This is a genomic window from Halomonas terrestris (assembly GCF_049166755.1).
In the GTDB taxonomy this organism is placed as follows: domain Bacteria; phylum Pseudomonadota; class Gammaproteobacteria; order Pseudomonadales; family Halomonadaceae; genus Halomonas.
Genome location: NZ_JBMHFZ010000015.1, coordinates 1 through 56,100 on the forward strand (window position 1 = coordinate 1; position 56,100 = coordinate 56,100).

The 56,100-nt window shown below is 66.4% G+C and carries 52 protein-coding genes (1 of these 52 only partly in view); 15 read left to right on the top strand and 37 right to left on the bottom strand.

Features of this window, described 5'->3' with window-relative positions; genetic code table 11:
- Positions 1-14: 14 nt before the first annotated feature.
- The 3 genes from ACOMD9_RS14055 to hexR form a co-directional block, all read right to left on the bottom strand.
- Complete coding sequence (locus tag ACOMD9_RS14055; RefSeq protein WP_421416008.1) at positions 15-1,103, bottom strand: TRAP transporter substrate-binding protein; 1,089 nt, start codon at positions 1,101-1,103, stop codon at positions 15-17.
- 130 nt (positions 1,104-1,233) lie between these two features.
- Positions 1,234-3,441 (bottom strand): DNA helicase II, encoded by a 2,208-nt coding sequence (gene uvrD / locus ACOMD9_RS14060; protein WP_421416009.1) that lies wholly within the window; start codon positions 3,439-3,441, stop codon positions 1,234-1,236.
- Positions 3,442-3,634: 193 nt separating this feature from the next.
- On the bottom strand, positions 3,635-4,498 hold the full coding sequence (gene hexR / locus ACOMD9_RS14065; protein WP_421416011.1) for a transcriptional regulator HexR: 864 nt from the start codon (positions 4,496-4,498) through the stop codon (positions 3,635-3,637).
- A 264-nt stretch (positions 4,499-4,762) separates the two neighbouring features.
- Between hexR and ACOMD9_RS14070 the strand changes: the two genes are divergently transcribed.
- The gene (locus ACOMD9_RS14070) at positions 4,763-4,978 is read left to right on the top strand and encodes a PA3496 family putative envelope integrity protein (protein WP_421416014.1); all 216 of its coding nucleotides are present in this window, start codon (positions 4,763-4,765) and stop codon (positions 4,976-4,978) included.
- A gap of 99 nt (positions 4,979-5,077) precedes the next feature.
- Here ACOMD9_RS14070 and ACOMD9_RS14075 read toward each other — a convergent pair whose 3' ends face one another.
- Positions 5,078-6,418, bottom strand: coding sequence for a sodium-dependent transporter (locus tag ACOMD9_RS14075; protein WP_421416017.1), 1,341 nt, complete (start codon positions 6,416-6,418; stop codon positions 5,078-5,080).
- 349 nt (positions 6,419-6,767) lie between these two features.
- A complete protein-coding gene (locus ACOMD9_RS14080; RefSeq protein ID WP_421416018.1) occupies positions 6,768-7,616 on the bottom strand; it encodes a DUF72 domain-containing protein in 849 nt (282 codons plus the stop codon).
- A gap of 117 nt (positions 7,617-7,733) precedes the next feature.
- Here ACOMD9_RS14080 and ACOMD9_RS14085 point away from each other — a divergent pair, with 117 nt between their 5' ends.
- Positions 7,734-8,336 (top strand): undecaprenyl-diphosphatase, encoded by a 603-nt coding sequence (locus ACOMD9_RS14085; RefSeq protein WP_421416020.1) that lies wholly within the window; start codon positions 7,734-7,736, stop codon positions 8,334-8,336.
- Positions 8,337-8,372: 36 nt separating this feature from the next.
- Here ACOMD9_RS14085 and glmS read toward each other — a convergent pair whose 3' ends face one another.
- From glmS to argC, 23 genes are all read right to left on the bottom strand, one after another.
- Positions 8,373-10,208, bottom strand: a complete 1,836-nt coding sequence (gene glmS, locus ACOMD9_RS14090) for a glutamine--fructose-6-phosphate transaminase (isomerizing) (protein ID WP_421416023.1) — start codon at positions 10,206-10,208, stop codon at positions 8,373-8,375.
- Between the two features lie 11 nt (positions 10,209-10,219).
- The gene (gene glmU, locus ACOMD9_RS14095) at positions 10,220-11,587 is read right to left on the bottom strand and encodes a bifunctional UDP-N-acetylglucosamine diphosphorylase/glucosamine-1-phosphate N-acetyltransferase GlmU (protein ID WP_421416024.1); all 1,368 of its coding nucleotides are present in this window, start codon (positions 11,585-11,587) and stop codon (positions 10,220-10,222) included.
- A gap of 89 nt (positions 11,588-11,676) precedes the next feature.
- Positions 11,677-12,750, bottom strand: coding sequence for an FAD:protein FMN transferase (locus tag ACOMD9_RS14100; RefSeq protein WP_421416026.1), 1,074 nt, complete (start codon positions 12,748-12,750; stop codon positions 11,677-11,679).
- A 35-nt stretch (positions 12,751-12,785) separates the two neighbouring features.
- A complete protein-coding gene (locus ACOMD9_RS14105) occupies positions 12,786-13,583 on the bottom strand; it encodes an undecaprenyl-diphosphate phosphatase (RefSeq protein ID WP_421416028.1) in 798 nt (265 codons plus the stop codon).
- 117 nt (positions 13,584-13,700) lie between these two features.
- Positions 13,701-15,074 (bottom strand): magnesium transporter, encoded by a 1,374-nt coding sequence (gene mgtE, locus ACOMD9_RS14110; RefSeq protein ID WP_421416030.1) that lies wholly within the window; start codon positions 15,072-15,074, stop codon positions 13,701-13,703.
- Between the two features lie 138 nt (positions 15,075-15,212).
- Complete coding sequence (locus tag ACOMD9_RS14115; RefSeq protein WP_421416031.1) at positions 15,213-15,641, bottom strand: F0F1 ATP synthase subunit epsilon; 429 nt, start codon at positions 15,639-15,641, stop codon at positions 15,213-15,215.
- A 25-nt stretch (positions 15,642-15,666) separates the two neighbouring features.
- Positions 15,667-17,043, bottom strand: a complete 1,377-nt coding sequence (gene atpD, locus ACOMD9_RS14120; RefSeq protein WP_421416033.1) for a F0F1 ATP synthase subunit beta — start codon at positions 17,041-17,043, stop codon at positions 15,667-15,669.
- 65 nt (positions 17,044-17,108) lie between these two features.
- Positions 17,109-17,990: a F0F1 ATP synthase subunit gamma gene (gene atpG, locus ACOMD9_RS14125; protein ID WP_421416035.1), complete on the bottom strand. Its 882-nt coding sequence runs from the start codon at positions 17,988-17,990 to the stop codon at positions 17,109-17,111.
- A gap of 71 nt (positions 17,991-18,061) precedes the next feature.
- Entirely contained in the window at positions 18,062-19,606 is a 1,545-nt protein-coding gene (gene atpA / locus ACOMD9_RS14130) for a F0F1 ATP synthase subunit alpha (protein ID WP_421416037.1), read from the bottom strand.
- Positions 19,607-19,622: 16 nt separating this feature from the next.
- Positions 19,623-20,159: a F0F1 ATP synthase subunit delta gene (locus tag ACOMD9_RS14135; protein ID WP_421416039.1), complete on the bottom strand. Its 537-nt coding sequence runs from the start codon at positions 20,157-20,159 to the stop codon at positions 19,623-19,625.
- An 11-nt stretch (positions 20,160-20,170) separates the two neighbouring features.
- Entirely contained in the window at positions 20,171-20,641 is a 471-nt protein-coding gene (locus tag ACOMD9_RS14140; RefSeq protein ID WP_421416041.1) for a F0F1 ATP synthase subunit B, read from the bottom strand.
- A 72-nt stretch (positions 20,642-20,713) separates the two neighbouring features.
- Positions 20,714-20,941 carry a F0F1 ATP synthase subunit C gene (atpE, locus tag ACOMD9_RS14145; RefSeq protein ID WP_089682691.1) on the bottom strand — a complete coding sequence of 76 codons (228 nt, stop codon included), beginning with the start codon at positions 20,939-20,941 and terminating at the stop codon, positions 20,714-20,716.
- Positions 20,942-21,013: 72 nt separating this feature from the next.
- Positions 21,014-21,841: a F0F1 ATP synthase subunit A gene (atpB, locus tag ACOMD9_RS14150; protein ID WP_421416042.1), complete on the bottom strand. Its 828-nt coding sequence runs from the start codon at positions 21,839-21,841 to the stop codon at positions 21,014-21,016.
- Between the two features lie 17 nt (positions 21,842-21,858).
- Positions 21,859-22,254, bottom strand: coding sequence for an ATP synthase subunit I (locus tag ACOMD9_RS14155; RefSeq protein ID WP_421416044.1), 396 nt, complete (start codon positions 22,252-22,254; stop codon positions 21,859-21,861).
- A gap of 185 nt (positions 22,255-22,439) precedes the next feature.
- Complete coding sequence (locus ACOMD9_RS14160) at positions 22,440-23,354, bottom strand: ParB/RepB/Spo0J family partition protein (protein ID WP_421416045.1); 915 nt, start codon at positions 23,352-23,354, stop codon at positions 22,440-22,442.
- A 37-nt stretch (positions 23,355-23,391) separates the two neighbouring features.
- A complete protein-coding gene (locus ACOMD9_RS14165) occupies positions 23,392-24,162 on the bottom strand; it encodes a ParA family protein (protein WP_421416047.1) in 771 nt (256 codons plus the stop codon).
- Positions 24,163-24,202: 40 nt separating this feature from the next.
- Positions 24,203-24,859, bottom strand: coding sequence for a 16S rRNA (guanine(527)-N(7))-methyltransferase RsmG (gene rsmG / locus ACOMD9_RS14170; RefSeq protein ID WP_421416049.1), 657 nt, complete (start codon positions 24,857-24,859; stop codon positions 24,203-24,205).
- Positions 24,856-26,751, bottom strand: coding sequence for a tRNA uridine-5-carboxymethylaminomethyl(34) synthesis enzyme MnmG (gene mnmG / locus ACOMD9_RS14175; RefSeq protein ID WP_421416050.1), 1,896 nt, complete (start codon positions 26,749-26,751; stop codon positions 24,856-24,858). Before mnmG ends, rsmG begins: the two co-directional genes overlap by 4 nt.
- Before the next feature lie 560 nt (positions 26,752-27,311).
- Positions 27,312-28,079 (bottom strand): amino acid ABC transporter ATP-binding protein, encoded by a 768-nt coding sequence (locus ACOMD9_RS14180; RefSeq protein WP_421416052.1) that lies wholly within the window; start codon positions 28,077-28,079, stop codon positions 27,312-27,314.
- A 16-nt stretch (positions 28,080-28,095) separates the two neighbouring features.
- Positions 28,096-28,767 (bottom strand): amino acid ABC transporter permease, encoded by a 672-nt coding sequence (locus ACOMD9_RS14185; protein WP_421416054.1) that lies wholly within the window; start codon positions 28,765-28,767, stop codon positions 28,096-28,098.
- A gap of 113 nt (positions 28,768-28,880) precedes the next feature.
- Positions 28,881-29,606, bottom strand: a complete 726-nt coding sequence (locus ACOMD9_RS14190; protein ID WP_421416207.1) for a transporter substrate-binding domain-containing protein — start codon at positions 29,604-29,606, stop codon at positions 28,881-28,883.
- 155 nt (positions 29,607-29,761) lie between these two features.
- Positions 29,762-30,115 (bottom strand): iron-sulfur cluster insertion protein ErpA, encoded by a 354-nt coding sequence (gene erpA / locus ACOMD9_RS14195; RefSeq protein WP_421416057.1) that lies wholly within the window; start codon positions 30,113-30,115, stop codon positions 29,762-29,764.
- A gap of 134 nt (positions 30,116-30,249) precedes the next feature.
- The gene (gene argC / locus ACOMD9_RS14200; RefSeq protein WP_421416059.1) at positions 30,250-31,284 is read right to left on the bottom strand and encodes an N-acetyl-gamma-glutamyl-phosphate reductase; all 1,035 of its coding nucleotides are present in this window, start codon (positions 31,282-31,284) and stop codon (positions 30,250-30,252) included.
- Positions 31,285-31,443: 159 nt separating this feature from the next.
- Between argC and ACOMD9_RS14205 the strand changes: the two genes are divergently transcribed.
- The 5 genes from ACOMD9_RS14205 (at position 31,444) to ACOMD9_RS14225 (ending at position 37,264) form a co-directional block, all read left to right on the top strand.
- Entirely contained in the window at positions 31,444-33,222 is a 1,779-nt protein-coding gene (locus ACOMD9_RS14205; protein WP_421416210.1) for a chloride channel protein, read from the top strand.
- Positions 33,223-33,231: 9 nt separating this feature from the next.
- Entirely contained in the window at positions 33,232-33,663 is a 432-nt protein-coding gene (gene hemJ / locus ACOMD9_RS14210) for a protoporphyrinogen oxidase HemJ (protein ID WP_421416061.1), read from the top strand.
- On the top strand, positions 33,663-34,514 hold the full coding sequence (gene thiD, locus ACOMD9_RS14215; RefSeq protein ID WP_421416064.1) for a bifunctional hydroxymethylpyrimidine kinase/phosphomethylpyrimidine kinase: 852 nt from the start codon (positions 33,663-33,665) through the stop codon (positions 34,512-34,514). Before hemJ ends, thiD begins: the two co-directional genes overlap by 1 nt.
- 174 nt (positions 34,515-34,688) lie before the next feature.
- Positions 34,689-35,978: a glutamate-1-semialdehyde 2,1-aminomutase gene (hemL, locus tag ACOMD9_RS14220; RefSeq protein WP_421416067.1), complete on the top strand. Its 1,290-nt coding sequence runs from the start codon at positions 34,689-34,691 to the stop codon at positions 35,976-35,978.
- Between the two features lie 44 nt (positions 35,979-36,022).
- Positions 36,023-37,264 (top strand): P-loop nucleotide/nucleoside kinase family protein, encoded by a 1,242-nt coding sequence (locus ACOMD9_RS14225; RefSeq protein WP_421416070.1) that lies wholly within the window; start codon positions 36,023-36,025, stop codon positions 37,262-37,264.
- Positions 37,265-37,273: 9 nt separating this feature from the next.
- On the opposite strand, the gene ACOMD9_RS14230 is transcribed toward ACOMD9_RS14225, so the two are convergent.
- Positions 37,274-37,972 (bottom strand): LuxR C-terminal-related transcriptional regulator, encoded by a 699-nt coding sequence (locus ACOMD9_RS14230; protein ID WP_421416072.1) that lies wholly within the window; start codon positions 37,970-37,972, stop codon positions 37,274-37,276.
- Between the two features lie 406 nt (positions 37,973-38,378).
- On the opposite strand from ACOMD9_RS14230, the gene rdgB reads away from it, so the two are divergent.
- The 4 genes from rdgB (at position 38,379) to ACOMD9_RS14250 (ending at position 41,857) form a co-directional block, all read left to right on the top strand.
- The gene (rdgB, locus tag ACOMD9_RS14235; RefSeq protein ID WP_421416075.1) at positions 38,379-39,002 is read left to right on the top strand and encodes an RdgB/HAM1 family non-canonical purine NTP pyrophosphatase; all 624 of its coding nucleotides are present in this window, start codon (positions 38,379-38,381) and stop codon (positions 39,000-39,002) included.
- A complete protein-coding gene (gene hemW / locus ACOMD9_RS14240; protein WP_421416078.1) occupies positions 39,002-40,186 on the top strand; it encodes a radical SAM family heme chaperone HemW in 1,185 nt (394 codons plus the stop codon). The genes rdgB and hemW overlap by 1 nt, the downstream gene beginning before the upstream one ends.
- Positions 40,187-40,226: 40 nt before the next feature.
- On the top strand, positions 40,227-40,904 hold the full coding sequence (locus ACOMD9_RS14245) for a YiaD family glycine zipper/OmpA-like lipoprotein (protein WP_421416081.1): 678 nt from the start codon (positions 40,227-40,229) through the stop codon (positions 40,902-40,904).
- Between the two features lie 104 nt (positions 40,905-41,008).
- On the top strand, positions 41,009-41,857 hold the full coding sequence (locus ACOMD9_RS14250; protein WP_421416084.1) for a 23S rRNA (adenine(2030)-N(6))-methyltransferase RlmJ: 849 nt from the start codon (positions 41,009-41,011) through the stop codon (positions 41,855-41,857).
- A gap of 23 nt (positions 41,858-41,880) precedes the next feature.
- Here ACOMD9_RS14250 and mnmE read toward each other — a convergent pair whose 3' ends face one another.
- The 5 genes from mnmE to rpmH form a co-directional block, all read right to left on the bottom strand.
- Entirely contained in the window at positions 41,881-43,251 is a 1,371-nt protein-coding gene (gene mnmE / locus ACOMD9_RS14255) for a tRNA uridine-5-carboxymethylaminomethyl(34) synthesis GTPase MnmE (RefSeq protein ID WP_421416086.1), read from the bottom strand.
- Positions 43,252-43,352: 101 nt separating this feature from the next.
- A complete protein-coding gene (gene yidC / locus ACOMD9_RS14260) occupies positions 43,353-45,044 on the bottom strand; it encodes a membrane protein insertase YidC (RefSeq protein WP_421416088.1) in 1,692 nt (563 codons plus the stop codon).
- Complete coding sequence (locus ACOMD9_RS14265) at positions 45,035-45,208, bottom strand: hypothetical protein (RefSeq protein WP_421416090.1); 174 nt, start codon at positions 45,206-45,208, stop codon at positions 45,035-45,037. Before ACOMD9_RS14265 ends, yidC begins: the two co-directional genes overlap by 10 nt.
- A 74-nt stretch (positions 45,209-45,282) precedes the next feature.
- Entirely contained in the window at positions 45,283-45,657 is a 375-nt protein-coding gene (gene rnpA, locus ACOMD9_RS14270) for a ribonuclease P protein component (RefSeq protein WP_421416093.1), read from the bottom strand.
- Between the two features lie 13 nt (positions 45,658-45,670).
- Positions 45,671-45,805, bottom strand: coding sequence for a 50S ribosomal protein L34 (gene rpmH / locus ACOMD9_RS14275; RefSeq protein ID WP_010626003.1), 135 nt, complete (start codon positions 45,803-45,805; stop codon positions 45,671-45,673).
- Positions 45,806-46,326: 521 nt separating this feature from the next.
- On the opposite strand from rpmH, the gene dnaA reads away from it, so the two are divergent.
- The 4 genes from dnaA (at position 46,327) to gyrB (ending at position 52,586) form a co-directional block, all read left to right on the top strand.
- Positions 46,327-47,793 (top strand): chromosomal replication initiator protein DnaA, encoded by a 1,467-nt coding sequence (dnaA, locus tag ACOMD9_RS14280; RefSeq protein WP_421416096.1) that lies wholly within the window; start codon positions 46,327-46,329, stop codon positions 47,791-47,793.
- A gap of 106 nt (positions 47,794-47,899) precedes the next feature.
- A complete protein-coding gene (gene dnaN, locus ACOMD9_RS14285) occupies positions 47,900-49,003 on the top strand; it encodes a DNA polymerase III subunit beta (protein ID WP_421416097.1) in 1,104 nt (367 codons plus the stop codon).
- A 35-nt stretch (positions 49,004-49,038) separates the two neighbouring features.
- Positions 49,039-50,154 carry a DNA replication/repair protein RecF gene (recF, locus tag ACOMD9_RS14290; RefSeq protein ID WP_421416099.1) on the top strand — a complete coding sequence of 372 codons (1,116 nt, stop codon included), beginning with the start codon at positions 49,039-49,041 and terminating at the stop codon, positions 50,152-50,154.
- Positions 50,155-50,165: 11 nt separating this feature from the next.
- Entirely contained in the window at positions 50,166-52,586 is a 2,421-nt protein-coding gene (gene gyrB / locus ACOMD9_RS14295; protein WP_421416102.1) for a DNA topoisomerase (ATP-hydrolyzing) subunit B, read from the top strand.
- Positions 52,587-52,712: 126 nt separating this feature from the next.
- Here the strand turns inward: gyrB and gmhB are convergent, their stop codons facing one another.
- The 3 genes from gmhB to glyQ all read right to left on the bottom strand — a co-directional run.
- On the bottom strand, positions 52,713-53,264 hold the full coding sequence (gene gmhB / locus ACOMD9_RS14300) for a D-glycero-beta-D-manno-heptose 1,7-bisphosphate 7-phosphatase (protein WP_421416104.1): 552 nt from the start codon (positions 53,262-53,264) through the stop codon (positions 52,713-52,715).
- A 212-nt stretch (positions 53,265-53,476) separates the two neighbouring features.
- Positions 53,477-55,543, bottom strand: a complete 2,067-nt coding sequence (gene glyS / locus ACOMD9_RS14305; protein ID WP_421416105.1) for a glycine--tRNA ligase subunit beta — start codon at positions 55,541-55,543, stop codon at positions 53,477-53,479.
- Between the two features lie 2 nt (positions 55,544-55,545).
- Positions 55,546-56,100, bottom strand: partial view of a glycine--tRNA ligase subunit alpha gene (gene glyQ / locus ACOMD9_RS14310; RefSeq protein WP_421416106.1) — the 3' portion only. It continues 408 nt past the right edge of the window; the window shows 555 of its 963 coding nt (coding positions 409-963); its start codon lies off the right edge, out of view — the gene reads right to left on this strand; the stop codon is at positions 55,546-55,548.

The following is a 56,100-nucleotide window of genomic DNA, read 5'->3' on the forward strand; positions in this document are numbered from 1 at the left end:
AGTCCGACAGGCTCCTAGGCGCCCACGTTCTCGCGCGCCTTGAGGTAGGCGTACTCCCCAACGTCACTGAAGGGGCGCACCAGCTTCTGGAAGGCCAGGTAGGACTCGTAGACCTTCGCCGAGTCCGGGTCGGCTTCGGTCTGCGCCCGGATGACCTCCTTGGAGGACTCGAACAGCGCTTCCATGACGTCCTCGGGGAAGCTGCGCAGCTGCACGCCGTGCTCTTCCACCAGGGTCTCCAGCGCCTGGGCGTTGCGGTAGGCGAACTCGCTGATCATGGCCAGGTTGGAGGCCTTGGCGGCTTGGGTGACCACCGCCTTGAGGTCGTCGGGCAGGGCATTCCAGGCATCCAGGTTGACGGTGCCCTCGAGAATCGCGCTGGGCTCGTTCCAGGCCGAGGTGTAGTAGTAGTCGGCGACCTGGTGGAGGCCGAAGGCCAGGTCGTTGTAGGGACCGACCCAGTCGGCGGCATCCAGCACGCCGGTCTGCATGGAGGTGAAGATCTCGCCACCCGGCATGTTCACGGTCGTGACACCGATGCCGTTCATCGCCTCACCGGCCAGGCCCGGCAGGCGCAGTTTCAGCCCCTGCATGTCCTGGAGGGAGTTGATCTCCTTTTTGAACCAGCCGGCCATCTGGGCACCGGTATTGCCGACCGGGAACGGCTTGAGGTTGTGCTTGCCGTAGACCTCGTCCCACAGCTCCTGGCCACCGCCGTGGTAGAGCCAGGCATTGGTCTCGGTGGTGTTCATGCCGAAGGGCACGGCGGTGAAGAACTGGGAGGCCGCGACCTTGCCACGCCAGTAGTAGGAGGCCGAGTGGCCCATCTCGGCGGTGCCGGCGGCGACGGCATCGAAGACTTCCAGCGCCGGCACCAGTTCGCCGGCACCGTGAACGCGCACGCGCATGCGGCCCCCCGAGAGCTGCTCGATGCGCTCGGCGAAATCGTTGGCGCCGGTGCCCAGGGCGGGGAAGTTCTTGGGCCAGGAAGTGACCATGTCCCAGGTGATGGTCTCCTGGGCCTTGGCGGTGGAGACGAAGGGAGCGGCGACGGCGCCGGCGGTACCGAGGCCGACGGTCTTGAGGAATTTACGGCGTTGCATGGCGGGCATGACTCCAGGTGATTTTTATGATCCGCGCCGAGACGGCTGGCGCAAGGTGTCCACCCGTGAGTATGCGTCAAAGCCAAATTGACCGGCAAGCGTCGACATTTGACGTAGACGTCAACGGAAACTAGAGCGGCGTCAGCTTGGCGAAACCCAGCACCAGCCACTTGTCGCCCTCGCCCTCGAAGCTGACCTGCACCCGGGCACGCTCCCCCTCGCCCTCGGCATTGAGGATCACCCCCTCCCCGAACACCGGGTGCTGGACACGCTGTCCCAGGCTCAGGCTGGGGAGGTCGCTGCCGCCGTTGACCGTGGCCTGGCGCGAAAGGCCCACGGCCGGCCGACGGACGGTGACCGGCCGCGATATCTGCCCGCGCAGCCGGACCTCCTCGAGGAACTCCTCGGGAATCTCGCGCAGGAAGCGCGACGGCCGCTGGAAGGTCTCCTTGCCGTGCAGGCGGCGCAGCTCGGCGTGGGTCAGGTAGAGCTTGCGCATGGCGCGGGTCAGGCCCACATAGCAGAGCCTGCGCTCCTCCTCGAGGCGGCCCGGCTCCTCCATGGACATGCGGTGGGGGAAGAGCCCCTCCTCGACCCCCGCGATGAACACCACCGGAAACTCCAGTCCCTTGGCCGAGTGCAGGGTCATCAGCTGCACGCAGTCCTCGAAGTCATCGGCCTCGTGATCGCCGGCATTGAGTGCCGCCTCGGAGAGGAAGGCTTCCAGGGCCGCACCCCCTTCGCCGGCCACGGGCGGGTCCAGGGCCTCGCCCTGGGTGAAGGCACGTGCCGCAGTGACCAGCTCCTCCAGGTTCTCGACCCGAGCCTGGCCCTTCTCGCCCTTCTCGCTACGGTGGTGCTCGACCAGCCCGGAGACCTCGATCACCTGGTCGATGATCTCGTGCAGCGCCAGGCCGGCGGTGTCGTTGTCCAGCCGCTCGATCAGGTCGGCGAAGGCCGTCACCGCGCCGCCGGCACGCCCCTTGAGGGATGCATCGGCCAGGCCGTCGTGAAGCGCCTGCCACAGCGAGACGCCTGACTCCCGGGCGCGGGTGCGCAGGATCTCCACGGTGCGGGTGCCGATGCCGCGTGCGGGCACGTTGATCACCCGCTCCAGGGAGGCATCGTCGTCGCGGTTGAGCAGCAGGCGCAGGTAGGCCAGGGCGTTCTTGATCTCGAGGCGCTCGTAGAAGCGCTGGCCGCCGTAGATGCGGTAGGGCATGCCCTGGCGGATCAGGCTCTCCTCGAGCACGCGGGACTGGGCGTTGGAGCGGTAGAGGATGGCGATCTCGCGGCGGGCATGCCCCTCGTCGACCTTCTCCTTGATGGTGTCGACGATGAAGCGCGCCTCGTCGAGGTCGTTGAAGCCCGAATAGACGGAAATCGGCTCGCCGCGGTTGCCGGCCGTCCACAGCTCCTTGCCCATGCGGGCGGTGTTGTGGCTGATCAGGGCGTTGGCGGCATCGAGAATGGCACTGGTGGAGCGGTAGTTCTGCTCCAGGCGCACGGTACGGGTGTCGCTGAACTCCTCCTCGAAGCGGCGGATGTTCTCCACCCGGGCGCCGCGCCAGCCGTAGATCGACTGGTCGTCGTCGCCCACCACCGTCATCGGGGTCTGCATGCCGGTGAGCAGCTTGAGCCAGGCGTACTGCAGGGTGTTGGTGTCCTGGAACTCGTCCACCAGCACGTGGGCGAAGCGCTCCCGGTAGTGGGCCAGCAGCGCGGGGTTGTCGCGCAGCAGTTCCAGGCTCCTCAGCAGCAACTCGCCGAAGTCGACCAGGCCGCCCCGCTCGCAGGTGAGCTGGTAGCGCTCGTAGAGCTCGACCATCTGGCCCAGGTAGGCGTCGCCGTGGGCATCGACCTGGTGGGGGCGCAGCCCCTCCTCCTTGCAGCCGGAGATGAATGACTGCACCTGGCGCGGCGGGAAGCGCTCGTCGTCGATGCGGTGGTCCTTGAGCAGGCGCTTGACCAGGCGCAGCTGATCGTCGGAATCGATGATCTGGAAGTGCTGGGGCAGCCGGGCATCCTGCCAGTGGGTGCGCAGCAGGCGATGGGCGATGGAGTGGAAGGTCCCGACCCACACATGGCGCAGCGACAGGCCCAGCAGCGACTCCAGGCGGGTGCGCATCTCGCGGGCCGCCTTGTTGGTGAAGGTCACGGCCAGCACCGCATAGGGGGAGAGCCCCTCGGCCTGCATCAGCCAGGCGATGCGATGCACCAGCACCCGGGTCTTGCCGGAACCGGCGCCGGCCAGCACCAGCATGTTGCCCTGGGGGGCGCTCACCGCCTCGCGCTGGGCGGTGTTCAGGTGGTCGAGGATCGCCGTGACGTCGTCCATATCGGGAGCTACTGCGGGTAGAAAAATGGATGCTCAGCTTAGCATATCGGCCAGCCCAATCATCGAGGCGAGCGGCGCCGGGGACAGGTCGAAGCGGAGGTCATTCGTCAGGGATGACGAATGTAGCGCCCAGGGATGGGTCCACAGCGCCTCCGCGTGGACCTGTCACCGGGAAAGCCGCGTCTTCAGGTGGCTAAGGCTTCCCTTCCTGTTCGGGAAAGCGCAGCGGGGTGAGGCTCTTCTTCACTTCCCTGAGCTGCTCGGCGAGTCTGGGGCCGCGGGTCTTGGCCACGCCCACCGCGAGCACGTCGATCAGCGCCAGGTGGGCGATGCGCGAGCTCATGGGGGTGTAGATCTCGGTGTCCTCGTGGACATCGATGTAGAGCGGCAGGGTCACCTCCTCGGCCAGCGGCGAGCCGCTGGGACAGAGGCCGATCACCGTGGCGCCGGCCTCCCGGGCCAGGCGCACGCTGGCCACCAGCGCCCGGGTGCGGCCAGTCTGGGAGATGGCCACCACCACGTCGCCCTCCTTGAGGGTCACCGCCGACATGTTCTGCATGTGCGGATCGGCATAGGCCGCGGTGGAGATCTGCAGGCGGAAGAACTTGTGCTGGGCATCGAAGGCCACGGCCCCGGAGGCGCCGAAGCCGTAGAACTCCACGCGGTTGGCCATGGCCAGGGCGTTGATCGCCCGACTCAGCGCCTCGTTGTCGAGGCGGTCGCGCACCGACAGCAGGGTGCCCACGGTGGAGTCGAAGATGCTCTGCGAGAATTCCGCCACCGAGTCGCTGTCGTTCATCGAGAACTGGGCGAACTGGCTGCCGGTGGCCAGCATCTGGGCCAGCTGGAGCTTGAAGTCCTGGAAGCCGTTGCAGCCGAGCGCCCGGCAGAAACGCACCACCGTGGGCTCGCTCACCTTGGCCTCGGTGGCCAGGTCGACGATGCGCATGTGGATGACTTCCTCGGGGTTGCGCAGCACGAAGCGCGCGACCTTCTGCTCGGAGCGGCGGAAGTGCTCCATGCGACGTCTCATCTCATCGAACAGGGCGCGGCTCACGGGATACTCCTTGCTTGCGGGTCGCCACGACACGGGGGGCGAGACGACGGAAAAGATGGCTGGCTGCTGACCACAGTATGCCCCAAGCCGCGTGTCCATGCTCACTGGCCGGAGCATTCCTCCCCGGGAAACCCTGCGTTGGCACAGCGTTGTGGCAGGCCGACCCATGCCGCCATAATTCTGTCAAGTGCGGTATAGTAGGAATTGCAGTGTCGCGCAGCGTCCATGATGCCGGCACCTTCACTGCAGACAGGAGAGTCGATCATGCGCAATGTCGAACGGTTAACCTCCCTCAAGAGTGAACTTCTCGACATCTTCATGAGCATGCAAGTGGCCGAACACGAGCAGCGTTCACGGACCGCCGCCCAGCGCAACCTGCGCGCCCGCCGCGGTATCGAACTGCACAACGAGTTCAAGCGCCTGTCCCGGGACATCGCCCAGCTCCCCGAAGACGAACTGGCCGAGGACGAGATGCACTGACATCCCGGCCCGCCGACGGGTCACCGGGATCCATACGCTGCGAGCCCCGCCTGGGCGGGGCTCGCAGGGGGGTTCGCCCCCAGCATATCGGCATATGACTCACAGGCTGGAGACGAACACCAGGATCACCCCGATGGGTGCGACGTAGCGCGCCACCAGGTGCCAGAGTTTCTCGGCACCGCCCTCGATATTCAGCTCGGCGGCCACGCTCCGGCGGTCCAGACACCAGGCGACGAAGAGGATCGCTCCCAGGCCGGTCAACGGCAGCAGGAACTTGCTGGTGAAGGTATCCAGCAGGTCGAAGACGTTGAGCCCGAAGATCAGGAAGCTGTCCCAGACGTTGAAGGACATCAGCGCCGCGATGCCCAGCGCCCAGACCGCCGCGCCCCCCACCAGGGTTGCCGCCACGCGGGACAGCGGGGTGCGCTCCTCCATCAGCTCCACCACCGGCTCCAGCAGCGAGATCGCCGAGGTCAGCGCCGCGAAGGTCAGCAGCAGGAAGAACATCAGGCCGAGGAGCGTGCCGCCGGTCATGTTGCCGAAGGCCACCGGCAGGTTGATGAAGATCAGCCCCGGACCATCGGCGGGACTCATGCCGTTGGCGAAGACGATGGGGAAGATCGCCAGGCCGGCCAGCAGGGCGATGGCGGTATCCAGGATGATCACCGTGCGGGCGGTGCCGATCAGGCTGACGTCCTCGCCCAGGTAGGACCCGTAGGCCATCATGATGCCCATGCCCAGCGACAGGGTGAAGAACGCCTGCCCCATGGCCGCCAGCACCACGCCGCCGGTGACCGCGCCCCAGTCGGGGCGGAACATGAAGGCCAGGGCCTCGCCGAAGTGGCCGGTGGTCATGCCGTAGCCGACCAGCACGATCAGCAGCACCACCAGGGCCGGCATCAGGGTACGCACCGCACCCTCGAGCCCCTTGGTGACGCCGCGGGCGACGATCCAGATCACCAGCGCCATGAAGGCGGTGTGCCACAGGGTCAGCATGCCGGGGCTGCCCAGCAGGTCGCCGAAGATGGCGCCGGTGCCGTCGGCATTCTGGCCGGTGAATCGGCCGGTGACGGAACCCAGGGTGTAGGAGAGCGACCAGCCGCCGATCACGCTATAGAAGGAGAGGATCAGGAAGGCCGCCAGCACGCCGCTGACCCCCACCAGCACCCAGGCCGGCAGGTGGCCCCCCTTGCGGGCCAGGTCGGCCATGGCGTTGATGGGGTTCTCCTGGCCGCGGCGGCCGATCAGCCACTCCGCCACCAGGATCGGCAGGCCCACCAGGGCCACGCAGGCCAGGTAGATGAGCACGAAGGCCGCGCCACCGCTGTCACCCACCATGTAGGAAAACCGCCAGATATTGCCCAGCCCCACCGCGGACCCCGCGGCGGCGAGCACGAAGGTCATCTTCGACGACCACTGCGCATGTACGTGTTTAGACATGAATCACCCTGATTGTGCGTGTCGCCATCGACCGGTCAGGCGCGATGACGGCTTATGCTTGTAGTTGCCACGTCCAGGGCGCCGTGGGTGGCACGACACCGACCAGAGCATGACAGGATCCAGGCAGGATCACTGCCGAGTCGCGTCCCCGCATGCCGGGGGCCGGGTGGCCCCGAGACCGGGAACGCCGGATGCCGGAGATTCGCGGAAAATGTGCTGGTTCGGCGCAGAATCCGGGAATATCTATGGGTAATGGCACTCCGGGGCATAAAACTATCCGATCAAGCCGCAGATGACCAGCCGAAGGCATTACATGAGCAGACCCGGATATCGGCAAGCCCCCAGGGGCTCAGAACAGCCGCGCCTGGTCCTCACCGGGAAAGGCGGGAAGGGGAGGGAGTGAACACTGTTCGGCAAGCCGGGAAACCAGCCGCCGAGCGAGTTCCGGCGCCCGACGGTTGTCGGGTGTATGCACAAGCAGGAAAGGGGTTTTCCCCTGTTTTATCCACAGGCAGAGCCGCTCTATCCAGGGGGTGAAGTAGCGCTCGTTGATCTCGTCATCGAGATGACCGATGAAGCGCACCAGCGGCCGACCTCCCGTGGAAAGCACGTGTAATGGGCGTTTCGGCTTCTCTCCCTGGGCCTTGCGCAGCCCGGGATGACCGCCGGGTGGCGTCGAGAAGAGCGGCCGCACGTCGAGCATCACCCGGTCGGCGCCATGAGTTATCAACAAGCGGTTGAGGGCGATCTCGGCCGCCCCCTTGTGGAAGAATTCCCTGTGACGGACCTCCACCGCACAGGGAATTCCCGATGGCCAGCGAGACAGCAGGGCTTCCAGCCGGGGAAGCTCCTCGGCGCCAAAGTCCCGGGGCAGCTGCACCATCAAGGGACCCAGGCGATCATGCAGCGGCGCCAGGGCCGTGAGGAAGGCATCCAGCTCGGCCTCGACCCCGGCCAGCCGCCGCTCGTGGGTCAGGGTCGCGGGCAGCTTGAAGCAGAAGCGGAAATCCGCCGGGGCCTGGCGTGACCAGGCCGCCACCGTCTCGGGGCGCGGCGGTCCGCTGTAGAAGGTGGTATTGCCTTCCACGGCGGTGAACACCCGCGCATACTCCTCGAGCCCGCCCCCACGGGGCGGATAGAGGCTGCCGCGCCAGTCGGGATTGGCCCACATGGGCAGTCCGAGATACAGTCCGGGCATCCTGGTCACCCTTCCGTAACAAAAAGGCAATGAAGCCCCGGGGAATCGCTGGCAACCTCTCGCCATCGACGCCTCACCGATGATGGACGCGCCTCACGGCGCCGAGCAATGACACCCATGGACACGCCCCTCAATCTCGCCCTGTTCGAGCTGTTCAACGCCGCGCCCGACACGGATCCACGCTGGCTGCTGGTGGCCGAGCTCGCCGCGGTCTACCTGATCTGGTCGATCCCGGCGCTGCTGGTGGTCGGCTGGCTGCGTGGCAGCGAGCGGCTCAAGCAGCCCCTGCTCGAGGCCTTCATGGCCACCCTGCTGGCGCTGGCGGCGAGCTGGCTGATCGGGCTGCTATGGCCCCTGCCTCGCCCCTTCATGGTCCCCATCGGCCAGACCTTCCTGGCGCATGCACCGACGCCGGCCTTTCCCAGCAACCACCTGACCATCATGCTGACCATGGCCTTCAGCCTGCTGCTGCACGCCGGTACCCGGCGCATCGGCCGCGTCCTGCTGCTGCTGGCGCTGCCGGTGGCCTGGGCGAGGATCTTTCTCGGCGTGCACTTCCCGCAGGACATGCTGGGCGGCGCCCTGCTGGCCGCCGCCACCGCCCTGCTGGTGGGGGCCAGTCGCGACTGGCTGGTCCTGCCCTTCTATCGGCGGGTGGCGAGGCGGCTCTATCACCTGCTGTTCGCCCGGCTGATCGCGCAGGGCTGGGTGGAGCGCTGACCCCGGGCCGGTGGCATGGCACCGGCCCGGTCGGCGCTACTCCACCGTCACCGACTTGGCCAGGTTGCGGGGCTGGTCCACATCGGTGCCCTTGAGCACCGCCACGTGATAGCTGAGCAGCTGCAGAGGCACGGTGTAGAGGATCGGCGCCAGCGCCTCGTGGACATGGGGCAGACGCAGCACCCGGATCCCCTCCTCTTCGTCCAGCCCGACCCCCTCGTCGGCGAAGACGAACAGCTCGCCACCCCGGGCCCGCACCTCCTGGAGGTTGGACTTCAGCTTGTCCAGGAGCTCGTCGTTGGGCGCCACGGAGATGACCGGCATCTCGCTGTCCACCAGCGCCAGGGGGCCGTGCTTGAGCTCCCCGGCCGGGTAGGCCTCGGCGTGGATGTAGGAGATCTCCTTGAGCTTCAGCGCACCCTCCAGGGCGATGGGGAAGTGCGCCCCACGGCCCAGGAAGAGGGCGTGGTGCTTCTCGGCGAAGGCCATGGAGAGCGCCTCGATCTCGGGGTCCAGCGCCAGCACTCGCTCCACCAGCCCCGGGAGGCCACGCAGCGCCGTGACCAGCTCGGCCTGAACGCCGTCGTCGAGGCCCTTGACCCGGCCCAGCGCCAGGGTCAGCAGCATCAGGGCGGCGAGCTGGGTGGTGAAGGCCTTGGTCGAGGCGACGCCGATCTCCGGGCCGGCCTGGGTCATCAGCGTCAGGTCCGACTCGCGCACCAGCGAGCTTCCCGGCACGTTGCAGATCGCCAGGCTGGCCAGGTAGCCGCGCTCCCGGGCGAAGCGCAGCGCCGCCAGGGTATCGGCGGTCTCCCCGGACTGTGACAGGGTCACGAAGAGGGTCCCTTCCGGCACCACCACCGGGCGGTAGCGGTACTCCGAGGCGACCTCCACCTGCACCGGCACCCCGGCGAATCGCTCCAGCCAGTAGCGGGCCACCAGGCCGGCATGGTAGCTGGTGCCACAGGCGACGATATGGATCTGGCGGACACGCGCGAACAGCGCCTCGGCCTGGGGACCGAAGCTCTCCACCAGCACCGACCGCTCGCCCAGGCGCCCCTCCAGGGCCGCGGCGATCACCGCCGGCTGCTCATGGATCTCCTTGAGCATGAAATGGCGATACTCGCCCTTGCTGGCCGCACCATCGCCGTGCTCGAAGGTCTGCACCTCGCGCTCGACCGCCTGCCCCGCGGCGCCGAACACCGCGATGCCACCCCGCGCCGACAGCCGCACCACGTCACCCTCCTGGAGGTAGATGAAACGGTCGGTGACCTGCAGCAGGGCCAGGGGGTCGGAGCCCAGGAAGGCCTCGTCGATGCCCACGCCCACCACCAGCGGGCTGCCCTTGCGGGCACCGACGATGACATCGGGCTCGTCGGCATGCATCACGGCCAGGGCATAGGCACCCTCGAGCCGGGCCAGTACCCGCTGCACCGCGGCCAGCAGGCCATCCGCGGCGTGGTACTCGCGTTCCACCAGGTGGGCCACCACCTCGGTGTCGGTCTCCGAGTCGAAGCGGTAGCCCTCGGCGACCAGTTCACGACGCAGCGCCTCGTGGTTCTCGATGATGCCGTTGTGCACCACCGCCAGCCGCTCGCCGGACTGGTGGGGATGGGCATTCGCCTCGCTGGGCCGGCCATGGGTCGCCCAGCGGGTATGGGCGATGCCGCAGCGGCCGGGCAGCGGTTCGGCCGCCAGGCGCTCCTCGAGCGCCGCCACCTTGCCGACGGCACGACGGCGCTGCAGCGCCCCCCCGGGGGACTGGACGGCCATGCCCGCCGAGTCGTAGCCACGATACTCGAGCCGCTTGAGCCCCTCGAGCAGGATCCCCTGGACGTTGCGCTCGGCAACGGCACCCACGATTCCACACATGCGATCTCTCCTCAGGGTTCCTGGCGCTTGGTCGGCCGCGGCCAGTCGGCCTTGCTGACCTGGCGGCCACGAGAGACCGCCAGGGCATTGTCGGGGACATCCTTGCTGATGGTCGAGCCGGCCCCCACGGTGGCGCCCTTGCCGACGCTGACCGGCGCGACCAGGGCGGTGTTGGAGCCGATGAAGGCGTCGTCGGCGATCTCGGTACGGTGCTTGTTGGCACCGTCATAGTTGCAGGTGATGGTACCGGCACCGACATTGACGCCGCGTCCCAGCGAGGCGTCGCCCACATAGCTCAGGTGGTTGATCTTGCTGCCCTCGCCCACCTCGACGTTCTTGGTCTCGACGAAATTGCCGATCCTGGCCCCCACCGCCAGCCGCGAGCCGGGGCGCAGCCGGGCGAAGGGGCCGATGCGGTTGCGACCGGCCACCACCGCGCCCTCGATGACGCTGTGGGGTTCGATCACCGTCTCGGCGCCGATGTGGCTGTCGCGGATCACGCAGTGGGAACCGATGCGGACGCCCTCGCCCAGCTCTACCTCGCCCTCGAAGATGCAGCCCACGTCGATCTCGACGTCGTGGCCGCAGCTCAGGTGGCCACGGATGTCGAGGCGCTCCGGGTCGAGCAGTGCGACGCCCTCGACCATCAGCCGCTCGGCGAGCTCGCGCTGGTGGGCACGCTCCAGACGCGCCATCTGGGCCCGGTTGTTGACCCCTTCCACCTCCAGCGCCCGGGCCGGCTGGGTGGTGACGATCCTCACCCCCTCGGCGGCGGCCAGGGCGATCACATCGGTCAGGTAGTACTCGCCCTGGGCATTGTCCGCCGAGAGCTGCGGAAGCCAGCGCCTGAGCTGGGCCGCGGTCATCGCCATGATCCCGGTATTGCACTCGCGGATGGCGAGCTCCTCCCGGGAAGCGTCCTTGTGCTCGACGATGGCCACCGCCTCACCGGCGTCGTTGCGCAGGATGCGGCCGTAGCCGGAGGGGTCGTCCAGGGTCACGGTCAGCAACCCCATGTGCTGCTCGTCGACACCCTCCAGCAGCGTCATCAGGGTCTCGCGGCGAATCAGCGGCACGTCGCCGTAGAGCACCAGCACCCGGCCATGGCCCAGCCCGTCCAGCGCCTGGGCCAAGGCGTGGCCGGTGCCCTTCTGCTCGGCCTGCAGGGCGAAGCGCACCTCGCAGTCGGCCAGCGCCTCGCGCACATGCTCGGCCCCATGGCCCACCACCACATGGGTGTGCTCGGCCTCGAGCCGGCGAGCGGTGTCGATCACATGGCGCACCATCGGCTTGCCGGCCAGGCGGTGCAGCACCTTGGGAAGGGTCGAGCGCATCCGCGTGCCCTGTCCGGCCGCGAGAATCACCACGTCAAGCGTCATCAATGACTCCTTGTCCATTATCACAATCGCTATAGTCTAGATGGTACCGGGGCCGGCACTCCATGCCGGCCAGGCAAGGGTTGTTCCCGTCAGCTGACCTCGAGGCCGAGCTCCTCGACCAGCGCCTCGCCGAAGGCATCCACGAAGGCGGGACTGACGCGGCTGCTCCAGGTTCCCTCCTCCTCGCGGACGATCATCAGCACACTGAGCCCCTGCTCGTGGGCCAGGGCCATGCCCGCCTCTTCCCCGAGCACCATCAGCGCCGTGGCCCAGGCATCCGCCCAGGCGTTGGAGGGGTGGGCCACCGTCACCGAGGCCAACCGGTGGGTGATGGGCCGGCCGGTACGGGGGTCGAGGGTATGGGAGTAGCGCCGGCCGTCGTCCTCGAAGTAGTTGCGGTAGTCGCCGGAGGTGGCCACCGAGATGTCATGCAGCGGCACCACGTGCCGTGCCTCCTGGCGATCGTCCAGTGGCGCCTCGATGCCGATGCGCCAGGGCTGGCCGTCACCATCGCGATAGCCGCGCACGCTCAGGTCCCCTCCGAGATTCACCAGGTGGTGCTCGATACCCTCCCGGTTCAGGTAGGCGGCGACGCGATCGGTGGCATGGCCCTTGGCCACACCGCCCAGGTCGACGAAGACATCGCGCAGGCGGCGGGCCTGGAGCCCCTCCACGTCGACCTCGATGCTGTCGGGGCCGATCTCGGCCAGGCGCCGGGCCAGGGTCTCGTCATCGGGAATCTCGCGGGGGCGCGCCTCGGAACCGAAGCTCCAGAGGTTGACCAGGGCACCGACCGTGGTATCGAAGGCGCCCTCGGATGCCTCGGCCACCGACTGGCTGATCGCCAGCACCTCGACCAGTTCGTCGGAGAGTGGCTGCCACTCGCCGACCGGGGCCCGGTTGAAGGTCATGAGCTCCGAATCCTCGCGATAGATCGACATGGAGGCATCGACCGCCTCGAGCACTTCCAGAATACCCTCCTCCAGCGCCCGGGCCTCGCCCTGGGTCAGGGGGTCGGCGATGGTCACCTGGTAGAAGCTGCCGAAGATCGCCCCCTCCAGGCGCACCGGGGAGTCCAGGGGCCGGTCGTTCTCCGAGCAGGCTGCCAGCAACGCGGCGAACACCGACAGCAGCGACAACGACAGCAGACGGGACAGGGTCATGGGTCACGGGTCTCCAGCAGACGGGTGGTGGGAGCTTACCAGAACAGCCACAGCAGCCAGAGTCCCAGCACGATGCGATAGGCCACGAAGGGCTGCATGCCGACCCGGCGGATGAAGACCAGGAAATAGTGGATGCACAGGTAGGCGCTGATGCCCGACAGCAGCGTGCCCACCACCAGGGTCGACCACTCCACGGCCCGGGGCTCGCTGGCCAGCCCGACGATCTCGAGGGCACTGGCCAGCACGATGACCGGGATCGACAGCAGGAAGGAGAAGCGTGCCGCCCCTTCGCGACTCATCCCCAGCAGCAGCGCCGCGGTGATGGTGATGCCGGAGCGGGAGGTACCGGGGATCAGCGCCAGCGCCTGGGCCAGGCCGATCAGCACGGCGTCCTTCAGGGTCAGCTGGTACTCGCTGCGACCGTTGCGTCGGCGCCAGTCGGCCACGCCCAGCAGCACGCCGAAGCCGATCAGGCCGCCGGCGATGATCAGCGGCGAGCGCATGCCGACCTCGATGGCATCGCGGGAGGCGAAACCGACCACGCTGACCGGAATCGTCGCCAGCAGTACCCACCAGGCCAGGCGAGCGTCCCGGTCGGGCGTCCCGCCACGCAGCGAACCGGTCCAGCTGACGATCATGCGCGCCAGTTCGTGGCGGAAGTAGAGCACCACCGCCGCCAGGCTGCCGAGGTGCAGGGCCACGTCGAAGGCCAGGCCCTGGTCCGTCCAGTCGGTGAGCACCGGCACCAGGATCAGGTGAGCGGAGCTGGAGACCGGCAGGAACTCGGTCAGTCCCTGGACGATGGAGAGCACGGCAACCTGTAGCCAGTCCATGGCGCTTCCTGTGTGGGTGGACGAAGCCGAGCATACACATCCGTCCGCACGTTGTCCGCCTCGCCGGCATGACGACCGAACCCGGACTGTGCACCGTCGGCGACGGGGGTGTCGCGGTCAGAGTCCGGTGAGGATCGCCGTGGCGATGCTGAAGTAGATCAGCACCCCCGAGGCGTCGATCAGTGTCGTCACCAGCGGTGCCGAGGCGGTGGCCGGGTCCCAGCCCAGCCGGTCGAGCAGGAAGGGCAGGCACATGCCCAGCAGGCTGCCGAACAGCACGATGGTGACCATGCTCATGGACACCACCATGGCCACCGCCTCGCCACCGCGCATCACCCCGATGGGGGCCACCGCCAGCGCCATGGTCAGGCCCAGGGAGCCGGCCACCAGCAGCTCGCGCCCCAGCAGGGTCCCCCAGTCCTTGACCCCGACGTCGCCGGTGGCCATGCCGCGCACCATCAGGGTGGCGGCCTGGGCGCCGGCGTTGCCACCGCTGCCGATCAGCAGCGGCAGGAAGAACACCAGGGCCACCTGGGCGGCGATGGTGTCCTCGAAATAGGCGATACCGGCCCCGGAGAAGAGGTTGGCGAACACCAGCAGCACCAGCCAGGTCACCCGCTTGCGGTAGAGGCTCCAGATCGGCACCCGGCTGACACCGTCTTCCAGCTGGCCGATGGACATCCCCTTGTGGATATCCTCGGTGGCCTCGGATTCGGCCACGTCCATGGCGTCATCGTGGGTGACGATGCCCACCAGGCGCTCCTCGGCGTCGACCACCGGGACCGCCAGCAGGTCGTAGCGGGCCACCACGCGGGCGACCTCCTCCTGCTCCTCGTCCACGGAGATGCTGATCACGTCCTTGATCATCAGGTCGTCGACCTTCGCACCGGGCCGCGCCACCATCAGCTGGCGCAGCGACAGGGTACCGGCCAGGCGGCCGTCGGGATCGATGATGTAGAGCTGGTAGACGGTCTCGGCGTCCGGGGCCGTCTGGCGCACCCGCATCATCGCCTGGGAGACCGTCATGCCACTGGGGATGGCCACGTAGTCCGAGGTCATGATCGCCCCGGCGGTGCCCTCCTCGTAGCTGGCCAGGCGCTTGAGGTCCTCGCGCTCCTGCCGCGCCATGCGGCGCAACAGGCCCTCGCGACGATCCTCGTCGAGCAGGTTGAAGAGGTCGGCTCGTTCGTCCGACCCCATCTCCACCAGCACCGAAAGCAGCGTTTCGTCGGACATCGCCTCGGCCACATCGGTCTGCTCCTCGCCCGGCAGGTAACCGAGCACATTGGCCCGCCGTTCGATGGGCAGGCAATCGAGCAGGGCGATGGCGATGGGAAGGTCATCCTCTTCGGCGAGGATGTCCTCGACGATCTCGGCGATATCCGCGGAACGCAGCTCCGGCAAGAGTTCATCGAGACGCTCGCTCTGGCCCTCGGACAGGGCCGCCAGCAACGCCTCCTTCTGTTCCTGCAGGGACTCATTCAATGACATGGGCATCCTCCTGACGCCGCCAGGCGGCAGGCAGGAACTGCCTGCGCGGAGACGTGTTGTGCTGCGAGCATGATATCAGACACGAAAACGCCCCCCGAACAGTGATCCGGGGGGCGTCTTCCACGGCAGGAGCGTCGATCAGCCCTTGCCGGCCTTCTTGCGCAGTTGCTGGATGGTGCGCAGCTGCGCCACGGCTTCGGCGAGCTCGGCCGCGGCACGGGTGTAATCCAGTTCCGCGGACTTGTCGTTGAACGCCTTCAGCGCATGCTGGCGGGCTTCCTCGGCGGAGGCCTCGTCCAGGTCCCTGGCGCGGGCCGCCGAGTCGGCGAGGATGGTCACCACGTCCGGCTGCACTTCCAGGAAGCCGCCGGAGACGTAGTAGTTCTCCTCATGCCCACCGTCATGGATCACGCGGATCGGGCCAGGCTGGAGCTCGGTCAGCAGCGGGGCATGCCCCGGGAGGATACCCAGGTCGCCCATCATGCCGGCGGCGACCACCTGCTCGACCTCGCCGGAGAAGACCGAGGCCTCGGCGCTCACGATTTCGCACTTGAAGCTGTTCGCCATAGCGAAGTCCCCCTGGTGGACGGCCTTACTTCATCTGGTTGGCTTTCTCGACGGCCTCGTCGATGCTGCCCACCATGTAGAAGGCCTGCTCCGGCAGATCGTCGTACTCGCCGTCGAGGATGCCCTGGAAACCACGGATGGTGTCCTTCAGCGACACGTACTTGCCCGGGGAGCCGGTGAACACCTCGGCCACGAAGAACGGCTGCGACAGGAAACGCTGGATCTTCCGCGCCCGGGCCACGGCCTGCTTGTCCTCGTCGGACAGCTCGTCCATGCCCAGGATCGCGATGATGTCCTTGAGCTCCTTGTAGCGCTGCAGCACGTTCTGCACGCCGCGGGCGGTGTCGTAGTGCTCCTCGCCGACGACCAGCGGATCCAGCTGACGCGAGGTGGAGTCCAGCGGATCGATGGCCGGGTAGATACCCAGCTCGGCGATGGAGCGCGCCAGTACCACGGTGGCGTCCAGGTGCGAGAAGGTGGTCGCCGGCGACGGGTCGGTCAGGTCATCCGCGGGCACGTAGACGGCCTGCACGGAGGTGATCGAGCCGGTCTTGGTGGAGGTGATGCGCTCCTGCAGGACGCCCATCTCCTCGGCCAGGGTCGGCTGGTAGCCCACCGCGGAGGGCATGCGGCCCAGCAGCGCCGATACCTCGGTACCCGCCAGGGTGTAGCGGTAGATGTTGTCGACGAACAGCAGCACGTCGCGGCCTTCGTCGCGGAACTTCTCGGCGATGGTCAGGCCGGTCAGCGCCACGCGCAGGCGGTTGCCCGGCGGCTCGTTCATCTGGCCGTAGACCAGCGACACCTTGTCGATGACGTTGGATTCGGTCATCTCGTGGTAGAAGTCGTTGCCCTCACGGGTCCGCTCACCGACCCCCGCGAACACCGAGTAACCGCTGTGCTCGGTGGCGATGTTGCGGATCAGCTCCATCATGTTGACGGTCTTGCCCACGCCGGCACCGCCGAACAGGCCGACCTTGCCGCCCTTGGCGAACGGGCAGACCAGGTCGATGACCTTGATGCCGGTCTCCAGCAGCTCCTCGGAGGCCGCCTGGTCGGCGTAGCTCGGCGCCTTGCGGTGGATCGGCATGCGCTCCTGCTCGCCGATGTCGCCGGCCTCGTCGATGGGCTCGCCGAGCACGTTCATGATGCGACCCAGGGTCTCCTTGCCCACCGGCACGGAGATGGCCGCACCGGTGTTGGTGACCTCCAGGCCGCGCCTGAGACCCTCGGTGGAGCCCATGGCGATGGTGCGCACCACGCCGTCGCCCAGCTGCTGCTGGACCTCGAGCACGGTCTCCTTCTCGGAGACCTTCAGCGCGTCGTAGACCTTGGGAACGTTGTCCCGCGGAAACTCTACGTCAATCACCGCGCCGATGATTTGTACGATACGTCCGCTCATCTTGGTTCCTCTCAAATACCTGAAAATGAAACCTGCATGCCGGGAGGGTCTCCCCTCCCCTGGCGCTATACGGCGGCGGCGCCACCGACGATCTCGGAGATCTCCTGGGTGATGGCGGCCTGACGGGCCTTGTTGTACACCATCTCCAGGTCGTCGATCAGACCGCCGGCGTTGTCGGTGGCGCTCTTCATGGCGATCATCCGCGCTGCCTGTTCGCAGGCGCCGTTCTCGACCACCGACTGATAGACCTGCGATTCGATGAAGCGAATCAGCAGGCTATCGAGCAGCGCCTTGGCATCCGGCTCATACAGGTAGTCCCAGCTTCCGGGACGCTTGTTTTCCTCGTGATGCGCATCCGCTCCCATGTCGGGAGACAGGGGCAACAACTGCCTGACCACCGGCTTCTGCGTCATGGTGTTGACGAACTCGTTGTACACCACGAACAGCCGATCGAGGCGCCCCTCGTCGTACGCATCCAGCATGACCTTGACGCTACCGATCAGATCCTCGACCTCGGGCGATTCGCCCAGGCCGCTCTTCGCCGCCACGAGGTTGCCCCCGTAGCTGCGGAAGAAGCCGCCGGCCTTGGAGCCCAGGGCACAGAAGTCGAGCTCGGCGCCCTCGTCGCGCCACGCCTTGGCATCCCTGAGCACGGCCTTGAACAGGTTGACGTTCAGACCGCCACACAGGCCGCGGTCGGTGGAGACCACGATGTAGCCGACCCGCTTGACGTCACGCTCGATCATGTAGTCGTGCTTGTACTCGGGATTGGCGTCGGCAATATGGCTCACGACGTTGCGGATCTGCCGGGCGTAAGGCTGGCTGGCCTTCATCAGATCTTGTGCCTTACGCATCTTCGACGCAGCGACCATTTCCATGGCGCTGGTGATCTTCTGCGTATTCTTGATGCTCCCGATCTGGGTGCGTATCTCTTTTGCAGCTGCCATAGCGATCTACCCTTCGTTCGTGGCCCTCAGAAGATGTCCAGGGCCCGCCCTGGACGGGCGGGCCAGCGGCATTACCAGCTCTGAGTGGCCTTGAACTTCTCGAGACCCTCTTTCAGCCCCTGCTGGATCTCGTCGCTGTAGTCGCCGGACTGGTTGATCCTGTCGAGCAGCTCGGCATGCTCGGACTTCATGTAGTCGTGCAGGGCACGCTCGAAGTCCAGTACCTTGCTCACCTCGATGTCATCCAGGAAGCCTTCGTTGGCGGCGTACAGGGTCACCCCCATCTCGGCCACGGAGAGCGGCGAATACTGCTTCTGCTTCATCAGCTCGGTGACGCGCTGACCATGCTCGAGCTGCTTGCGGGTGGCCTCGTCCAGGTCGGAGGCGAACTGGGAGAAGGCCGCCAGCTCGCGGTACTGGGCCAGCGCCAGGCGCACGCCGCCGCCGAGCTTCTTGATGATCTTGGTCTGGGCCGAGCCGCCCACCCGCGATACCGACAGGCCGGCGTTGATGGCCGGACGGATGCCCGAGTTGAACAGGTCGGTCTCGAGGAAGATCTGGCCATCGGTGATCGAGATCACGTTGGTCGGCACGAACGCCGAGACGTCGCCGCCCTGGGTCTCGATGATCGGCAGCGCGGTGAGCGAGCCGGTCTTGCCCTTGACCTCGCCGTCGGTGAACTTCTCCACGTACTCGGCGTTGACGCGAGCGGCACGCTCGAGCAGGCGCGAGTGCAGGTAGAAGACGTCGCCCGGGTAGGCTTCACGGCCCGGCGGACGACGCAGCAGCAGCGACACCTGGCGGTAGGCCCAGGCCTGCTTGGTCAGGTCGTCGTAGACGATCAGGGCGTCTTCGCCGCGGTCGCGGAAGTACTCGCCCATGGTGCAGCCGGCGTAGGGGGCCAGGAACTGCATCGGGGCCGGGTCGGCGGCACCGGCGGCGACCACGATGGTGTGCTCCATGGCGCCGTGCTCTTCGAGCTTGCGCACCACGTTGGCGATGGTCGACTGCTTCTGGCCGATGGCGACGTAGATGCAGGTGACGCCCTTGCCCTTCTGGTTGATGATGGCGTCGACGGCGATGGCCGACTTGCCGATCTGGCGGTCGCCGATGATCAGCTCACGCTGGCCGCGACCGATCGGCACCATGGCGTCGATCGACTTGAGGCCGGTCTGGATCGGCTGGTCGACCGACTGGCGGGTGATGACGCCCGGGGCGACCTTCTCCACCGCGTCGGTCTGCTTGGCGTCGATGTCGCCCTTGCCGTCGATGGGGTTGCCCAGCGGATCGACGACACGGCCCACCAGTTCGGGGCCCACCGGCACCTCGAGGATACGACCGGTACACTGCGCGGTCATGCCCTCCTCGAGCTGCAGGTAGTCGCCCAGCACCACGGCACCCACGGAGTCGCGCTCGAGGTTGAGCACCATGCCGTAGATGCTGCCGGGGAATTCGATCATCTCGCCGAACATCGCGTCCTCGAGGCCGTGAATCTTCACGATGCCGTCGGAGACGCTGACGATGGTGCCCTGGTTACGGGCTTCGGATGCGACATCAAGCTTCTCGATCCGCTGCTTGATGATGTCGCTGATCTCGGAAGGATTCAGTTGCTGCATGCCATGTCCCTCAGACTCAGGCGGTAAGGGCTTCGGAGAGGCGGTTCAATCGACCGCGCACCGACCCGTCGATGACGGTATCGCCGGCGCGCAGGATCACGCCTCCGAGAAGCTTCGGATCCACCTGAGTGGTAATGGAGATTTCGCGATTCAGGCGCTTCTTGAGCGCACCGGCGAGCTTCTGCTGCTGTTTGTCGTCGAGCGCGAAGGCCGAGACCACGGTGACGTCGACGCGCTTGTCGTGATCGGCGCGCAGCCGCTCGAACTGCTCGGCGATGGCGGTCAGGGCCGACAGGCGCCCCTTCTCGCCCAGCGCCTCGAGGAACCGACGCGCCGCGTCATCGACGCCGACGTCCGCCACCTCGATGACCAGGGCCACCTTGCGCTCGGTGTTCAGCCTCGGGCTGGTGAGCAGCTTCTGGACGTCGTGGCTCGCCACGACCTGGCCCAGCTTCTCGAGCCACTCGGCCCAGTCATCCAGCACCTGGTGATCGCGCGCGTACTCGAATGCCGCCTTGGCATAGGGTCGAGCGACGGTAGACGTTTCCGCCATGGGTCACCTCCTCACAGTTCGGCGGCAAGCTTGTCGAGCAGCTTGCGATGCGCCTTCTCGTCGATGGAGGCCTCCAGGACACGCTCGGCACCCGAAACCGCGAGTGTCGACACCTGGGCACGGAGCTCGTCCTTGGCGCGATTGATTTCCTGCTCGATCTCGGCGCGGGCACTCGCCACCAGGCGCTCGCCCTCGGCACGGGCCTGTTCGCGGGCTTCCTCGATCATCTGGTTGGACCGCTTGTGGGCCTGCTCGAGGATCTGGGAGGCCTGCTCCTTGCTTTCGCGCAGGGTCTCGGAAGCCTGCTCCTGGGCACGCTCGAGGTCTCGGGTAGCACGGCTGGCCGCGTCGAGGCCATCGGCGATCTTCTTCTGGCGCTCATGAAGCGCATTGCTGATCGGCGGCCACACGTACTTAATGCTGAACCAGACAAAGATCGCGAAGGCGATCGTCTGCCCGATAAGCGTCATGTTGATATTCACAGGGATGTACCTCTGACAGTTTCGTGGCGACCGGAAACAAGCAAACCGAGCGCAGGGCGCTCGGTGCTGTCGTTAACCGGCGACGACGAAGATCAGGTACATCGCGATACCGACACCGATCATCGGCACGGCATCGAGCAGGCCGGCCATGATGAAGGTCTTGGTCTGCAGCTGGTCACCCAGTTCCGGCTGGCGCGCGGTGGACTCGAGCAGCTTGCCGCCCAGCAGGGCGAAGCCGATACCGGTGGCCAGAGCGCCCAGACCGATGATGATGGCAGCAGCAATGTAGACCATTTCCATGATAGTACTCCTGATTACGAGTTGATTTTCAAGGGGTTAAGGGTTGATTGAGTTGCAAGCGTTGCTCGGGTCTCAGTGGTGCTCGTGCGCGGCGCTCAGGTACACGATCGACAGCGTCGTGAAGATGAAGGCCTGCAGGGTGACCACCAGGATGTGGAAGATCGCCCAGGGCACGTCCAGCAGCCAGATGGCCCAGAAGGGCAGCAGGGCGATCAGGATGAAGATGACCTCACCGGCGAACATGTTGCCGAAAAGACGCAGGCCGAGACCCAGCGGCTTGACCAGCAGGCCGATGATTTCCAGTACCAGGTTGAAGGGGATCAGTGACCAGTGGTTGAAGGGCGTGAGGGAGAGTTCCCTGGCGAAGCCGCCGGCCCCCTTGACCTTGATACTGTAGTAGATGATCAGGAAGAAGACCCCGAGAGCCATGCCCAGGGTGGCATTGGGATCGGTGGTGGGCACGATCTTCATGTACTCGACGCCGAGGCGGGCGAAGAGCTCGGGAAAGTAGTCGACGGGAAGGATCTTGAGGCTGTTCATCAGCAGGATCCAGATGAACAGGGTCAGCGCCAGCGGCGCGATCACCGGGTTCTTGCCGTGAAAGGCGGAGCGGGTGAGGTTCTCGATGAACTCGATCACCATCTCGACACCGTTCTGCAGCCCGCCGGGGACGCCGGTGGTGGCCAGCTTGCCGGCCTTGCGGAACAGCCAGATGAACAGCAGCCCCATGGCGATGGACCAGCCCATGGTGTCCAGGTGGATCGCCCAGAAGCCCATCTCGGCCGCCTCGCTGGAGCTGCTGGCCAGCGACCAGCCGTTCTGCGGGTGATAGCCGAAGGTCAGGTTCTGTAGGTGGTGCTGGATGTAGTACGTCGCCGTGACTTCATTACCTGCTGCCATGCGGTGATTACCTCGGTTCAGGGGGTCGGCCTTTCACGCAGCAGCCAGGGAGCCAGCCAGTGCACGAAGAGTGCCGCCACATATGCGCTGAAGAAAAAAATCGGGTTTGAGGGGGGCGCTGTGATGAAGACCACCACGAACAGCGCCACCGTCAAACCGAACTTTCCCGCCTCGGCGCGGTAGAAATTCGACACGTAACGTCTTGCCTGCCGACCGCCTCGCACGCTGCCCAGCCGCCAGGTGAAATACAGCTGGGGGACCAGGCACACCAGGCCACCGGCGAGAGTCGAGATCAGGGCATCGACTCCCGATACCACGCTCGCCACCAGCGCCATGACCAGGACCACGAGCCCCTGGGCCACCAGCAGGCGGCGAAATGCCGGTCGCCGCCGGGCGGCAGAAGCTCTGTGCATGTTGCCGGTTCCGCTGCCGAACTGCGTGTCATGACGTGCCACACCCCAGGGTGCGGGCAAACCACCGCGGATTATAGGGAAGCCCCCCCCGGCCTTCAACCGACACGCCGCCGATTTCGCCTCTTCACCGCTCACTTTTCGACCAAAGGTGCAGAGATTGTCGACAGGCTGCCGACCCGCTCGACTCAGCGGATGTGCTCCAGAATGCCGTCGAGCTCGTCGAGGCTGGCGTAGCGGATCGTGACCCGTCCCTTGCCGCCGCGTCCGTGCTGGATCTTCACCGGCGCGCCGAGCAGCTCGCCCAGGCGCGTCTCGAGCCGCGCCACGTCCGGGCTGGCCGCCGGCTTCTCGGCCTTGCGCGGCTCGCCGGCGGCCATCCGCTTGACCAGCGCCTCGGTGTCGCGGACGGTGAGGTCCTTGTTGACCACCTCGTGGGCCGCCTTGCGCTGCCTGGCCCCGGAGAGCGCCAGCAGCGCCCGGGCGTGTCCCATGTCCAGGTCGCCGCGCTCGAGCAGGGTCTGGACCTCCGGGTCGAGAGAGAGCAGGCGCAGCAGGTTGGCCACCTGGGCGCGGGAGCGACCCACGGCATCGGCCGCCTGCTGCTGGGTCAGCTCGAACTCCTCGAGGAGACGCTTGAGGGCCAGCGCCTCCTCCACCGGGTTGAGATTCTCCCGCTGGATGTTCTCGATCAGTGCCAGTGCCAGTGCCACCTGATCGCTGACCTCGCGGATCACCGCGGGGATGACGTCCAGCTCCGCCAGCTGGGCGGCGCGCCAGCGACGTTCGCCGGCAATGATCTCGTAGCGATCCTCGCCGGTGGGGCGCACCACGATGGGCTGCATCACGCCCTGGGCGCGAATCGAGTCGGCCAGTTCCTCCAGCGCCTCGGGCTGGATATCGCGGCGCGGCTGGTACTTGCCCCGGGTGAGCTGGCCCAGCGGCAGGCGCTCCAGCCGCTCGCCGGCATCGGGGGCCTGCGCCACCTGGGGCTCCTCGTCCCCCTCGATGGCGACCTCGGGCAGATCCAGGCTCTCGCGGCGGCGGGCATTGGCACCGATCAGGGCATCCAGGCCACGCCCCAGGGCGCGTTTACGCGTCATCGACTTTCCCTCATCACAGCGAGTTACAAGGCTCGGACTACAGTGACAGCCGGCGGATCAGTTCCTTGGCCAGCACCCGGTGGGCCTGGCTGCCCCGCGAGAAGCGCGCGTACTTGGTCACCGGCAGACCGTGACTCGGCGCCTCGGCGACCCGCACGTTGCGCGGGATGGTGGTCTTGAGCAGGGCCTCGCCGAAGTAGTCACGCAACTGCTTGCTGACGTCCCGGGTGAGGCTGTTGCGCGAGTCGAACATGGTGCGCAGGATGCCGAAGATCTCGAGATCCCGGTTCACGCTGTCCTTGATCTGCTCGACGGTGTCGAGTAGCGCCGAGAGCCCCTCGAGGGCGTAGAACTCGCACTGCAGCGGAATCAGCACGCCATTGGCCGCGGTCAGGGCGTTGACGGTGAGCATGTTGAGCGACGGCGGACAGTCGATCAGCACCACGTCGTACTCGCCGGCCACGTCGGAGAGCGCCTCGACCAGGCAGCGCTCGCGACCCTCGTTGCGGTCGAGCAGTTCGACCTCGGCCGCGGTGAGGTCGCCATTGCCCGGCAGCAGGGCGAAGCCCGCCGCCGGACAGTCGAGGATCACCTCGGCTGAGCGCCGCTCACCCAGCAGGACGTCGAGCACGCTGCCGTCGAGCGAATGCTTGTCCACACCGCTGCCCATGGTGGCATGCCCCTGGGGATCGAGGTCGACCAGCAGCACACGACGGTCCAGGGCCGCCAGGCTGGCGGCGAGATTGACAGCGGTGGTGGTCTTGCCCACGCCGCCCTTCTGGTTGGTCAAGGCGATTATCTTGGTCACGAGCGACTTCCTTTTATCCGCGTCCATGGTGGGGGACGCCTCAGGGGCGGCCTGGGGTGGAACCTTGGCGCTCGAGGATCACGAGCCGACGGCTACCGCTCTCGAAGGGCACCGTCAGCTCGTGGCGCGCGATCGTCGCGACCCCCTCGGGCAGCCCGCCCAGCTCATCCTCCACCGCCGGCCCCTTCATGGCCAGCCACTGGCCCCCGGGGGCGAGCAGATGCCCGCTCAGCGCGACGAAGTCACCCAGGCTGGCGAAGGCCCGCGAGATGACCTGGTCGAAGTGGCCCTCGAATGCCTCGACCCGGGCCTGCACCGGTGTGACATTGGTCAGCCCCAATTCCAGCACGGCCTGGCGTTGAAAGCGTACCTTCTTGCCATTGCTGTCGAGCAGCGTGACCGCGAGTTCCGGCCTGAGGATCGCCAGCACCAGCCCCGGGAACCCCGGCCCGGACCCCACGTCAAGCAGCCGCGGGCCCGTGACGAAGGGCAGCACCGTGGCGCTGTCGAGCAGGTGTCGGGTCACCATCTCGTCGGGGGTGCGTACCGCGGTGAGGTTATAGGCGCGGTTCCACTTGTGCAACAGCGCCAGCAGGCCGATCAGGCGACGTCGCTGCTCGTCATCCACGCTGACGGACAGTGCCGCCAGGCCGCGAACGAGGCGGCTCTCGACCGCTGAATCCAGGACTGCCGTCATGCGCTGGCCACCCGACTGTCATCGAGGAGCCGTCGCTTCTTGAGGTGGATCAGCAGGATAGACACTGCCGCCGGGGTCACGCCGGAGATACGCGAGGCCTGGGCCAGTGTCTCGGGGCGAGCCTCGGCGAGCTTCTGGCGTATCTCGTGGGAGAGCCCCTCGACCCGGTCATAGTCGAGGTCGGCGGGCAGCGGCATGGCCTCGTGGCGCTTGAGCCGATCGATCTCGTCCTGCTGGCGATCGATGTAGCCCTGGTACTTGGCCTGGATCTGCACCTGCTCGGCGACCGTGTCGTCGGTCACCGGCTCGCCGACGAGTCCGGCCACGTCGCCGTAGCCGAGCTCGGGACGCCTGAGCAGGTCCATCAGGCTGTACTCCCGGGCGAGCGGCTTGTCGGTTTTCTCCTCCACCCGCGCGGCGGCCGGGCTTCCGGGCTGCACCCAGGTGGCCCTGAGCCGGGCACTCTCGGCCTCGATCGCCTCGCGCTTGTCGCTGAACGCCTCCCAGCGGGCGTCATCGACCAGGCCCAGCTCGCGACCGGTCTCGGTGAGGCGCAGGTCGGCGTTGTCCTCCCGCAGCAGCAGCCGGTACTCGGCCCGCGAGGTGAACATGCGGTAGGGCTCCTTCGTCCCCAGGGTGATCAGGTCGTCGACCAGCACGCCCAGGTAGGCTTCGTCGCGGCGCGGCCACCAGGCGTCGAGCCCACGAGCCCGGCGGGCGGCGTTGAGCCCGGCCAGCAGTCCCTGGGCGCCGGCCTCCTCGTAGCCGGTGGTGCCGTTGATCTGCCCGGCGAAGAACAGGTTGTGGATGAACCTGGTCTCCAGCGAGTGCTTCAGGTCCCGCGGGTCGAAGAAGTCGTACTCGATGGCGTAACCGGGCCGGGTGATATGGGCCTTCTCGAGGCCCTCGATCGAGCGGACCACCTGCAGCTGCACGTCGAAGGGCAGCGAGGTGGAGATGCCGTTGGGATAGAGCTCGTGGGTATCGAGGCCCTCGGGCTCGATGAACACCTGGTGGCTCGCCTTGTCGGCGAAGCGATGCACCTTGTCCTCGATGGACGGGCAGTAGCGCGGCCCGACGCCCTCGATCACCCCCGAGTACATGGGCGACCGGTCGAGGTTGGCGAGGATGAGCTCGTGGGTGCCCGGGTTGGTGTGGGCGATATGGCAGTTCACCTGACGCGGATGCATCTCGCGGCTGCCCAGGTAGGACATCACCGGCGTGGGCGTGTCGCCGGGCTGGGCCTCCAGCACCGAGAAATCGACGCTCTTGGCATCGATGCGCGGCGGGGTGCCGGTCTTCAGGCGGTCGACGCGAAACGGCAGGGCCCGCAGTCGCTGGGCCAGGGCGTTGGAGGGCGGGTCGCCGGCGCGACCGCCACGACTCCGGTCCAGCCCGATGTGGATGACCCCACCGAGGAAGGTCCCGGTGCACAGGACCACGGTCTCCCCCATGAAGCGGATGCCGGTCTCGGTGACCACACCGCGAACGGTGTCGCCATCGACAATCAGGTCACCGGCGGCCTGCTGGAACAGCGTCAGGTTGGGCTGGTTCTCGAGGAGACCGCGGATGGCGGCCTTGTAACGCACCCGGTCGGCCTGGGCGCGGGTGGCCCGCACCGCCGGCCCCTTGCGGGCGTTGAGCACGCGGAACTGGATTCCCCCGAGATCGGTGGCCAGCGCCATGGCACCGCCCAGGGCATCGATCTCCTTGACCAGATGGCTCTTGCCGATCCCGCCGATAGCGGGATTGCAGGACATCTGGCCGAGGGTCTCGATGTTGTGGGTCAGCAGCAGGGTCTGACAGCCCATGCGGGCGGAGGCCAGGGCGGCTTCGGTTCCCGCATGGCCGCCGCCGATGACGATCACGTCAAAGCGGTCGGGATACTCCAAGGTGCACCTCGTTTGGCGCCGCGGCGCCGATGTCGTTGATACCGGTGGTCGCTGGGTGGTCGGAAAGTGAGTCCGAATCAGCCCGGCAGTATAAACCCCCTGTGGGTAATCGTCAGGGTTTTCCACACCCGGGCCACCCAGCGACCATCCCGACCTTACTGCCAATCAGTTAAAACAGAATAAAAGAAAGAAGTTCTGTTGTGGTAGTTACTACTGGTGTGGACAAAATCCGGGGATAACCTGTTTTTCCCTATCTTTATCAACAGGATGCATTGTTGACCAAAAGCTGGACAAGGCGCCGGCAGGCTGCGGACAGGCGGTCGTCAGCCTGTGGATGGAATGGCGACTTGCCCACAGCGGGAGTCGAACACCGCTTGTCCACCGCGGGATACCCGGCTTGTGCCCGCGACTGTGAACAACCTCTCGCGGTCGCAGCAAAGCCGCCGATGACGGGGGCTGCAGGACAGTGGAGAAGGATTGTGAAGGAATTCTGTCCACAGGCGAAAAAAAGGCCCTGTCGATAGCGACAGGGCCCTCCAGGACGTCGGATCAGGCAGGATTCAGTGCTTGAGTACCCGTGACAGGAAGTGCTGGGTACGTGGATTCTGCGGGGTATCGAAGAGCTTCTCGGGTGACCCCTGTTCGACGATCTCGCCCTGGTGGATGAAGATGACGCGATCGGCCACCTCACGGGCGAATCCCATCTCGTGAGTGACGATGACCATGGTCATGCCCTCCTTGGCCAGCTCGCGCATGGCATCGAGGACCTCCCCGATCATCTCCGGGTCGAGCGCCGAGGTGGGCTCGTCGAACAGCATCAGGCGAGGCTCCATGGCCAGTGCCCGGGCCAGCGCCACGCGTTGCTGCTGGCCGCCGGAGAGCTGGCCGGGGTGCTTGGCGCTCTGGTCGGAGATGCCCACCCGCTCGAGCAGCCGTTCGGCGGTCTCGATGGCATCCGTCCGGCTCCAGCCGCGCACCTTCATCGGCGCCAGGATGACGTTGTCGAGCACGCTGAGGTGCGGGAAGAGGTTGAACTGCTGGAACACCATGCCAACCTCGGTGCGGATCCTCTGGAGTGCCCTGGCACTCTTGCCATTCGGCAGCAGTTCGTTGCCGTCGACCTCGATATGGCCCTGCTGGAACTCCTCGAGGCCATTGATGCAGCGGATCAGGGTCGACTTGCCGGAACCGCTGGCGCCGATCACCACGACCACCTCGCCGGGCTGGATCTCGAGGTCGATATCCTTTAGCACGTGCAGGCTGCCGAAGTGCTTGTTGACCTTCTCCATCAGCACGATGGCCTTGGATGTGGTGTTGCCTTGTGTCATGTACCGGAACTCCCCTTCATTGTCCGACCAGGCCCCGTCGCTCGAGCATGCGCAGCGCGATGGAGAGGCTCCAGGTGATGGCCAGGTACAGCAGGGCCACCATGAGGTAGACCTCGAGGGCGGTGAAGGTGGTGGCGATGTAGATCTGCCCCTGGCGGACCAGTTCGCCGACGCCGATCACCGAGAACAGCGAGGTGTCCTTGATGCTGATGATGCCCTGGTTCCCCAGCGGCGGGATCATGCGCCGGAAGGCCTGGGGCCAGATCACGTAGCGGAAGGCCTGGGTGCGGGAGAGCCCCAGTGACAGCGAGGCTTCACGCTGGCCGCGCTCGATGGACTGCACCCCGCCGCGCACCACCTCGGAGATATAGGCGCCGGAATTGACCGCGATGGCGGCGATGCCGGCCGTGAGGGCGTTGATGGGGCCGCCGAGGAGCTGTGGCAGGCCGTAGAAGATGAACAGCACCTGTACCAGGATGGGGGTGCCGCGGAAGACCTCGATGTAGAGGATCGCGGGAAAGCGCAGCCAGCGCACCGGGCTGATGCGCAGCAGGCCGAAGATGATGCCGATGATGAAGCCGATGGCCAGGCCGCCGAAGGAGATCAGCAGGGTCCAGGGAATGCCCGGCAACAGGTGGGGAATCGAGCGGAAGGCCGCCGCCCAGTCGAATTGAAAGGTCACTTCCACGAGGGATTCTCCGGAATGTCGGGGAGCCGGGAACGGCACGGGGCCGGGAGGTCATGCCGCCCGGCCCCGCTCGAGCCCCGCGCAGTGGCGGGGCGCTCAGGCCGTCTGGTCGATCAATCGTCGCTCGGCGCTTCACCGAACCACTTCTCGTAGAACTCGGCGTAGGTGCCGTCCTCGCGCATCTCGGCCAGTGCCTCGTTCACCGGCTCGACCCACTGACTGCCCTTGTGGAAGACGATGCCGTACTGCTGACCCTCGTAGAGCGGTCCCACCACCTTGGTGCGGCCCTCGCCACGGGTCTGCGAGAAGTAGGCGACGTTGGGGGCGTCATAGAAGGCGGCATCCACGTTGCGACCCAACAGGGCCATGTACATGTCGCTGTTGCCCGGATAGGGAGTGATATCGGCTCGATCGCCCAGCGTCTCCTCGAGGAAGTCGTAGCTGGTGGAGCCGATACGAGTGGCGATGGACATGCCCTCGAGATCCTCGATGGTCTCGACGCTGTCGTTGTCGGCACGCACGATGATGCGCAGGCCGGAGTCGTAGTAGGGGTCCGAGAAGTCGACGATCTCGGCGCGCTCCTCGGTGATGGTCACGCCGGCGATGGCGATCTCCTGGCTGCCGGTCTGGACGGCAGGGATGATCCCGGCAAACTCCATGGTGGTGAGGTCGATCTCGAAGCCGGCGCGTTCGGCAATCTCGTTGATCATGTCCATGTCGAAACCGATCATCTCGCCGGTATCGGGATCCATCATCTCGAAGGGAACGAAGCTCGGGTCGGTGACGACCTTGACGGTGGGCGTCTCGGCCATGGCGTTGCCGGCGAGGCCGAGACCCATGGCCAGGGTGGCGGCCAGTGCGGATTGCTTCAGCAGCGGTGAAGCGATGGAGGATCTGTTCATGAGGCTCCCCGTTCTTGGATCTGTTCTGGTGGGATTCGCCCTTTCAACCTTGGCGAGAATCCCCCAGAGCGTCAAGTCGGGGGGCCGGGGGCTCAGACCATGAAGGAGGCGCCGCAGCCGCAGGTGGTGGTGGCATTGGGGTTCTGGACCAGGAAACGGGCGCCGGCGAGGCCCTCCTCGAAGTCCACGGTGGAGCCGACCAGGTACTGGTAGGAGAGCGGGTCGACCACCAGGGCGACATCGCCGAAGGGGATCAGGGTGTCATCCTCGGCGACCTCATCGGCGAAGTCGAAACCGTACTGGAAGCCCGAGCAGCCGCCGCCGGTCACGTAGACCCGCAGTTTCAGCTCGGCGTTGTCCTCTTCCTCGATCAATGCCTTGAGACGCGCGCGGGCGCTGTCCGACAGCATCAAGGGGGTGGGGACGAAGGATTCGGCACCGCTCATGGAAGAGCTCCCTTAAGGGAAATGGAGTATTCGACCCGCCATTATCCCCAATCCCCAGCAAAAGGGTCAACTTTTGTGGGAGTGACCTCCTCTGCGACCTCCCCTTGGCGCCCTCAATGTTCGGGGGAGTGGGATCAGGGCATCAGCGCCGGGGCGGCGAGGCCGGCGTTCTCGGCGAAGCCGAACATCAGGTTGAGGTTCTGGACCGCCTGGCCGGAGGCCCCCTTGACCAGGTTGTCGATCACCGCGAGCACCACCACGGTGTCGCCGTCGCCGGGGCGGTGCACCGCCAGGCGACAGATGTTGGCGCCCTTGACGCTGCGCGTCTCGGGGTGGCTGCCGGCGGGCATCACGTCGACGAAGGGCTCGTTGGCGAAGCGCCGTTCGAACAGCACCTGGAGGTCGTCCGGCTCGGCGGTGAGCCGCCCGTAGAGGGTGGCGTGGATGCCGCGGATCATCGGCGTGAGGTGGGGCACGAAGGTCAGGCCGACCGGCTTCCCGGCGGCGTCGCCGAGCCCCTGGCGGATCTCCGGCAGGTGGCGGTGGCCGCCGGCGCCGTAGGCCTTCATCGACTCGCTGGCCTCGGCGAGCAGCGAGGGTACCTTGGCGCCGCGGCCGGCACCGGTGACGCCGGACTTGCAGTCGGCGATCACCCGGTCGACGTCGATCAGGCCGGCCTCGAGCAGCGGCAGCAGGCCGAGCTGCACGGCGGTGGGGTAGCAGCCGGGCACGGCGATCAGGCGCGCCGTCCGGATGCGTTCACGGTGCATCTCCGGCAGGCCGTAGACCGCCTCGTCGAGCAGCGCCGGGGCGCCGTGGGGCTGGCCGTACCACTCCGCCCACTCCTCGGCGTCGCGCAGGCGGAAGTCCGCCGAGAGGTCGATCACCCGGGTGCCCTTGTCGAGGAGCTCGCCGGCCAGGGCGTGGGCGACGCCGTGGGGCGTGGCGAAGAACACCGCATCGCAGGCGCCCAGGCGCTCGGTATCGGGCTCGCTGAAGGCCAGGTCATCGTAGTGGCCGCGCAGGCTGGGGTACATGTCACCCACGCGCATGCCCGCCTCGGATCGGGAAGTGATCGCCTCCACTTCGACCTCGGGGTGCTGGGCCAGCAGCCTGAGCAGTTCGACCCCGGTGTACCCGGTGCCGCCGACGATTCCGACCTTGATCACGATGTACTCCTTCCAGATGGCCTGACGAGCCTGTGGCCGCGGCGTGGACGCTGCGTCGAACGCACGCGCAGCCGGGACCTCCGATGACGCTTATGATACACAAGAGAGGGGGGGCCTACCCAGGCCGCCCTCCGGAACCGGATGAACAGGATCGTCGCCGTGCCGCGCTTCTCGCTCCCTGACCTCAGCCTGGAAGGCTTCCGCCGCCAGCTGGCCAATGTCGATGCCCTGCCCCAGCTGTGCGTGCTGGGTGTACTCTCGGGGCTGATCACCGGGGGCCTGATGGTGGGGTTCCGCCTGCTGCTCGATCTGGGGGCCCTGGGTTTCATGCCGGGGGGCGATTCCGAGGCCTTCGAGGGACTCTCCCGCGCGGTGCGTGCGGTCCTGCCGATGGTGGCGGTGGCCATCATCGGGCTGCTGCTGTGGCGCCAGCCGGCGGCGGCACGCAAGCTCGGCGTCGGCCATGTGATCGAGCGACTGACCTACCACCAGGGGCGCTTTCCGCTGCGCAACTGGCTCAACCAGTGGTGGGTCGGGGTGGTCTCGGTGCTCGGTGGGCTCTCCGCCGGCCGCGAGGGGCCGGCGATCCACCTGGGGGCGGCCGCCTCCAGCGGCCTGGGCCAGCAGCTGCGGCTCCCCCACAACAGCCTGAGGGTGCTGGTGGCCTGCGGCACGGCGGCGGGCATCTCGGCCTCCTTCAACACCCCCATCGCTGGTGTCATCTTCGCCATGGAAGTGGTGATGATGGAGTACACCATCGCCGGCTTCATGCCGGTGATCCTCGCCTCGACCATGGGGGCCGTGGTGGCGCAGCTGGTCTACGGCTCGGAACCGGCCTTCCAGGTCCCCACGGTGAGCCTGGGGTCGATGTTCAACCTGCCCTGGATCGTGATCTCCGCCCTGGTGATCGGGCTGCTGGCCGGCCTCTTCATCCATGTGGCGAAGAGCTCGCGGATCATCGACCTGCCCGTGTGGCTGCGGCTTGGGCTGGTGGCGGTGGCCACGGCGGGCGTGGCCTGGTGGTACCCGGAGGTGCAGGGCATCGGCTACGACAGCCTGGCGGCCTCGCTAAGCGGTGAGCTGGCCGTCGACGTGCTGCTGGCGCTGGTGGTGGCCAAGCTGCTGCTCACCGCGATCACCGTGGCCAGTGGCATTCCCATCGGTATCATCGGCCCGGTGCTGGTGGTGGGGGCCGCCGCCGGTGCCCTGGCCGGGCTGGCGGGGGGCTGGTTGTGGCCGGACAAGGCCGCCGACCCCGGGCTCTATGCGATGCTCGGCATGGCGGCGATGATGGGCGCGGTACTCCAGGCGCCGCTGGCGGCGCTGATGGCGCTGCTCGAACTGACCCACAACCCCAACATCATCCTGCCCGGCATGCTGGCCGTGGTGGTGTCGGGGCTCACGACCCGACAGCTGTGTCGCTGCGACGGGTTCTTCATCAGCGTCACCCGCCACGGCCTGCATCCGCTTCAGCAACCCTTGATGCAGGCCCTCTCCCGCGTCTCGGTACCCGCGGTGATGGAGCGCAGCCTGGTGCGGACGCCGCGCATGGTGACGCGCGACCAGGCCCAGGCCCTGCTCGAGTCCAATCCGGTCTGGGTGCTGATCGAGCGTTCCACCGATGACAAGCCGACCCTGGCCCTCAAGGCCGCCGACCTGGCACGCTGGCTGATGGGGCACAGCGTGCCGGACGGCGGGGAGCAGCATGAGGCGGGGGAACTCCTCGACCTGCTGGAGATCCCCGGCCTGCGCCTGGAGATGGCGCCGATCCACCTGCAGGCGACCCTCTCCGAGGCCTTCGCCCGGCTCAACGACCAGGCAGTGGACGCCCTCTACGTGGAGCACGGACACCGGCCGAAGCAGAAGCGGATTTCCGGTATCATCACCCGCGGCGCCATCGAGCGCTATTACCGTTTCGACCCATCATCGCCGTCCTGAGGAGTCCGAATGTACCTGTGGATCAAGGCCTTGCACCTGATCGCCATGGTGACCTGGTTCGCCGCCCTGTTCTACCTGCCGCGGCTCTATGTCTATCACGCCATGGCCCGCGACCGGGGCGAGCAGCAGGCCGTCGATCACTTCCTGGTGATGGAGCGCAAGCTCTACCGCGGCATCATGACGCCCTCGATGATCGTCGTGCTGCTGTTCGGCGGCGGGATGCTCTACCTGATGCCCTACTGGCTCGGCCAGGGTTGGATGCATGTCAAGCTGTTGCTGGTGGCGCTGCTGGTCGCCTACCACCACGTGTGTCTCGTCTACCTGAAGCAGTTCCGCGAGGGGCGCTGCACGAAGAGCCACGTGTTCTTCCGCTGGTTCAACGAGTTGCCGGTCATCGCGCTGCTGGTGATCGTGTTCCTCGCCGTGCTCAAGCCGTTCTGATGGTGGCCGCTTCCGACGTTTCACCCCATCTGCCGGTGGTACTGGTGCTGGCGGGCCATGATCCCACCGGGGGGGCCGGCCTGGTGGCCGACGCCGAGTCGGTCGCCGCCTGTGGCGGCTGGGCGCTGACCATCCCCACGGCGCTGACCGTGCAGGACTGCCGGGACGTGGCCCGAGTGCTGCCGGTGGATCCCGACGCCATCCGCTGCATGGCAGAGGCGCTCGACGGGTTCGAGATCGCCGCCATCAAGGTCGGGCTGGTACCGGACACGGCGGTCCTCGATGCGGTGACCGACATCGTGCGTCGCCATCCCGGGGTGCCGCTGGTGGTGGATCCCGTGCTCCGTGCAGGAGGCGGCAGCGAGTTATCCACAGCCGAGCTGGTGGACGCCTTCCGCGAGCGCCTGCTGCCCCTCGTGGATATCCTCACCCCCAATCGCCGGGAGCTGGTGCGGTTGTCAGCCGCTGTCGAGGACGATGATACCGAGCGGGCGGTGGAACTGATGACGCTGGGCTGCCAGGCGGTGCTGGTCACCGGTACCGATGACCCGGAGGGACGCGTACCGGCCGACCGGGTCGAGCATACCCTGCATGCACCGGATGTGAGTCGGCAGTGGTCCTGGCCGCGGCTCGACGGGAACTTCCATGGCTCCGGCTGTACCCTGGCCGCGGCACTGGCGGTGCGGCTGGCGGCCGGCGAGTCGCTGGTGACGGCCTGCGAGCAGGCCCAGGCGTTCACCTGGCAGGCGCTGGCCCACGGCTGGCGACCGGGCCGTGACCAGTCGCTGCCGCGGCGACTCTGGCAGCTGCCGGCGGCGCTGTCCCTCCCCGGCGACACCCCGCGCGGATGAGGGGCTGGCCATCGACGGCGTGAGCACCGAGAATGAAGCGAGGGAGCCGGTATGGTTCATGGATGGCGAGGCATTTCATTCACGGCCTTTCCCCTGGTTGCCGGCAGTTTGTCCAGAGACTTATCCACAGCCCGATGCCCGGGTTGGTGCCATTCCTGACTGCATGAGGTAGACATGACCACATCCGCACAGCTCTTCGAACTGGCCTGCCGTCATATCCCCGGCGGGGTCAACTCGCCGGTGCGTGCCTTCAAGGGGCTGGAGCGCCCACCGGTGTTCATGGAGCGTGCCCGGGGCGCCTACCTGTTCGATGTGGAGGGCAGGCGCTACGTCGATTACGTGGGCTCCTGGGGCCCGATGATCACCGGTCATGCCGACCCGGACGTACTCGCCGCAGTGCGCGAGCGACTCGACCATGGCCTCTCCTTCGGTACGCCCACGGCGATCGAGACCACCATGGCCGACCTGATCTGCGAGATGCTTCCCTCCATCGAGATGGTGCGCATGGTCAACTCCGGGACCGAGGCCACCATGTCGGCGATTCGCCTGGCTCGCGGGGTGACGGGGCGCGACAAGATCGTCAAGTTCGAGGGCAACTACCATGGCCATTCCGACTCACTGCTGGTCAAGGCCGGCTCCGGCGCCCTGACCCATGGCGAGCCCAGTTCGCCGGGCGTGCCGGCCTCCCTGGCCGAGCACACCGTCACCCTGCCCTACAACGACCTGGACGCGGTGGAACAGTGCTTCGAGGAGATCGGCGACCAGGTCGCCTGCATCATCGTCGAGCCGGTGGCCGGCAACATGAACTGCATTCCGCCGCAGCCCGGCTTCCTGGAGACCCTGCGGCGGGTCTGCAACGTCCATGACAGCGTGCTGATCTTCGACGAGGTGATGACCGGTTTCCGGGTCGCCCTGGGAGGGGCCCAGGCCCACTACGAGGTCAAGCCGGACCTGACCTGCCTGGGCAAGATCGTCGGTGGCGGCATGCCGGTCGGCGCCTTCGGTGGCAGCAAGACGCTGATGTCCAACATCTCGCCGCTGGGTCCGATCTACCAGGCCGGTACCCTGTCGGGCAATCCCCTGGCCATGGCCGCCGGCATCGCCCTGCTCTCCAAGCTGCGTGTCCCGGGTTTCCATGACGCCCTGGCCCAGCGAGTGGAGACGCTCTGCCATGGCCTGCAGGAGCGTGCCGATGCCGCCGGTATCGACATGATCACCCAGCGAGCCGGTGGCATGTTCGGCGTCTTCTTCACCCGCCAGAGCCGGGTCGACAACTTCGCCCAGGCCACGGCCTGCGATGCAGGTGCCTTCCGTCGCTTCTTCTCGGCCATGCTCGACCAGGGGGTCTACCTGGCACCCTCGGCCTATGAGGCGGGCTTCATGTCCAGTGCCCATACGCCGGAGGACATCCAGCTGACCCTGGATGCAGCGGAGAAGGCCCTGGGTGCCATGCAGAAGGCCTGAGCCTTCGCCATCGGCGGCTTCCCGATACCGGATGGAGACACGCTATGAGCCAGAAAACCGGGCCCGTCCCAGCGTCTGGTGAATCCTTCGAGCTGGAGGCGCTGGTCGAGCGACTGGTGGCCTTCCACCGCGACGCCGCCCAGCCGACGGCTTCCGCGGATGCTGGCCGGCAGGCGGTCAAGGCCATGGCCAGCGGCGAGTTGGGGGCCATCGAGGAGCGCCTGGACGGTGACGAGGACCGGGAGCGTCTGGCGCACCTCGCCGAGTGGCTCGAGCAGGATATCCAGCGCCTGGCGCCGGTCCTGGCGGCGCGTCAGCCGCGCCTGTGTCGCAGCTGGGTCCTCGCTCATCCCGACAGTCGCCTGTGCCACCAGGGACGGGGGCTGCTGGCCAACGCCCTCGGTCGCGATCCCGCTGGTCCCGGCATCGAGTTGCCGGCCGATCCGGCCAGCGACCTGGCCTCCCTGCTGACGGGACTGGAGAGCCGCAACGAGCGCGAGCTGGCGCGCCAGGCGCTGGACCACTACCTGCGGCTGTCGGGCGACTATGAAGTGACCCGGCTGCTGTCGCTGTTCCGGGTCTGCCATGCCCTCTCCGGCGCACGGCGCTCCCTGCAGCGGCGTCCCGCGGAGGACCAGGATCCCGAGCACCCGGCGTTGCTCGCCGAGACCATGGCCGAGTGTCGCTACTATCTCGATCTGGCCGAGCGCTATGCCGAGTTCCGCTTTCCGCCCCTGGTGATCGCCGTCGGGGTTGCCGGCAGTGGCAAGAGCCGCTTCACTGCCGGCCTGGTGCAGCGTCTGGGAGCCGTTCGCCTGTGCTCCGATGTCGAGCGGCGTCGGCTGTATGATATCGATCCACAGGCCCGCACGGCGACACCGCCTGTGGATATCTTCTCCGGCGAGGCGACCGAGGCCACCTACCGGCACCTCGCCAGCCTGGCGGGAATGCTGCTGGATGCGGGCCTGGCCACCTGTGTCGACGGGACCTTCCTGCGTCGCTGGCAACGCGACCTGCTGCGCCAGCAGGCCGAGGCGAGAGGCTTGCCCTGCCTGCTGGTCAGTTTCGAGGCCGACGAGGCCACCCTGCGCAGGCGTATCGAGAAGCGGGCAAGACAGCGGGGAGGGACCGTGGAAGAGAGCCTGTCGGTGCTGGCCCGGCAGCAGGCCGCCCTGGAACCCTTCGCCGATGAGGAACGGCTTCACCTGGTCCACCTGGACACCACCGCCGACAATGCCGCCGACATCCTGGCAGGCCTGATCCAGGAGCATGTCCGGTTGATCTGAGGCGACGGCTCAGATGCCGTTGGACGCCGCCGGCGGCTCGCTGCGGCGTCGGCGCCCGACCAGCGGGGGCGGGGCACCCAGGTTCTGGCGGGCCCAGTTCACGGCCTGGATGCGGTTGTGTACCTTGATCTTGCGGAAGATGTTGTAGAGGTGTGACTTGACGGTGTGTTCGCTGACGAACAGCTGGTCGGCGATCTCGGTGTTCGAGGCACCGGTCCCCAGCATGGCGATGATCTCCAGCTCCCTGTGTGTCAGCCCGCAGACCGGCCGATAGGAATTGAGCTGCTGGCGGCGGAAGAACTGGATCATGCGGGTCATCAGCGAGCGCGACATCCAGAGATAGCCGTCGAGCAGAGTATTGAGTCCCTTGCAGATCAGCGGGAGGGCGTCGCTGCGGTAGAAGACCCCCTGGAGGTTCATGGCGGAGAGCACCTCCACCGCATGATCCTCGTCGCGCAGGTTGAAGGCGGCAAGCGTCATGTCGGGCTCCTCGGCCGCCTTGACATGCCACTGCTGCATGGTGGCTTCGTCGATGTGATCCGCATCGAGCAGCACCACTACGCGGGAAGGGTCCTTGCCCTTCCAGTCGACGGCCGGCGCCATGACCGATACCGGGCAGTCGAGCTGCTGATGCAGGTAGTCGATGAAAAGCTGTGTCTGCGGATTGCTGGTGGTCACCAGCAGTACCATTCCTTTACCCTGATTCATGATGTGACTCCCACGGAAAAGCAGGTGGAGTCCCCCATCCCTGACCATCCTTCAGGCTGAGCGGGACTTTACTGAAGAGGTCAATTGAGTGTTGGTCAGGATGTAACAATTTATTACTAACTTTTAGTTATGTCCTTTTTTCTTCTTAGAATGTTTATCGGGATTTTCGCAAAAGGACAATATAGACAACGGCTTAAGAATGATGCAAGAAACGGAACAGGGTGACTTCAACCGGGGTGACAATGAAATTCATGCTCATTCGGTGCCAGTCTTGTCCTCCTATCACGGACTTTAGTCTGTGTTTCCACATATCGATAGCATGACATTCATCATTCGAACGCCTGCATTCCCCTTGCCAGGCCCGACTCGTAGAATGGGCAGCAACCTTAATCCTGGAGAACCGACCATGATTCCGACCCCCCTGGTGCTGGCCAGCGGCAATGCCGGCAAGCTTCGGGAGTTTCATCAGCTGCTCGCTCCCCTGGGATTCGCCGTCCTGCCCCAGGCCGACTTCGGGGTGCCCGAGGTCGAGGAGACAGGGCTGACCTTCGTCGAGAATGCCCTGCTCAAGGCCCGCGAGGCGAGCCGGGTCAGCGGTCTGCCTGCCCTGGCCGATGACTCCGGGCTCGAGGTGGATGCCCTGCATGGCCAGCCGGGCATCCATTCGGCACGTTACGCCGGTGAGCCGAGGAGCGATGCCCGCAACAACGCGAAACTGCTGGAGGCGTTGTCCAGGGTGCCGGAGGGCAGCCGCACCGGTCGCTACTGGTGCGTGCTGGTCTATCTCCGGCATGCCGAGGATCCGGTACCGCTGATCGTCCAACGCAGTTGGGAGGGCGAGATCCTGGCCCATCCGCGCGGTGAAGGCGGCTTCGGCTACGACCCCCTGTTCTGGCTACCCGAGCAGGGCATGAGCGTGTCCGAACTGTCCGCGGAGGAGAAGAATCGTCTCAGTCATCGCGGTCGTGCCCTGCAGTCGCTGGTGGAGGTGCTGCGCGACACGGCCGAGCACCGAGGAACAACCGAGTGATGGACGACTCCCCTGCCCTGGCGCTCTATGTCCATGTGCCCTGGTGCATCCGCAAGTGTCCCTACTGTGATTTCAACTCCCATGGCGTCGGACGCGGCGCCACGCTGCCCGAGGAGGCGTATCTGGCGGCGCTGATCGCCGACCTCGAAGCCGACCTGCCGCTGGCTGCCGGGCGTGAACTGGTCAGTGTCTTCATCGGTGGGGGGACGCCCAGTCTGATGTCGCCGGCGTTCTACGCGGGGCTCCTCGAGGCGCTGGCCGAACGGCTGCCCCTGGCACCCGACATCGAGATCACCCTCGAGGCCAATCCGGGTACCCTGGAGCGTGGCCGTTTCGCGGGATACCGAGCCGCGGGGATCAACCGGCTCTCGCTGGGGGTGCAGAGCTTCCAGGACGAGCAGCTTGCCGCACTGGGCCGGATCCACTCGGGGGCCGAGGCGACAGTGGCCGTGGATGAGGCGCGTCGCGCCGGCTTCGACAACCTCAACGTCGACCTGATGCATGGCCTGCCGGGCCAGACGCCCGAGCTGGCGCTGGCGGACCTGGAATCGGCCATTGCCCTGTCACCGGAGCACCTGTCCTGGTACCAGCTGACCCTGGAGCCCAATACCGAGTTTCATGCCCATCCGCCCCGACTGCCCGAGGAGGAGGTACTGTGGGACATCCAGGACCTGGGGCATGAGCGGCTGGAAGCGGCCGGGCTGATCCGCTACGAGATTTCCGCCTATGCGCGTCACGGGCACCATTCGCGACACAACCTCAACTACTGGTGCTTCGGTGACTACCTGGGGATCGGGGCGGGCGCCCACGGCAAGCTGAGCCGCCGCGCTGCGGACGGGACGATGGCCATCGAGCGCCGCTGGAAGTCGCGCCAGCCGGATGCCTACCTCAGGCGGGGCAAGGATCCGCGCGGCTTCGTCGCCGGCCGGCGTGTCATCGGAGAGGCAGAACTGCCGCTGGAATTCGCCATGAATGCCCTGCGGCTGGTGGATGGCGTCTCCCTGCCGACCTGGATGCGGCATACCGGACGCGAGCTGCCCCTGCTGGAGGAAAGGCTCGTGACGGCGCGCAAAAAAGGACTTCTTGTGGAAGATGCCGGCCGACTGCAGGCAACCCCGCAAGGTCTATTATTCTTGAATGAGCTGCTGGTCCTGATCAGTGAGGATCCGGGCTTCCAGGGATGAGAACAGCAGTCAATTTCGATCACCAAGGAGACACGATTCCATGTTCAAGCCTCTTCGTCTTTTCGTGCCGCTGGCCGCTGCCGCCCTGCTGGTGGGCTGTGCCACTACCGATCCCTATGGGGGGCAGACCGATCGCAGCCGGACCATGACCGGTGCCGGGGTGGGCGCCGCCGTGGGTGCCGCCGCCGGGGCGCTGACCGGCAGTGGCAGTACCAGCCGGCGGGATCGTGCCCTGATCGGTGCCGCCGTGGGTGCGGCCGCCGGGGCGGGCATCGGTGCCTACATGGACCGTCAGGAGGAGCAGTTGCGCGCCAGCACCCGGGGCACCGGGATCGAGGTCGATCGTCGCGGTGACGATATCGTGCTCAACATGCCCAGCAGCGTGACCTTCGGCTTCGACTCCAGCGAGCTGACCATGAACGCCCGCAATGCGCTCAACGACGTCTCCTCGATTCTGAACCAGTACACCGATACCCGGGTCAACATCGCCGGCCATACCGACAGCACCGGCAACGCCGACTACAACCAGCGCCTCTCCGAGCGGCGTGCCGAGGCCGTGGGCAACTACCTGGCCCAGGCGGGCGTGGCCCGTGGCCGGCTGCAGATGACCGGTTACGGCGAGACCCAGCCGGTTGCCAGCAATGCCAGCGAAGAAGGGCGTGCCCAGAATCGCCGCGTCGAGATCACCCTGTCTCCCATCGAGAGCCAGTTCCAGTGATCTCCGGATAACCCCTGCCGAGATCCTGCGTCCGGGGCCCGTCACTGCAAGGTGGCGGGCCCCTTTCCTTGTCGACCGCCTTGCCGATTCACGGACCGTCTTCCATGCTTTCCTACCAGCACGCCTACCATGCCGGCAATTTCGCCGACGTTCACAAGCATCTGACCCTCTTTGCCGTCATCGACCATCTATTACGTAAGGCATCGCCAGTTACGTATATCGATACCCATGCCGGTCGCGGCCTCTACCCCCTGTCGGCCGAGGAGACCGCCAGACTGGGTGAGTACCGCCAGGGGGTGGCACCGCTCTGGAAGGCACGGGAAGCCCTGTCGGCGGACCCCTTGCTGTGCGCCTGGCTCTCGTCGCTGGCCGAGGTGCAGCACCGGGGAGGCGAGCTGGAGCACTATCCCGGCTCGCCCTGGTGGCTCTCCCACCGGCTGCGCGCTCGCGACCGGCTGGTGCTGTTCGAGCTGCATCCCGGCGAGTACCGACACCTGGAGGGCCAGGCGCTGGCGGACAATGTGCGGCGCGTCCAGGGAGACGGCCTGGAGGGGCTCCTGCGGCGCTTGCCGGTCTCGACACCCCGCCTCTGCGTGCTCGTCGACCCCAGCTACGAGCGCAAGACGGAGTATGCCGAGGTGGCCGGGACGGTGCTGGCGGCGATGCACAAGGCGCGTCACGCCGTGATGCTGGTGTGGTATCCGCTGCTGCTGGCCGGCCGCCACCATGCCCTGCTGGAGACCCTGCGTGACGGGGGGCTGCGCAAGATCTGGCGCAGCGAGCTGGTGCAGCGCGAGTCCGCCGAGGGTGAGCGCGGCATGGTCGGCAGCGGCATGCTGGTGGTCAATCCGCCCTGGGGGCTGGACGAGCGGCTGGGCGAGGCGATGGGGCGCGTCTGCCCCCTGCTGGGCAAGGGAAGCCGTCACACGGGCGACTGGTGGGTGGAGGAGTAGGGGATGGCTGCTGCGGGAGCGGGCTACTTGCCGATGCAGAAGCTGCCGAAGATCTCGCCGAGCAGGTCATCCGCGCTGAATTCCCCGGTGATCTCGCCCAGCGCCTGCTGGGCATCACGCAGGTCCTCCGCGAGCAGTTCCCCGGCCCCGTAGCCGGCCAGCTGCGCCTCGCCGTTGGTGAGCGCTCGCTTCGCCCGATCCAGGGCATCCAGATGGCGTCGGCGCGCCGAGAAGCGGCCCTCGGTGGTGGCCGCATAGCCCATCACCGCCTTGAGGTGCTCCCTGAGGTTATCCACACCCTGTCCGGTCTTCGCCGAGAGGCGAACCACCGGGGTGGCTGTGGACAAGTCGATCCCGGGGGGCTCACGGCTGGCATCGATCTTGTTGCGCACCAGGGTGAGGCGCGAGGAATCGGCCAGGCGGGCGACGAACTCCGGCCAGATGGCCATGGGGTCGGTGGCCTCGCTGGTGGCGGCATCGACCATCAACAGCACGCGATCGGCCTTCTCGATCTCGTCCCAGGCACGGGCCACGCCGATCCTTTCCACGGCATCGGGGGTATCCCGCAGCCCGGCGGTATCGATCACGTGCAGCGGCATGCCGTCGATGTGGATATGCTCGCGCAGCACGTCCCGGGTGGTGCCCTCGATGTCGGTGACGATGGCGGTCTCCTGCTGGGTGAGGGCGTTGAGCAGGCTCGACTTGCCCGCATTGGGGCGACCGGCGATCACCACGTTCATGCCTTCGCGCATCAGTGCCCCCTGGCCGGCGGCGGCGCGCACCTCGGCCAGTTCGGCCTTCACCCCGGCGAGCATCTCGGCCACCTTCCCGTCGGCGAGGAAGTCGATCTCCTCCTCGGGGAAGTCGATGGCCGCCTCCACGTACATGCGAAGTTCGACAAGGCGCTGTACCAGGGCCTCGACCCGGTGCGAGAACTCCCCCTGCAGTGACCGCAGGGCATTCTCGGCGGCGGTGCGCGAACTGGCGTCGATCAGGTCGGCGATGGCCTCGGCCTGGGCCAGGTCGAGCTTGTCGTTGAGGAAGGCCCGCTCGGAGAACTCGCCGGGACGGGCCAGCCTGGCCCCCAACTGCACGCAGCGCTCCAGCAGCAGGTCCATGAGCACCGGGCCGCCGTGGCCCTGCAACTCCAGCACGTCCTCGCCGGTGAAGGAGTGGGGGCCGGCGAAGTACAGGGCGATGCCCTCGTCGATCACCGCCGAGCCGCCGCGAAACGGGCCGTAGTGGGCGCGGCGCGGGGCAGGGCAGTGCCCCACCACCGCCTCGGCGATCGCCGCACAGGCGGGCCCGGAGACGCGGATGATGCCCACCCCGCCACGTCCCGGTGGCGTGGCGAGCGCCGCGATGGTGTCCTGGGCGTAAAGGGGCTCGGGCATCGTCATCTCCTCGTCACGTCGTGCGCCATTGTCCGTTGCCGGTGCCACCAACGCCAGACCCCCGCACGGGGCGGGGGTCTGGGGCTCATGGCTGGCCGGGGCTACTTGGTCTTCATGCCCTTGCCGATACTGGGGTCGCTCTCGATCTTGCGCGTGATCACGTACTGCTGGGCGATCGAGATGACGTTGTTGACCACCCAGTAGATGACCAGGCCGGCCGGGAACCACAGGAAGAAGAAGGTGAAGACGATCGGCAGCATCTTCATGATCTTCGCCTGCATGGGGTCCGGAGGCGTCGGGTTGAGCAACTGCTGCACGAACATCGAGGCGCCCATCAGGATCGGCAGGATGAAGAACGGGTCCTTCACCGAGAGGTCCTGGATCCAGAACATGAAGGGGGCATGGCGCAGTTCGACGGATTCGAGCAGCATCCAGTAGAGGGCGATGAATACCGGCATCTGCACCAGGATCGGCAGACAGCCACCCAGAGGATTGATCTTCTCCTTCTGGTAGAACTTCATCATCTCCTGGGACATCTTCTGGCGGTCGTCACCGTACTGTTCCTTGAGGCGCTGCATCTCAGGCCCCAGCTTGCGCATGCGGGCCATGGACTTGTAGGCCTTGGCCGAGAGCGGCCACATGGCCAGCTTGACCAGGATGGTCAGGAAGACGATGGACCAGCCCCAGTTGCCGATCAGGCTGTGGATCTGGTCGAGCAGCCAGAACAACGGGTTGGCGATGAACCACAGCCAGCCGAAGTCGACGGTCAGCCGCAGGTTGGGGGCCACTTCCTCGAGGTAGTCCTGAACCTTGGGACCGACGTACAGGGTGGCGCCCAGGCGTGCCTCGCCACCCGGGCTCACGCTGCTGACCGGACCGGCGAAGGCCGCGACATTGCGATTCTGCGAGTCGGTGGTGGCGTAGTAGAGATTCTGCTGGTTCTGGGCGGGGGCCCAGGCCGAGACGAAGTAGTGCTGGATGATGGCGACCCAGCCGCCCTCGACGTCGCGGTTGGCGAACTTGCCGTCCTGGATATCGCCGAAATCGACCTTCTGGTAGCGGTCGTCCGGCGAGGAGTAGGCCGCGCCCAGGTAGGAACTCATGCCCAGTGCCACGCCGCTGGAGGGATCGGGGCTGTTGTCGCGGGCCAGCTGGCCGATGAAGCGGGCGGTGACCGGCTGCTCGGTATTGTTGGCCAGGTAGTAGTTCACGTCCACGGCATAGTCGCCACGCGTGAAGGTGAAGCGCTTGATGATGTCGATGCCGTTGACCTGGGCCGACAGGTCCACCTCGAGGCGATTGTCGTTCTCGGTCAGGCGATACTCGGTGCTCTCGGGCGTGAAGCTGATACGGCCGGAGTGTCCGTCGAGCTGCAGCCCGGAACGGGCCACGTAGCTGCGGCTCTGGCTGTCGGACAGCAGCACATAGGGGTGATCGGAGTCCAGCGTCAGGCGGTGCTGGGGCAGGGCAGCATAGACGATGTCACCCCCCTGGGGGTCGATTCGGACATCCAGCACGTCGGTGATCACGGCCACCAGGTCACGGCTGCTGCTGGGCGCGGCCGTTTCGCCAGGCATCTCCTGCCCCACGTCGCTCTCGGCGCGCGGCGCCGCCGGGACTGCCAGGTCGTCGTCGCCGTCCGGCGTGGCGGCTTCCCGATCGGGAGCGCTGGTGGTGTAGGAGGGGGCTTCCGGTTCAGGAGCTACCTGACCGTAATCCTGATTCCACTGCACGACGATCAGGTAGGCGAGCACCGCCAGTGGAATCAGCAAGAGGAGTCGTTTTACGTCCATGAGGGTTCTGCCTGATGGGTGGTGAACATTCCGATGGCGCGGTGCGGGTTGCACGCTCGATATACACGAAAGCCTGCCGAAGGCAGGCTGGACTTTGCACGCGCACCCTCGGCGCCCGGCAAGGCGTTGTCGATGATCGCCTGATGGAAGGCGTTGGCTCTCATGCAGACTCCGTGGCTCGCCGATTCTTGACGTTGCCGGGACACGGCAACGCCGGCGACAGGATGCGTGGGCCCCATCAGCCGTCGGTCTTCGACTTCTGCACGTCTCGCGCCAGACGCTTCCACATGCCGTGAAGCTGGCGATGCAGGGTATCGTTGTCGAGCTCGTGCGCGCCGCGCCTGGCCAGAATCACGATATCCACCGAGGGCAGCCGTTGCTGCTGCAGCCGTATCGACTCACGAGCAAGACGCTTGAGACGGTTACGGTCGACGGCTCGTCGGACGTTCTTCTTGCTGAAGACCAGGCCCAGACGGGGGTGTCCCAAGTCGTTGGGTGATGCCAGTGCCATCAATCCCTTGCCATGGACCTTGTACGCAGCCGTATCGAAGACACGCCTATAGTCCCCGGCTGTCAGCAGTCGCAGACGCCGGGGAAAATCCTGACGGGACACGTGCGGTCCGCGTTCAGGCGCTCAGGCGCTTGCGACCCTTGGCGCGACGACGCGCCAGAACGGCACGACCATTCTTGGTGGCCATGCGGGCACGGAAGCCGTGCACGCGCTTGCGCTTGAGAACGCTCGGTTGAAAGGTGCGTTTCATAACTCGTTATTCCCACGTGGGTTTCAGGAAGAATCGGCAATTTCGAGGCGCCCGGATCGCGCATCGCAACCCGGGGGGATTCGGCTCAAGACCGGAAATTGTAGTGATTTCGGCGCGCCGGTGCAATTTTTCCGTGCCGGGGCCGATCATCGTCGCGGGCTGGCTGGATGCCCCGGGAGAGGCCTCCAATCATTACAAGATAGGGTCTTTAGATGATGTTGTTATTAATACTGGGGACAGTTTCTGTGGATAACCAGGTTTAACCTTTTCAAAACAATTTGATACCATGTTGCTCCCGCTGTGGGAAAGTCGCGGGCATGCTCGGGATTGCCTGTTCGCCGCGGGTGGACGCATGGCGCGACCATCCACAGGGACCCACCCATCCACGCAGTGGACATGCCCTTGTCCCCGGTGACCGGACAGGGTTTTCCACAGCAACCCGCGGCGGGGTGCATCGTGTGGATAACCCCGCTCGTGGGCGATACAATGGCGGTCGTTTTTTCGATGAATGGTGAGGTCGCGTGTCGCTCGCTCTCTGGCAACAGTGTCTGGACTACCTGCAGGACGAACTGAATTCACAGCAGTTCAATACCTGGATCCGCCCGTTGCAGGCGGAGGAGGGGGAGTCCAATGAACTTTGTCTGCTGGCACCGAACCGGTTCGTCCGGGACTGGGTCAGCGACAAGTATGCCAAGCGCATCAGTGAGCTGATGCGCGAGCTGTCGCCTGCCAAGCCTCCCAAGGTGGTGCTGTCGGTGGGCAGTCGTCGCAGCGCGACGGCACCCCGGCCCCGCGAACTGGGCAATCCCGTCTCGGCCAGCACCCGGCCGCCGGTGGCGCCTGCGGTCCAGACGCCGCCGCGCGGTGACGTGGGCGACGAGCGCGAGATCGAGGCGTTGCGCGAGGAGGGCACGGCCGCCCGGCGGCCCGGCGAGCGCCAGGTCCAGGTCGAGGGCAGCCTCAAGCACAACAGCGGGCTGAACCCGAACTTCACCTTCGAGACCTTCGTCGAGGGCAAGTCCAACCAGCTGGCGAGGGCGGCCTCGAGGCAGGTTTCCGAGAATCCCGGCGGAGCCTACAATCCCCTGTTCCTCTACGGCGGCGTCGGCCTCGGCAAGACGCACCTGATGCATGCGGTGGGCAATGCCCTGGCCGGGCGTCGCGAGAATGCCCGGGTGGTCTACCTGCACTCGGAGCGTTTCGTGGCCGACATGGTCAAGGCGCTGCAGCTCAATGCCATCAACGACTTCAAGCGCTTCTACCGCAGCGTGGACGCCCTGCTGATCGACGACATCCAGTTCTTCGCCGGCAAGGAGCGTTCCCAGGAGGAGTTCTTCCACACCTTCAACGCGCTGCTCGAGGGTGGCCAGCAGATGATCCTCACCTCGGATCGTTATCCCAAGGAAATCAGTGGGGTAGAGGAGCGCCTGAAGTCACGTTTCGGCTGGGGACTGACGGTGGCCATCGAGCCGCCCGAGCTCGAGACCCGCGTGGCGATCCTCATGAAGAAGGCCGATCAGGCCAAGGTCGACCTGCCCCATGATGCCGCCTTCTTCATCGCCCAGAAGATCCGCTCCAACGTTCGCGAGCTGGAGGGCGCGCTGAAGAAGGTGATCGCCGATTCCCACTTCATGGGCAAGCCGATCACCCAGGATTTCATCCGCGAGTCGCTCAAGGATCTGCTGGCCCTCCAGGACAAGCAGGTCGGGGTCGACAACATCCAGCGTACCGTCGCCGAGTACTACAAGATCAAGCTCTCCGACCTGCTGTCCAAGCGCCGCTCGCGTTCGGTGGCCAGGCCGCGCCAGGTGGCCATGGCGCTGGCCAAGGAGCTGACCAACCACAGCCTGCCGGAGATCGGGGATGCCTTCGGAGGCCGCGATCACACTACGGTGTTGCACGCATGCCGCAAGGTACAGGCCCTCCAGGAGGAGAGTGCAGACATCCGCGAGGATTACAAGAACCTGCTGCGTCTGTTGACCAGCTAGGCCTGTTGCCTTTCAGGCGTTACCTTTCTGACACGACAGCGATGCCGTTCGACCGGCCAGCCCGCGCCGCCGGCCGCAACCCTTCAGGACAAGAAGTGGAGCCGACATGAAATTTTCCATCTCCCGAGAAGCGCTGCTGCGGCCGCTGACGCTGGTCGCCGGCGTGGTGGAGCGACGCCAGACCCTTCCGGTACTGTCCAACGTGCTGATCCAGGTCGACCAGGACCAGGTGGCGCTGACCGGCACCGATCTGGAGGTAGAGCTGATCGGGCGAACCGCGGCAAGCTCCGTCGAGGAGCCGGGGGCCGCCACCGTGCCCGCGCGCAAGCTGATGGACATCTGCAAGTCCCTGCCGGACCAGGCGGAGATCCAGCTCTCCCTCGAGGAGGGTCGGGCCGTGCTGCGCAGCGGACGCTCCCGCTTCACCCTCTCGACCCTGCCGGTGGCGGAGTTCCCCAATATCGAGGACAGTCAGGGCAGCACCGAGCTCAGCCTGCCGCGGGGGACCCTCAAGCAGCTGATCGATGCCACCTCCTTCGCCATGGCGCAGCAGGATGTACGCTACTACCTCAATGGCATGCTGCTCGAGATGCGCTCCAACCTGGTGCGCGCCGTGGCTACCGATGGCCATCGCCTGGCCGTCTGTTCCCGGCCCACGGAGATCCAGGTGGAACCCGCGCAGAAGCTGATCGTGCCGCGCAAGGGGATCCTCGAGCTGGCACGCCTGCTGGATGACAGCGACGAGCCAGTCAGCCTGACCCTCGGCACCAGTCATGTCCGGGCCCATACCGGCGACTTCACCTTCACCTCGAAGCTGGTGGATGGCAAGTTTCCCGACTACGAACGGGTCGTACCCCGCGGCGGCGACAAGGTCTTCATCGCCGACCGGGCCGAACTTCGCCAGGTGCTGTCGCGCACGGCCATTCTCTCCAACGAGAAGTATCGCGGCGTGCGCCTGAACCTCGAGGAGGGCAACCTTCGCGTGATGGCCAACAACCCCGAGCAGGAGGAGGCCGAGGAGAACGTGGCGATCGAGTACAGCGGTGCGGCAATGGAGATCGGCTTCAACGTCGGTTACCTGGTGGACGTGCTGAACGTGCTGGGCGAGGATCGCGTGCAGATGACCCTGGCCGATCCCAACAGCAGCGCGCTGATGGAAGAGCCCGGCGGGGGCGATGCCCTCTACGTCGTCATGCCGATGCGGCTCTGACAGGCCCTGGCGGCGTCCTGCCGGGCCCCACCCCCATGCCACTCGACCGCCTCACCTTCCAGGGCCTGCGTAACCTGCAGGCCCTCGACCTTCGCCCGGGCGCCCGGATCAACCTGTTGACCGGCGCCAATGGCAGCGGCAAGACCAGCCTGCTGGAGGGCATCCATATTCTCGGCATGGGCCGTTCCTTCCGCACGCGTCAACTGCGGCACGTCATGGCTCACGAGTCCCGGGAGCTGATGCTGCACGGGCGCGTTGCCGGTGATCCTCCCATCCCCTTCGGCGTACGCCGACATCGTGATGCCGCCGAACTGGAGATGCGTCTTGCCGGCGAGCGTGTCACACGCATCTCGCGCCTGGTGGAGACATTGCCGCTCCAGCTGATCAATCCCGATGCCTTCCGCCTGCTGGAGGGGTCGCCCGCCGGTCGGCGCGAGTTTCTCGACTGGGGGGTGTTTCACGTGAAACACGAGTTTCTCGATGTCTGGCAGCGGGCGCGTCGTGCGCTGAAACATCGGAATGCGCTGCTCAGGCATGGTAGAATGAACGATGGTTCCCTGGCGGCCTGGGAGCTGGAGCTGGTGCACTGGAGCGAGCGGCTCGACGAACTGCGAACCGCCTGGATCGAGGCCTTCTTGCCGATCTTCGAGGAGACCCTCGCGGGCCTGCTGCCGCTTCCCGAGTTGCGGCTTCGTTATTCACGCGGCTGGGATCGCCGGCGTGGCCTTGCCGATATCCTGCGCCAGGGACGGGACACCGACCGCCAGATGGGGTTCACCCAGCAGGGGCCTCAGCGCGCCGATCTCGGTATTCGGTTGGGGCCGCGTCCGGCCGTGGAGGTGCTGTCTCGTGGCCAGCAGAAGCTGGTCGTGAGTGCGCTGAAGCTGGCACAGGGGCGTCTGCTCGAGGCGAGCACGGGGCGTACCTGTGTGTACCTTATCGACGACCTCCCGGCCGAGCTGGACAACGAGCACCGGCGCGTGTTCTGCGACTGGCTGGAGAGAATGCACTGCCAGGTGTTCATTACCAGCGTCGATCACGACGCCCTGGCGGATCTGTGGCAACCCGAGACCCCGGTCACGATGTTTCACGTGAAACGTTCGAGTTCGGGCGAAGGGCAGCTGTTGCCACTGGACAGACAGACTTCATGACGGAGTAGTCAATGAGCGAACAGGCTTACGACTCATCGAGCATCAAGGTTCTCAAGGGCCTGGATGCCGTACGCAAGCGTCCCGGCATGTACATCGGCGATACCGATGACGGGACCGGCCTGCACCACATGGTGTTCGAGCTGGTGGACAACTCCATCGATGAAGCCCTGGCTGGGTACTGCAGCGAGATCCGGGTCATCATCCATCCCGACGAGTCGATCACCGTCAGCGACAACGGTCGTGGCGTCCCGACCGATATCCACGAGGGGGAGGGGGTCTCGGCTGCCGAGGTGATCATGACGGTGCTCCATGCCGGGGGCAAGTTCGATGACAACTCCTACAAGGTCTCGGGTGGCCTGCATGGTGTCGGTGTCTCGGTCGTCAATGCCCTCTCCGAGGAGCTGAAGCTGACCATCTGGCGCGCCGGCCAGGTCCATGAGCAGATCTATCACCATGGTGTCCCGCAGGCGCCGCTGTCGGTGGTCGGCAAGACCGAGAAGAGCGGCACGCGGGTGCACTTCCGGCCCTCGCCGGAGACCTTCGCCAACATCGAGTTCCACTATGACATCCTGGCCAAGCGCCTGAGAGAGCTCTCCTTTCTCAATTCCGGCGTGGCCATCCGCCTGATGGACGAGCGGAGCGGCAAGGAGGAGCTCTTCCACTACGAGGGCGGCCTCAAGGCGTTCGTCGACCACCTGAACACCAACAAGACGGTGCTCAATCCGGTGTTCCACTTCGAGGCCGAGCGCGAGGATGGTGTCGTCATCGAAGTGGCGATGCAGTGGAGCGACTCCTTTTCGGAGAATATCTTCTGCTACACCAACAACATTCCCCAGCGGGATGGTGGTACCCACCTGGCCGGTTTCCGCGCGGCCCTGACGCGCAGCCTCAACCACTACATCGAGGCGGAGGGGTTGCTCAAGAAGTCCAAGGTCAACACCTCCGGGGACGATGCACGGGAAGGGCTCACCGCGATCATCTCCGTGAAGGTACCGGACCCCAAGTTCTCCTCCCAGACCAAGGACAAGCTGGTCTCCTCCGAGGTGAAGACGGCGGTGGAGCAGGAGATGGGGCGGCTGTTCTCCGAGTACCTGATCGAGAAGCCCAACGAGGCCAAGTCGATCGTCAACAAGATGCTCGACGCCGCCCGGGCCCGCGAGGCCGCGCGCAAGGCACGCGACATGACGCGCCGGAAGGGGGCCCTGGATATCGCCGGCCTGCCCGGCAAGCTGGCCGACTGCCAGGAGAAGGACCCCAGCCTTTCCGAGCTGTTCCTGGTCGAGGGTGACTCCGCCGGCGGCAGCGCGAAGCAGGGCCGTGACCGCCGTACCCAGGCGATCCTGCCGCTCAAGGGCAAGATCCTCAATGTCGAGAAGGCACGCTTCGACAAGATGCTGTCGTCGGCGGAGGTGGGTACCCTGATCACCGCGCTGGGCTGCGGCATCGGTCGCGAGGAGTTCAACCCCGACAAGCTGCGCTACCACTCGATCATCATCATGACCGACGCCGACGTGGACGGCTCGCACATTCGCACGCTGCTGCTGACCTTCTTCTTCCGCCAGATGTCACAGCTGATCGAGCGCGGGCATGTGTTCATCGCCCAGCCACCGCTCTACAAGATCAAGCGCGGCAAGCAGGAGAGCTACCTCAAGGACGAGCAGGCCCTGATCGACTACCTGACGACCACCGCGCTGGACGGGGGGCGGCTCTACGTCAACGCGGATGCGCCAGGCATCAGCGGCTCGGGGCTCGAGAGCCTGGTCAACCAGTACCGCGACGTGATGAAGCGCATCGACCGCCTGTCCCGGGTCTACCCCAGGGAGGTGCTTCGCCGGATCGTTCATGCGGCACACCTGGAGGGCGAAGAAAGCCTCCGGGATCGTGTCACCATGGAGAATTGGATCGAGTATCTGCAGGCGGAGATGGATGCCCAGGTGGCCTACGAGGGCGGGCCTCGCTACACCTTCCGCCTCGAGGAGGATACCGAACGCGGCCTCTACCTCCCCGCCGTCAGCCTGACGGCCCACGGCGTGACGACCGACTATGTATGGGGCATCGACTTCTTCACCAGTGCGGACTACCGCATCATCGCTGGTCTCGGGGAAACCCTGGATGGCCTGCTGGAAGAAGGGGCCTATGTAGCCCGTGGCGAACGCCAGAAGCCGGTAGCGACCTTCTACGAGGCGCTGGAATGGTTGATGGCCGAAGCCCAGCGCGGGCTTTCCATCCAGCGCTACAAGGGGTTGGGTGAAATGAACCCCGACCAGTTGTGGGAAACCACCATGGACCCGAGTACCCGTCGCATGTTGCGCGTGTCGATCGAGGATGCGGTGGCAGCCGACATGATGTTCAACACCCTGATGGGCGATGAGGTCGAGCCGCGGCGGGACTTCATCGAACGCAATGCCCTGGTTGCCAACCTGGACATCTAGGCCGGGATGTTTCACGTGAAACACCCCTGAGGGCAGATCCCTCTGGCCGTTAGACACAACCCCGCCGGCATGCCTTGCCCGCGGGGTTTTTGCTTGTCCGGAAGGAGCCGACCCTTGCCGATGCCGCTACCGGGCGAGGAGCCAGTCGACGAAGGCCGACAGGTCATCGAAGACCGGTACGCCCGCCAGCCCTTGGCCCTTGGCCAGTGTCCGTTCTCCCTTGCCTGTCCGGACCAGCGCGGGCCGGCAGCCGAGGGGTTCGCCGGCCTGGAGGTCGCGAAGGCTGTCGCCCACCATCCAGCTCCCTTCCAGGCTGTCGAGACCCAGGGCGTTGCGGATCTGCACCAGCAGGCCGGGGAGGGGCTTGCGGCAGTCGCAGCCGTCATCGGGCCCGTGCGGGCACCAGGCGATATGGGAGATCTCGCCGCCGGCCTCTGCCACCAGGCTGCGCAGCCTGGCATGCATGTCGGCCAGCGTCTGCTCGTCGTAGTAGCCACGGGCGATACCCGACTGGTTGGTGGCAATCGCCACCTGCCAGCCCGCCCGGCTCAGGCGCGCGATCGCCTCGATGGCACCGGGATAGGGGATCCACTCGTCGAGCGATTTCACGTAGGCATCGGAGTCCTGGTTGATGACACCGTCACGGTCGAGGATCACGAGTTTCGGGTAAGCGGGCATAAGGGATTGTCGCTGCTCGGGGGTGGGTCGGTGGGCAGAGTGTTTCACGTGGAACACGCGCTGCCAAGCACGCGAGGCGTGAGTATCGGGGTGCCTCGGATTCGACACCCGAGCCGCATGACGCGACCGGATGTTCCACGTGAAACATTGCGGTCTTCGACGAAAAAGGGCCGGCGAGTGATCGCCGGCCCTGTCGTTCTCGCCGAGCGGGGTTACTGCTGCAGCAGGGCGATGTCGGCCACTTCCAGGAACAGTGCCTGCAGTCCCGCGAGAAGGGCCAGGCGATTGCGGCGCACGTTCTCGTCCTCGGCCATGACCATGACCTGGTCGAAGAAGGCGTCGACCGGTTCGCGGAGAGAGGCCAGGGCGTCCAGGGCTTCGCGATAGCGACCCTCGGCGAACAGCGGCATGACGGCCTGGCGCTGCCGGGTCACGGCGTCGTGCAGGGTCCGCTCGGCGGGCTCCTGCAGCAGCCCGACATCCACGGCGATGCTCTCGTCATGGGGCTGCTTGGCGAGGATATTGGAGACTCGCTTGTTGGCGGCAGCCAGGGCGGCGGCTTCCTCACGACTGGCGAAGGCATGCACCGCGCGCAGGCGGCGAGCGAAGTCCAGCGGGCGGGTGACCGGACGGGCTCGCACGGCCAGATAGACCTCGGCCTCGATACCCTCGTCCTGCCCCCAGGCGCGAAAGCGGTCGAGCATGTAGCCGAGGACCTCGTCGACCAGCTGCTCGGCGTAGGGCAGCTCCTGGTGCTGGGCGGCCGCCAGCTCGAGCAGCTCGCGCAGGTCGAGATCCAGGTCGCCCTTGATCAGGATGTTGAGTACCCCGATGGCGGCGCGACGCAGGGCAAAGGGATCCTTGGTGCCAGTGGGACGCTGCCCGATACCGAAGATGCCGGTCAGGGTGTCGAGCCGATCGGCCAGTGCCAGCGCCAGGCCGGTACGAGTGCCGGGGATCCCGTCACCCGCGAAGCGCGGCAGGTACTGTTCCTCAAGGGCCTGGGCCACGTCGGCCGGCTCGCCGTCGTGGGTGGCGTAGTAGCGGCCCATGATGCCCTGAAGCTCGGGAAACTCCAGTACCATCTCGGTGACCAGGTCGCACTTGGCCAGCTCGGCGGCACGGCGTGCATGGGCCACATCGCCATCGATGCGGCCGGCGATGAAGGCGGCCACGGCGGCGGTGCGGTGCGCCTTGTCGGCCAGGCTGCCGAGCTGCTTCTGGAACACCACGCCGGAGAGCCCGGTGATGCGCTCGGAAAGTGGCTGCCTGCGGTCGGTCTCGTAGAAGAAGGCGGCATCGGCCAGGCGAGGGCGGATCACCTTCTCGTTGCCCTCGATCACCTGCTGCGGGTCCTGGCTGTCGATGTTGGAGATGGTGATGAACAGCGGCTTCAGGCGGCCCTGCTCGTCGAGCAGGTGGAAGTACTTCTGGTTGGCCTTCATCGAGGAGATCAGGCACTCCGCGGGCACTTCCAGGAAGCGCTCGTCGAAGCTGCCGGTCAGGGCCACAGGCCACTCGACCAGGCCGCTCACCTCGGTGAGCAACGCCTCGTCGATCACCGCCTGGCCATTCTGGACCTCGGCCTCGGCCAGCACCTGCTCGCGGATGCGCTCGCGGCGCTTCTCCCGATCGGCCAGTACCCAGGCGGACTCCAGGGCGGTCAGGTAGTCCTCGGCATGGGCCAGCACCAGCGGCTCGGGGGCATGGAAGCGATGCCCGCGGGTGACGCGTCCGGCGGTCAGTCCCAGGAGCTCGGCCTCGACCACGTCTCCGCCGTAGAGCATCACCAGCCAGTGCACGGGGCGGGAGAACTCGACCCGGGAGGCCCCCCAGCGCATGTTCTTGGGCACCGGGAGGGCGCCGATCGCCTTCTCGACGATGGCGGGCAACAGGCGGGTGGTGGCGTCGCCCTGCTGCTGCTCGCGGTAGCCGAGCCAGGTGCCCTTGCCGGTCTCCAGGTGGATCAGGTCGTCGACGCCAACACCGCAGGAGCGGGCGAAGCCCTGGGCGGCCTTGGTCGGCTGGCCGTCCTTGAAGGCCGCGGCCAGTGCCGGGCCGCGACGCTCGACCTCGCGGTCGGGCTGCTTGTCGGCGAGTTCACGGACCTGTACCGCCAGGCGTCGAGGGCTGGCGTAGGCGACCACCTCGCCGAAGTCGACCTCGGCCTCGGCCAGGCCGCGGCGGATGCCCTCGGCGAGGGCGTCGGACAGGGTGTCGAGGGCGCTCGGCGGCAACTCCTCCACGCCCAGTTCAACCAGTAGGGTGTTGGCAGCCATGCTCAAGCGTCTCCCTGTTCGGCAAGTGGCTCCTGGGCCAGCAGTTCCTGGCGCAGGGCCTGGGGGGCCAGCGGGAAGCCGGCGGACTTGCGTGATTCGTAGTAGGCGTGGGCCACGTCACGTGCCATGGTGCGCACGCGCAGGATGTAGCGCTGGCGCTCGGTGACCGAGATGGCGTGTCGGGCGTCCAGCAGGTTGAAGGTGTGCGAGGCCTTGAGCACCTGCTCGTAGGCGGGCAGGGGCAGGGAGGCGTCGAGCAGCTTGGCGCATTCCCGCTCCTGGTGGTCGAAGGCGGTAAAAAGTGCCGGCACATCGGCATGCTCGAAGTTGTAGGCGGACTGCTCGCGCTCGTTCTGCAGGTAGACGTCGCCATAGCTGACGCGGGTACCATCCGGGGCAATGGTCCAGACCAGGTCGTAGACGCTGTCGACGTCCTGGAGGTACATGGCGATGCGCTCCAGGCCGTAGGTCAGCTCGCCGGTGACGGGGTAGCACTCCAGGCCACCGGCCTGCTGGAAGTAGGTGAACTGGGTCACCTCCATGCCATTGAGCCAGAC

Bases quoted from the DNA above. Each gene is read 5' to 3' on its own strand.
- ACOMD9_RS14245 (WP_421416081.1), top strand. From the start codon at position 40,227: ATGTTCAAGCCTCTTCGTCTTTTCGTGCCGCTGGCCGCTGCCGCCCTG.
- erpA (WP_421416057.1), bottom strand. From the start codon at position 30,115: ATGAGCGGTGCCGAATCCTTCGTCCCCACCCCCTTGATGCTGTCGGAC.
- ACOMD9_RS14080 (WP_421416018.1), bottom strand. From the start codon at position 7,616: ATGCCCGGACTGTATCTCGGACTGCCCATGTGGGCCAATCCCGACTGG.
- ACOMD9_RS14180 (WP_421416052.1), bottom strand. From the start codon at position 28,079: ATGACACAAGGCAACACCACATCCAAGGCCATCGTGCTGATGGAGAAG.
- atpD (WP_421416033.1), bottom strand. From the start codon at position 17,043: ATGAGCGGACGTATCGTACAAATCATCGGCGCGGTGATTGACGTAGAG.
- dnaN (WP_421416097.1), top strand. From the start codon at position 47,900: ATGAAATTTTCCATCTCCCGAGAAGCGCTGCTGCGGCCGCTGACGCTG.
- ACOMD9_RS14225 (WP_421416070.1), top strand. From the start codon at position 36,023: ATGAGCCAGAAAACCGGGCCCGTCCCAGCGTCTGGTGAATCCTTCGAG.
- ACOMD9_RS14075 (WP_421416017.1), bottom strand. From the start codon at position 6,418: ATGTCTAAACACGTACATGCGCAGTGGTCGTCGAAGATGACCTTCGTG.
- mgtE (WP_421416030.1), bottom strand. From the start codon at position 15,074: ATGTCATTGAATGAGTCCCTGCAGGAACAGAAGGAGGCGTTGCTGGCG.
- glyS (WP_421416105.1), bottom strand. From the start codon at position 55,543: ATGGCTGCCAACACCCTACTGGTTGAACTGGGCGTGGAGGAGTTGCCG.
- yidC (WP_421416088.1), bottom strand. From the start codon at position 45,044: ATGGACGTAAAACGACTCCTCTTGCTGATTCCACTGGCGGTGCTCGCC.
- ACOMD9_RS14155 (WP_421416044.1), bottom strand. From the start codon at position 22,254: ATGCACAGAGCTTCTGCCGCCCGGCGGCGACCGGCATTTCGCCGCCTG.
- ACOMD9_RS14055 (WP_421416008.1), bottom strand. From the start codon at position 1,103: ATGCAACGCCGTAAATTCCTCAAGACCGTCGGCCTCGGTACCGCCGGC.
- ACOMD9_RS14100 (WP_421416026.1), bottom strand. From the start codon at position 12,750: ATGACCCTGTCCCGTCTGCTGTCGTTGTCGCTGCTGTCGGTGTTCGCC.
- ACOMD9_RS14265 (WP_421416090.1), bottom strand. From the start codon at position 45,208: ATGAGAGCCAACGCCTTCCATCAGGCGATCATCGACAACGCCTTGCCG.
- glmS (WP_421416023.1), bottom strand. From the start codon at position 10,208: ATGTGTGGAATCGTGGGTGCCGTTGCCGAGCGCAACGTCCAGGGGATC.
- hemL (WP_421416067.1), top strand. From the start codon at position 34,689: ATGACCACATCCGCACAGCTCTTCGAACTGGCCTGCCGTCATATCCCC.
- ACOMD9_RS14085 (WP_421416020.1), top strand. From the start codon at position 7,734: ATGGACACGCCCCTCAATCTCGCCCTGTTCGAGCTGTTCAACGCCGCG.
- glmU (WP_421416024.1), bottom strand. From the start codon at position 11,587: ATGACGCTTGACGTGGTGATTCTCGCGGCCGGACAGGGCACGCGGATG.
- hemJ (WP_421416061.1), top strand. From the start codon at position 33,232: ATGTACCTGTGGATCAAGGCCTTGCACCTGATCGCCATGGTGACCTGG.
- ACOMD9_RS14190 (WP_421416207.1), bottom strand. From the start codon at position 29,606: ATGGGTCTCGGCCTCGCCGGCAACGCCATGGCCGAGACGCCCACCGTC.
- mnmE (WP_421416086.1), bottom strand. From the start codon at position 43,251: ATGCCCGAGCCCCTTTACGCCCAGGACACCATCGCGGCGCTCGCCACG.
- thiD (WP_421416064.1), top strand. From the start codon at position 33,663: ATGGTGGCCGCTTCCGACGTTTCACCCCATCTGCCGGTGGTACTGGTG.
- ACOMD9_RS14105 (WP_421416028.1), bottom strand. From the start codon at position 13,583: ATGGACTGGCTACAGGTTGCCGTGCTCTCCATCGTCCAGGGACTGACC.
- atpE (WP_089682691.1), bottom strand. From the start codon at position 20,941: ATGGAAATGGTCTACATTGCTGCTGCCATCATCATCGGTCTGGGCGCT.
- ACOMD9_RS14250 (WP_421416084.1), top strand. From the start codon at position 41,009: ATGCTTTCCTACCAGCACGCCTACCATGCCGGCAATTTCGCCGACGTT.
- gmhB (WP_421416104.1), bottom strand. From the start codon at position 53,264: ATGCCCGCTTACCCGAAACTCGTGATCCTCGACCGTGACGGTGTCATC.
- rdgB (WP_421416075.1), top strand. From the start codon at position 38,379: ATGATTCCGACCCCCCTGGTGCTGGCCAGCGGCAATGCCGGCAAGCTT.
- atpA (WP_421416037.1), bottom strand. From the start codon at position 19,606: ATGCAGCAACTGAATCCTTCCGAGATCAGCGACATCATCAAGCAGCGG.
- uvrD (WP_421416009.1), bottom strand. From the start codon at position 3,441: ATGGACGACGTCACGGCGATCCTCGACCACCTGAACACCGCCCAGCGC.
- recF (WP_421416099.1), top strand. From the start codon at position 49,039: ATGCCACTCGACCGCCTCACCTTCCAGGGCCTGCGTAACCTGCAGGCC.
- ACOMD9_RS14135 (WP_421416039.1), bottom strand. From the start codon at position 20,159: ATGGCGGAAACGTCTACCGTCGCTCGACCCTATGCCAAGGCGGCATTC.
- atpB (WP_421416042.1), bottom strand. From the start codon at position 21,841: ATGGCAGCAGGTAATGAAGTCACGGCGACGTACTACATCCAGCACCAC.
- rpmH (WP_010626003.1), bottom strand. From the start codon at position 45,805: ATGAAACGCACCTTTCAACCGAGCGTTCTCAAGCGCAAGCGCGTGCAC.
- ACOMD9_RS14070 (WP_421416014.1), top strand. From the start codon at position 4,763: ATGCGCAATGTCGAACGGTTAACCTCCCTCAAGAGTGAACTTCTCGAC.
- hemW (WP_421416078.1), top strand. From the start codon at position 39,002: ATGGACGACTCCCCTGCCCTGGCGCTCTATGTCCATGTGCCCTGGTGC.
- ACOMD9_RS14160 (WP_421416045.1), bottom strand. From the start codon at position 23,354: ATGACGCGTAAACGCGCCCTGGGGCGTGGCCTGGATGCCCTGATCGGT.
- gyrB (WP_421416102.1), top strand. From the start codon at position 50,166: ATGAGCGAACAGGCTTACGACTCATCGAGCATCAAGGTTCTCAAGGGC.
- rsmG (WP_421416049.1), bottom strand. From the start codon at position 24,859: ATGACGGCAGTCCTGGATTCAGCGGTCGAGAGCCGCCTCGTTCGCGGC.
- atpG (WP_421416035.1), bottom strand. From the start codon at position 17,990: ATGGCAGCTGCAAAAGAGATACGCACCCAGATCGGGAGCATCAAGAAT.
- ACOMD9_RS14230 (WP_421416072.1), bottom strand. From the start codon at position 37,972: ATGAATCAGGGTAAAGGAATGGTACTGCTGGTGACCACCAGCAATCCG.
- ACOMD9_RS14115 (WP_421416031.1), bottom strand. From the start codon at position 15,641: ATGGCGAACAGCTTCAAGTGCGAAATCGTGAGCGCCGAGGCCTCGGTC.